Annotated in this window: 58 protein-coding genes, 1 pseudogene, 1 riboswitch and 1 other annotated feature (2 of these 61 cut by a window edge); of the genes and pseudogenes, 12 read left to right on the top strand and 47 right to left on the bottom strand. The window is 43.9% G+C overall.

From position 1 onward, the window contains the following. The 4 genes from E4T82_RS00580 to udk form a co-directional block, all read right to left on the bottom strand. Positions 1–217 carry the 5' portion of a DUF1294 domain-containing protein gene (locus E4T82_RS00580; protein WP_135180974.1) on the bottom strand. 53 nt of this gene lie to the left of the window's left edge, so 217 of the gene's 270 nt are visible here — the first part of the coding sequence; its start codon is at positions 215–217; its stop codon lies off the left edge, out of view. Further along, a complete protein-coding gene (gene leuB / locus E4T82_RS00575; RefSeq protein ID WP_135180973.1) occupies positions 214–1248 on the bottom strand; it encodes a 3-isopropylmalate dehydrogenase in 1035 nt (344 codons plus the stop codon). Before leuB ends, E4T82_RS00580 begins: the two co-directional genes overlap by 4 nt. A gap of 14 nt (positions 1249–1262) precedes the next feature. Next, positions 1263–2819 carry a 2-isopropylmalate synthase gene (locus E4T82_RS00570; RefSeq protein ID WP_135180972.1) on the bottom strand — a complete coding sequence of 519 codons (1557 nt, stop codon included), beginning with the start codon at positions 2817–2819 and terminating at the stop codon, positions 1263–1265. Positions 2820–3099: 280 nt separating this feature from the next. After that, positions 3100–3729, bottom strand: coding sequence for a uridine kinase (udk, locus tag E4T82_RS00565; protein ID WP_075104498.1), 630 nt, complete (start codon positions 3727–3729; stop codon positions 3100–3102). Positions 3730–3859: 130 nt separating this feature from the next. Here udk and E4T82_RS00560 point away from each other — a divergent pair, with 130 nt between their 5' ends. Together E4T82_RS00560 and E4T82_RS00555 are read left to right on the top strand one after the other, a co-directional pair. Next, the gene (locus tag E4T82_RS00560) at positions 3860–4861 is read left to right on the top strand and encodes a Gfo/Idh/MocA family protein (protein ID WP_135180971.1); all 1002 of its coding nucleotides are present in this window, start codon (positions 3860–3862) and stop codon (positions 4859–4861) included. Continuing rightward, positions 4839–5921 (top strand): DEAD/DEAH box helicase, encoded by a 1083-nt coding sequence (locus E4T82_RS00555; protein WP_135180970.1) that lies wholly within the window; start codon positions 4839–4841, stop codon positions 5919–5921. Before E4T82_RS00560 ends, E4T82_RS00555 begins: the two co-directional genes overlap by 23 nt. Before the next feature lie 32 nt (positions 5922–5953). Here the strand turns inward: E4T82_RS00555 and E4T82_RS00550 are convergent, their stop codons facing one another. The 3 genes from E4T82_RS00550 to E4T82_RS00540 form a co-directional block, all read right to left on the bottom strand. Next, positions 5954–7351 (bottom strand): polysaccharide deacetylase family protein, encoded by a 1398-nt coding sequence (locus tag E4T82_RS00550; RefSeq protein ID WP_135180969.1) that lies wholly within the window; start codon positions 7349–7351, stop codon positions 5954–5956. Between the two features lie 91 nt (positions 7352–7442). After that, entirely contained in the window at positions 7443–7826 is a 384-nt protein-coding gene (gene gloA, locus E4T82_RS00545; RefSeq protein WP_135180968.1) for a lactoylglutathione lyase, read from the bottom strand. 205 nt (positions 7827–8031) lie between these two features. After that, positions 8032–8724, bottom strand: coding sequence for a phosphoglycerate mutase (locus tag E4T82_RS00540; RefSeq protein ID WP_135180967.1), 693 nt, complete (start codon positions 8722–8724; stop codon positions 8032–8034). A 298-nt stretch (positions 8725–9022) separates the two neighbouring features. On the opposite strand from E4T82_RS00540, the gene E4T82_RS00535 reads away from it, so the two are divergent. From E4T82_RS00535 to E4T82_RS00525, 3 genes are read left to right on the top strand one after another with little or no spacing between them, the layout of a single operon-like run. Continuing rightward, positions 9023–10207 (top strand): acetyl-CoA C-acetyltransferase, encoded by a 1185-nt coding sequence (locus E4T82_RS00535; protein ID WP_135180966.1) that lies wholly within the window; start codon positions 9023–9025, stop codon positions 10205–10207. A gap of 3 nt (positions 10208–10210) precedes the next feature. Then, positions 10211–11371: a hydroxymethylglutaryl-CoA synthase gene (locus tag E4T82_RS00530; protein ID WP_135180965.1), complete on the top strand. Its 1161-nt coding sequence runs from the start codon at positions 10211–10213 to the stop codon at positions 11369–11371. A 55-nt stretch (positions 11372–11426) separates the two neighbouring features. Further along, entirely contained in the window at positions 11427–12698 is a 1272-nt protein-coding gene (locus E4T82_RS00525) for a hydroxymethylglutaryl-CoA reductase, degradative (RefSeq protein ID WP_135180964.1), read from the top strand. A 260-nt stretch (positions 12699–12958) separates the two neighbouring features. On the opposite strand, the gene E4T82_RS00520 is transcribed toward E4T82_RS00525, so the two are convergent. Further along, the gene (locus E4T82_RS00520; RefSeq protein WP_135180963.1) at positions 12959–13423 is read right to left on the bottom strand and encodes a GNAT family N-acetyltransferase; all 465 of its coding nucleotides are present in this window, start codon (positions 13421–13423) and stop codon (positions 12959–12961) included. Positions 13424–13568: 145 nt separating this feature from the next. Between E4T82_RS00520 and E4T82_RS00515 the strand changes: the two genes are divergently transcribed. Next, positions 13569–13841, top strand: a complete 273-nt coding sequence (locus tag E4T82_RS00515) for a YiaA/YiaB family inner membrane protein (RefSeq protein ID WP_075104507.1) — start codon at positions 13569–13571, stop codon at positions 13839–13841. A 128-nt stretch (positions 13842–13969) separates the two neighbouring features. Here E4T82_RS00515 and E4T82_RS00510 read toward each other — a convergent pair whose 3' ends face one another. The 17 genes from E4T82_RS00510 to E4T82_RS00425 form a co-directional block, all read right to left on the bottom strand. Then, positions 13970–14245, bottom strand: a complete 276-nt coding sequence (locus E4T82_RS00510) for an HU family DNA-binding protein (RefSeq protein ID WP_067086181.1) — start codon at positions 14243–14245, stop codon at positions 13970–13972. A 90-nt stretch (positions 14246–14335) separates the two neighbouring features. Next, positions 14336–14938 carry a YpmS family protein gene (locus E4T82_RS00505; RefSeq protein ID WP_135180962.1) on the bottom strand — a complete coding sequence of 201 codons (603 nt, stop codon included), beginning with the start codon at positions 14936–14938 and terminating at the stop codon, positions 14336–14338. Then, positions 14907–15749, bottom strand: a complete 843-nt coding sequence (locus E4T82_RS00500) for an SGNH/GDSL hydrolase family protein (protein WP_135180961.1) — start codon at positions 15747–15749, stop codon at positions 14907–14909. Before E4T82_RS00500 ends, E4T82_RS00505 begins: the two co-directional genes overlap by 32 nt. Further along, the gene (locus tag E4T82_RS00495; RefSeq protein WP_135180960.1) at positions 15742–16575 is read right to left on the bottom strand and encodes a DegV family protein; all 834 of its coding nucleotides are present in this window, start codon (positions 16573–16575) and stop codon (positions 15742–15744) included. The genes E4T82_RS00500 and E4T82_RS00495 overlap by 8 nt, the downstream gene beginning before the upstream one ends. Positions 16576–17026: 451 nt before the next feature. Then, entirely contained in the window at positions 17027–17758 is a 732-nt protein-coding gene (locus E4T82_RS00490; protein ID WP_135180959.1) for a metallophosphoesterase, read from the bottom strand. Between the two features lie 7 nt (positions 17759–17765). Then, positions 17766–19427 carry a DNA repair protein RecN gene (gene recN, locus E4T82_RS00485; protein WP_135180958.1) on the bottom strand — a complete coding sequence of 554 codons (1662 nt, stop codon included), beginning with the start codon at positions 19425–19427 and terminating at the stop codon, positions 17766–17768. A gap of 6 nt (positions 19428–19433) precedes the next feature. Continuing rightward, the gene (locus tag E4T82_RS00480) at positions 19434–19865 is read right to left on the bottom strand and encodes an arginine repressor (protein WP_135180957.1); all 432 of its coding nucleotides are present in this window, start codon (positions 19863–19865) and stop codon (positions 19434–19436) included. Beyond that, entirely contained in the window at positions 19858–20673 is an 816-nt protein-coding gene (locus E4T82_RS00475) for a TlyA family RNA methyltransferase (protein WP_135180956.1), read from the bottom strand. The genes E4T82_RS00480 and E4T82_RS00475 overlap by 8 nt, the downstream gene beginning before the upstream one ends. After that, entirely contained in the window at positions 20666–21541 is an 876-nt protein-coding gene (locus tag E4T82_RS00470; protein ID WP_135180955.1) for a polyprenyl synthetase family protein, read from the bottom strand. The genes E4T82_RS00475 and E4T82_RS00470 overlap by 8 nt, the downstream gene beginning before the upstream one ends. Next, the gene (locus E4T82_RS00465) at positions 21538–21750 is read right to left on the bottom strand and encodes an exodeoxyribonuclease VII small subunit (RefSeq protein WP_135180954.1); all 213 of its coding nucleotides are present in this window, start codon (positions 21748–21750) and stop codon (positions 21538–21540) included. Before E4T82_RS00465 ends, E4T82_RS00470 begins: the two co-directional genes overlap by 4 nt. Then, positions 21728–23068, bottom strand: coding sequence for an exodeoxyribonuclease VII large subunit (xseA, locus tag E4T82_RS00460; protein WP_135180953.1), 1341 nt, complete (start codon positions 23066–23068; stop codon positions 21728–21730). The genes E4T82_RS00465 and xseA overlap by 23 nt, the downstream gene beginning before the upstream one ends. Positions 23069–23817: 749 nt before the next feature. Continuing rightward, positions 23818–24417, bottom strand: a complete 600-nt coding sequence (locus E4T82_RS00455; protein ID WP_135180952.1) for a response regulator transcription factor — start codon at positions 24415–24417, stop codon at positions 23818–23820. Next, on the bottom strand, positions 24398–25504 hold the full coding sequence (locus tag E4T82_RS00450; protein WP_135180951.1) for a sensor histidine kinase: 1107 nt from the start codon (positions 25502–25504) through the stop codon (positions 24398–24400). The genes E4T82_RS00455 and E4T82_RS00450 overlap by 20 nt, the downstream gene beginning before the upstream one ends. 1 nt (position 25505) lies before the next feature. After that, entirely contained in the window at positions 25506–26234 is a 729-nt protein-coding gene (locus E4T82_RS00445) for an ABC transporter permease (protein ID WP_135180950.1), read from the bottom strand. Continuing rightward, positions 26231–27115: an ABC transporter ATP-binding protein gene (locus E4T82_RS00440; protein WP_135180949.1), complete on the bottom strand. Its 885-nt coding sequence runs from the start codon at positions 27113–27115 to the stop codon at positions 26231–26233. The genes E4T82_RS00445 and E4T82_RS00440 overlap by 4 nt, the downstream gene beginning before the upstream one ends. Before the next feature lie 436 nt (positions 27116–27551). Next, positions 27552–28022, bottom strand: a complete 471-nt coding sequence (gene tnpA / locus E4T82_RS00430; RefSeq protein WP_135180948.1) for an IS200/IS605 family transposase — start codon at positions 28020–28022, stop codon at positions 27552–27554. A 202-nt stretch (positions 28023–28224) separates the two neighbouring features. Then, positions 28225–28737 (bottom strand): Dps family protein, encoded by a 513-nt coding sequence (locus E4T82_RS00425; RefSeq protein WP_194185858.1) that lies wholly within the window; start codon positions 28735–28737, stop codon positions 28225–28227. Positions 28738–28907: 170 nt separating this feature from the next. On the opposite strand from E4T82_RS00425, the gene E4T82_RS00420 reads away from it, so the two are divergent. The 3 genes from E4T82_RS00420 (at position 28908) to E4T82_RS00410 (ending at position 31647) form a co-directional block, all read left to right on the top strand. Further along, positions 28908–29327, top strand: a complete 420-nt coding sequence (locus E4T82_RS00420) for a low molecular weight protein-tyrosine-phosphatase (protein WP_135180946.1) — start codon at positions 28908–28910, stop codon at positions 29325–29327. 87 nt (positions 29328–29414) lie between these two features. Next, positions 29415–29843: a hypothetical protein gene (locus E4T82_RS00415; protein ID WP_135180945.1), complete on the top strand. Its 429-nt coding sequence runs from the start codon at positions 29415–29417 to the stop codon at positions 29841–29843. Beyond that, a complete protein-coding gene (locus tag E4T82_RS00410) occupies positions 29833–31647 on the top strand; it encodes an acyltransferase family protein (protein WP_135180944.1) in 1815 nt (604 codons plus the stop codon). The genes E4T82_RS00415 and E4T82_RS00410 overlap by 11 nt, the downstream gene beginning before the upstream one ends. Positions 31648–31758: 111 nt before the next feature. Here the strand turns inward: E4T82_RS00410 and E4T82_RS00405 are convergent, their stop codons facing one another. The 7 genes and pseudogenes from E4T82_RS00405 to E4T82_RS00375 all read right to left on the bottom strand — a co-directional run bounded on the left by E4T82_RS00405 (position 31759) and on the right by E4T82_RS00375 (position 37394). Further along, complete coding sequence (locus E4T82_RS00405) at positions 31759–32409, bottom strand: phosphatase PAP2 family protein (RefSeq protein ID WP_135180943.1); 651 nt, start codon at positions 32407–32409, stop codon at positions 31759–31761. 23 nt (positions 32410–32432) lie between these two features. Then, positions 32433–32999, bottom strand: a pseudogene (locus tag E4T82_RS00400) (ECF transporter S component); the annotation flags it as partial. Positions 33000–33104: 105 nt separating this feature from the next. After that, positions 33105–33217, bottom strand: a riboswitch (FMN riboswitch). A 397-nt stretch (positions 33218–33614) separates the two neighbouring features. After that, positions 33615–34157 (bottom strand): tRNA (cytidine(34)-2'-O)-methyltransferase, encoded by a 543-nt coding sequence (locus E4T82_RS00395; protein WP_135180941.1) that lies wholly within the window; start codon positions 34155–34157, stop codon positions 33615–33617. Positions 34158–34628: 471 nt separating this feature from the next. Further along, positions 34629–35495, bottom strand: coding sequence for a bifunctional methylenetetrahydrofolate dehydrogenase/methenyltetrahydrofolate cyclohydrolase (locus E4T82_RS00390; protein ID WP_135180940.1), 867 nt, complete (start codon positions 35493–35495; stop codon positions 34629–34631). 125 nt (positions 35496–35620) lie between these two features. Continuing rightward, positions 35621–36355 carry an amino acid ABC transporter ATP-binding protein gene (locus E4T82_RS00385; RefSeq protein ID WP_135180939.1) on the bottom strand — a complete coding sequence of 245 codons (735 nt, stop codon included), beginning with the start codon at positions 36353–36355 and terminating at the stop codon, positions 35621–35623. Continuing rightward, positions 36348–37037 (bottom strand): amino acid ABC transporter permease, encoded by a 690-nt coding sequence (locus E4T82_RS00380; protein ID WP_135180938.1) that lies wholly within the window; start codon positions 37035–37037, stop codon positions 36348–36350. The genes E4T82_RS00385 and E4T82_RS00380 overlap by 8 nt, the downstream gene beginning before the upstream one ends. A gap of 126 nt (positions 37038–37163) precedes the next feature. Continuing rightward, the gene (locus E4T82_RS00375) at positions 37164–37394 is read right to left on the bottom strand and encodes a DUF1797 family protein (protein ID WP_075099328.1); all 231 of its coding nucleotides are present in this window, start codon (positions 37392–37394) and stop codon (positions 37164–37166) included. Positions 37395–37680: 286 nt separating this feature from the next. On the opposite strand from E4T82_RS00375, the gene E4T82_RS00370 reads away from it, so the two are divergent. From E4T82_RS00370 to E4T82_RS00360, 3 genes are all read left to right on the top strand, one after another. Further along, on the top strand, positions 37681–39894 hold the full coding sequence (locus tag E4T82_RS00370) for an ATP-dependent Clp protease ATP-binding subunit (RefSeq protein ID WP_135180937.1): 2214 nt from the start codon (positions 37681–37683) through the stop codon (positions 39892–39894). Positions 39895–39951: 57 nt separating this feature from the next. Continuing rightward, a complete protein-coding gene (locus tag E4T82_RS00365; protein ID WP_135180936.1) occupies positions 39952–40404 on the top strand; it encodes an NUDIX hydrolase in 453 nt (150 codons plus the stop codon). Between the two features lie 422 nt (positions 40405–40826). Further along, entirely contained in the window at positions 40827–41129 is a 303-nt protein-coding gene (locus tag E4T82_RS00360; protein ID WP_135180935.1) for a DUF1827 family protein, read from the top strand. 582 nt (positions 41130–41711) lie between these two features. Here E4T82_RS00360 and E4T82_RS00355 read toward each other — a convergent pair. The 15 genes from E4T82_RS00355 to typA all read right to left on the bottom strand — a co-directional run. Continuing rightward, entirely contained in the window at positions 41712–42464 is a 753-nt protein-coding gene (locus tag E4T82_RS00355; RefSeq protein WP_135180934.1) for a DUF6261 family protein, read from the bottom strand. A 289-nt stretch (positions 42465–42753) separates the two neighbouring features. Beyond that, positions 42754–45552 (bottom strand): isoleucine--tRNA ligase, encoded by a 2799-nt coding sequence (ileS, locus tag E4T82_RS00350; RefSeq protein WP_135180933.1) that lies wholly within the window; start codon positions 45550–45552, stop codon positions 42754–42756. A gap of 12 nt (positions 45553–45564) precedes the next feature. Then, positions 45565–46005 carry a GNAT family N-acetyltransferase gene (locus E4T82_RS00345; protein ID WP_135180932.1) on the bottom strand — a complete coding sequence of 147 codons (441 nt, stop codon included), beginning with the start codon at positions 46003–46005 and terminating at the stop codon, positions 45565–45567. A 37-nt stretch (positions 46006–46042) separates the two neighbouring features. Further along, positions 46043–46259: a binding site (T-box leader), on the bottom strand. Further along, on the bottom strand, positions 46256–46960 hold the full coding sequence (locus E4T82_RS00340; RefSeq protein WP_135180931.1) for a DivIVA domain-containing protein: 705 nt from the start codon (positions 46958–46960) through the stop codon (positions 46256–46258). Its footprint overlaps the feature before it by 4 nt. Positions 46961–46966: 6 nt before the next feature. Continuing rightward, positions 46967–47761, bottom strand: a complete 795-nt coding sequence (locus E4T82_RS00335) for an RNA-binding protein (protein WP_135180930.1) — start codon at positions 47759–47761, stop codon at positions 46967–46969. 3 nt (positions 47762–47764) lie between these two features. Further along, positions 47765–48022 carry a YggT family protein gene (locus E4T82_RS00330; protein WP_135180929.1) on the bottom strand — a complete coding sequence of 86 codons (258 nt, stop codon included), beginning with the start codon at positions 48020–48022 and terminating at the stop codon, positions 47765–47767. Between the two features lie 5 nt (positions 48023–48027). After that, positions 48028–48567, bottom strand: coding sequence for a cell division protein SepF (locus tag E4T82_RS00325; protein WP_135180928.1), 540 nt, complete (start codon positions 48565–48567; stop codon positions 48028–48030). An 11-nt stretch (positions 48568–48578) separates the two neighbouring features. Next, positions 48579–49250 carry a YggS family pyridoxal phosphate-dependent enzyme gene (locus E4T82_RS00320; protein ID WP_135180927.1) on the bottom strand — a complete coding sequence of 224 codons (672 nt, stop codon included), beginning with the start codon at positions 49248–49250 and terminating at the stop codon, positions 48579–48581. A 1-nt stretch (position 49251) separates the two neighbouring features. Continuing rightward, positions 49252–50454: a cell division protein FtsZ gene (gene ftsZ, locus E4T82_RS00315; RefSeq protein WP_135180926.1), complete on the bottom strand. Its 1203-nt coding sequence runs from the start codon at positions 50452–50454 to the stop codon at positions 49252–49254. 23 nt (positions 50455–50477) lie between these two features. Then, a complete protein-coding gene (gene ftsA / locus E4T82_RS00310) occupies positions 50478–51854 on the bottom strand; it encodes a cell division protein FtsA (RefSeq protein WP_135180925.1) in 1377 nt (458 codons plus the stop codon). Positions 51855–51989: 135 nt separating this feature from the next. Then, positions 51990–53012, bottom strand: a complete 1023-nt coding sequence (locus E4T82_RS00305) for a cell division protein FtsQ/DivIB (RefSeq protein ID WP_135180924.1) — start codon at positions 53010–53012, stop codon at positions 51990–51992. Position 53013: 1 nt separating this feature from the next. Beyond that, entirely contained in the window at positions 53014–54081 is a 1068-nt protein-coding gene (locus tag E4T82_RS00300) for a UDP-N-acetylglucosamine--N-acetylmuramyl-(pentapeptide) pyrophosphoryl-undecaprenol N-acetylglucosamine transferase (protein ID WP_135180923.1), read from the bottom strand. Beyond that, positions 54078–55439: a UDP-N-acetylmuramoyl-L-alanine--D-glutamate ligase gene (gene murD, locus E4T82_RS00295; protein WP_135180922.1), complete on the bottom strand. Its 1362-nt coding sequence runs from the start codon at positions 55437–55439 to the stop codon at positions 54078–54080. The genes E4T82_RS00300 and murD overlap by 4 nt, the downstream gene beginning before the upstream one ends. A gap of 122 nt (positions 55440–55561) precedes the next feature. Beyond that, positions 55562–55843 carry a DUF3165 family protein gene (locus tag E4T82_RS00290; RefSeq protein ID WP_135180921.1) on the bottom strand — a complete coding sequence of 94 codons (282 nt, stop codon included), beginning with the start codon at positions 55841–55843 and terminating at the stop codon, positions 55562–55564. A 4-nt stretch (positions 55844–55847) separates the two neighbouring features. Continuing rightward, on the bottom strand, positions 55848–57671 hold the 3' portion of the coding sequence (gene typA / locus E4T82_RS00285; RefSeq protein ID WP_135180920.1) for a translational GTPase TypA. 27 nt of this gene lie beyond the right edge of the window; 1824 of the gene's 1851 nt are visible here — the last part of the coding sequence; the start codon falls outside the window, past its right edge — the gene reads right to left on this strand; the stop codon is at positions 55848–55850.

Below are 57671 nucleotides of genomic sequence, written 5' to 3'. Positions count from 1 at the left end.
AAGCCAATTGAAAATACCATTTCCGCGTCTTATGATGAAAACAGACTCCACCAGCCCAAGCCCCCGGACCTCCACCCATAATACTCATTGCAAGCAAGGTTTTCTCAGGGATGCGATAGGCTTGTTGCCGTGCTTTTCCCTTGTCCAAGCCATAGGTGGTAAAGACGATTAAATTCCAGACCACGAGGGCCATACTCACCATTTGTTTGATTGTCATAAGTGTTTTATAATTGCATCTACCGCTTCAAGGGTAGAGGCATTTCCTCCTAAATCTCTTGTCAAGATGCCCTCCGCAAAACTGGCTGCAACCGCATCTTCTATCTTTTGAGCGACTACACCTTCTCCAAAACTATCACGCAGCATCATAGCAACGGACAAAATCATGCTGACGGGATTGGCAATCCCCTGCCCTGCAATATCAGGAGCAGAGCCATGAATTGGCTCGTAGAGACTAGCCCCGGTTCCGTGACTGGCAGACGGCATGACCCCTAGCGTCCCAGACAAAACACTCGCCTCATCTGACAAAATATCACCGAAGAGATTTTCCGTCACCAGTACATCAAATCGATCAGGATGGGTAATCATCACCATAGCTGCGCTATCAACTAATTGGTGCTCCAAGACCACATCAGGATAGTCTTGAGCAATGCGTTCCGCCACTCTTCGCCACAATTTTGAAGTGGCAAGGACATTTTGCTTGTCAATGCTGGTCACTTTTTTCTTCCGTATTCTGGCTAATTCAAAGGCCTGACGCAGAATCCGCTCAATCTCAAAGGCCTGATACTTATTAACATCACGTGCTACATCTTCTTGTAACTCATGGTCACCAAAGTAAATCCCGCCTGTCAACTCGCGCACAAGGACAAAATCCACATCGGCAATTCGCTCCTCTTTCAAAGGCGAGAGATGTTTCAAAGCAGGGAAGATGGTCACCGGACGAATATTGGCATACAGCCCTAGTTCCTTACGAAGTGCTAGCAACCCTTGCTCTGGTCGAACCAAGGCATGGTCATATTTAGGGCTGCCAATAGCAGCAAGAAGGATCGCATCTGCCCTTCTACAAGCCTCCAAGGTATCTTGGGGAAGCGGGTGTCCTTTGGCCACAATCCCTGCACCACCAAAAGCCTTTTCCACCACTTCATATTCAAAACCAAGGCTTGACCTGACTGCTTCTAGCACCTGCAAGCCCGCCGCCATTATTTCAGGTCCAATGCCGTCACCTGCAAGGGCAACGATTGTTTTTTTCATAGCTTCCTCCTCAACTACTCTAGTATATCACGATAGGATACGGTTTGCCCAATGCTTCCCTCATTTTCTTTTTGGACAAAGATATTGGCATGGATATAGGCAATAGCACTCGCTTTCAAGACATCAAAATCTAGCCCTGAGGCATTGAAAATCGTCTCTGTTGCCTGATTTTCAACCGTCACCAAGACACGCGCCTGCGAGTCGATTCCATCCGTCACCGCCTCAATATTGTAAGACAAGAGTTTGACTTCTTGATGGAAAAAGTCATCAATGGCATTGAAAATCGCTTCAACACTACCTTTGCCAGTTGCCTGACATTCGACTTTCTCGCTATCAGCATTGACCAAGCGAACCATCGCCATCATCTGCTCGCCGTCGACTGCAAGGGTCAAGTCATCAAAGTGGAAGCCTTCTGGATTTTCCACGGTCACCCCTGCAATCAAGGCACGAATATCGGCATCGGTAATCTCTTGTTTTTTATCCGCCAAGGCCTTAAACTTGCTGAAGAGTTCATTGATTTCTACTTCGTCAAATTCCAGCGCTAATTCTTTTAATTTCTCCACAAAAGCATGGCGACCAGAGAGTTTGCCAAGCGGTAGGCTATTGCTCTTGACACCGACCAATTCTGGCGTAATAATTTCATAGGTCAGTGGGTTTTTAAGGACACCGTCTTGGTGAATGCCTGACTCGTGCGAAAAGGCGTTCCCACCGACCACAGCCTTGTTCTTCGGAATGGCAATTCCAGAAAAACGTGATACCATTTCAGAAGTGTTAATCGTTTCCTTGAGGACAATGTCCGTCTCTACCTGATAGTAGTCCGCACGGATATTAAGGGCCACAGCTACTTCTTCTAAAGCCGCATTTCCTGCCCGCTCACCGATTCCATTAATCGTGCCTTCCACACGACCTGCCCCATTTTTAATGGCTGAAAGACTGTTTGCCACCGCCATACCTAGGTCATCGTGACAATGAGGGCTAAAGATAATCTCATGGTCTGACGTGACATGCTCGATGAGATACTTAAAGAGCTGCCCATATTCCTCAGGCGTGGTAAAGCCGACTGTATCAGGAATGTTAATGTAGGTCGCTCCCGCGTCCACCGCAGTCTGAACAACCTCTAAAAGAAAATCCAGCTCCGTCCGCGTGCCGTCTTCAGGTGAAAATTCAACAACGGCAAATTTAGACCGAGCATAGCTGACATATTCTTTGATATTCTCAAGAATCTCTTCCTTGGTCTTTTTCAGCTTAAACTCACGGTGAATGGGACTGGTGGCGATAAAGACATGAATCTGCGGGTATTTGGCATCTTTTAGCGCCTCATAACAGGCATCAATGTCTGACTTGACTAGCCGAGCCAGACCTGTCACAGCCGTTGTTTTCATCGCTTTTGCAATCTCATTGACCGCTGTAAAGGAATCTGGACTGGCTGCTGGAAAACCTGCCTCAATGGCTGAAATACCCCATTTTTCTAGTTGCTTGGCAATGGCAATCTTTTCCTTAATCGAAAAATTCACTCCTGGGGTCTGCTCCCCGTCACGAAGACTGGTATCAAGAAATTCAACTGTACGCATAATCTACTCCTCTTTCTCCATAAATAAAAACATCTCACTTGACCAAGCGAGATGTTTGCCCGCTTGGTAAGCCAAACAGGACTAATGCTACTGTGCACTAGCCCCCTCGTCGCAACAATAAGTTCATAGACGAAATGCGTTTCATTTGACTTTCTCCTTGTAGATGAATGAACTTATCATACCATTTTTTAGTTCTTATTGCAATAATTTTCTGTATTATTTTAATTATCTGATAATTTGTTTTAAAAAAGAAACGGAGTACATCCGCTTCTTGTTTCTACTAACCACGGCTACGCAAGATACTCTCAACCTTGGTATTGATTAGGTCAATTGCTACGACATTGGATACCCCTTCTGGAATGACGATATCAGCGTAGCGCTTAGTTGGCTCAATAAATTGATGATACATGGGTTTCACCACACCCAGATACTGCTCAATCACACTATCGAGGCTACGGCCCCGCTCTTCCATATCTCGCTTAATCCGACGGATAATCCGCACATCATCATCTGTGTCCACAAAAATCTTAATGTCCATCAAATCGCGCAGACGCTTGTCTTCTAAGACGAGAATGCCCTCTACAATGAAGACATCTTGTGGCTCTTGATGATAGGTCTTATCAGAACGGGTATGCTGGGTGTAATCATAAATCGGAATATCCACTCCACGTCCTGCCAACAATTCACTGAGATGATAAATCATCAAATCCGTATCAAACGCTAGGGGATGGTCATAGTTGGTCAAAATCCGCTCTTCAAAGGTCAAATGCGATTGATTTTTGTAGTAGGAATCGTGTTCGATCATCGAAATGCGGGCATTGGGGAAATTATTTAAAATGGCGCGTGAAACACTGGTTTTTCCACCTCCTGAGCCACCAGTTACGCCAATAATAATCGGTTTTTGTGCCATGAGTCACTCCTCATTTGTATTCAACCTATTGTACCATAAAATGAGCTTCCCGTGTCAAACAATTTCTACTTCCGACATTCTCTCTTCATTCATGGTATAATAATCTTATCAAATCAATAAAGGAAGCATCATGTTAAAACTAGGCATTATTGGAACAGGAGCAATTGCGCATCATTTTATCGCAGCTGCTCATGAAACAAAAAAATACCAACTGGTAGCCGTCTACTCACGGACCATGGAAAGCGCAAGAACATTCGCAGAACGCTATGACACAGACATTCAGCTCTACGCAGATATGGAGGAATTTCTAACAAGCACAATCGACATTCTCTACATCGCAAGTCCTAACTCCCTCCACTACGCTCAAGCAAAAGCTGCCCTCCTTGCAAAGAAACATGTTATCATCGAAAAACCAGCAGTCACACGACCAGAGGAATGGTCTGACTTGGTGAAGACAGCAAAAGAACAATCCGTCTTCGTCTTTGAAGCCGCCCGTAATTACCACGAACAGGCTTTTACTATTATTGCTGATTTTTTAGCGGACAAGGAGGTTTGGGGCGCACATTTTAGCTATGCTAAATATTCGTCCAAAATGCCTGACCTTCTTACTGGAAAAACACCAAATGTCTTTTCTAGTCAGTTTGCCGGGGGTGCTCTCATGGATTTGGGAATTTATCCTATCTATGCCTGCATTCGCCTTTTCGGTGAACCAATGGATGCCCACTATTCTGCTCATCAACTGCCAAATAGTGTGGATTTGAATGGCTCTGGTCAGTTGACTTATCCTAACTTCCAAGTAACCATTCAAACAGGAAAAGATATCAACAGCTCGCTTCCTGCTGAAATCTATACTAATCAGGGAACACTTGCCTTGGACACCATCGAGCATATCAGCTCTGCTATGTTCCATCCGCTAAAAGGAGATGCTGAGCTACTTGCCATCACGCAGGCACCGCACACCATGCTAGAAGAAGTGGAACGATTTGCGGACATGATTGCAAGCCCGCAACCGGACCACTATGAAAACTGGCTAGCAGCTGCTCAGGCAGTCCACAACACGCTTTACCACATGCGGCAGACTGCCCATATCCATTTTGAAGGAGATGTGAATGAAAACGACACTTCCCGCTAGTTGGCAAGATCAGCTAGACCAGGCTGGCTTTACCAATTTTACCCCTATTCAAGAACAGATGTTTGAGCCAATTCATGCAGGAGAAACAGTCCTTGGAATCAGCCCGACAGGGACTGGTAAGACATTGGCTTATCTGTTCCCGACCCTCTTAACCATTCAGCCCAAAAAGGCTCAGCAGTTGCTGATTCTAGCACCAAATACTGAGCTGGCTGGGCAAATCTTTGATGTCTGTAAAACCTGGGCCGAATCGATTGGACTTCAGGCGCAGTTGTTCCTATCTGGCTCTAGACAAAAGCGCCAAATCGAACGCTTGAAAAAAGGGCCTGAAATCTTGATTGGTACTCCGGGGCGGATTTTTGAGCTGATTAAACTTAAAAAAATTAAGATGATGAGTATCAATACCATTGTCCTAGATGAATTTGACCAATTGCTCAGCGATTCTCAATATCCTTTTGTGGATAAAATTTGTCGCTACGCGCCACGTGATCACCAGTTGATTTACATGAGTGCAACCAGTCAAGTTGATCCAGACAAACTAGCTCCCAATACTCGCACGATTGCCATTGACAATATGGAGTTGACCAACATCCAACACTTTTATCTCGAAGTGGACAAACGGGAAAAGGTTGAGCTGCTTCGCAAACTCGCTCATGTCGAAGATTTCCGTGGCCTCGTATTTTTTAACTCTCTGTCCGACCTCGGAAGTGCCGAGGAAAAATTGCAGTACCGTGGTATTGAAGCCGTTTCTCTTGCCAGCGACGTTCATGTCAAATTCCGCAAGGTTATCTTGGAAAACTTTAAAAACCATGCCCTCACCTTGCTTCTTGTAACAGACTTGGTTGCGCGGGGGATCGATATTGAACGTCTTGAATGCGTGGTTAACTATGAAGTTCCACGAGACAAGGAAACCTATACTCACCGAGCAGGACGGACTGGTCGCATGGGACAGGACGGATTTGTCATCACCCTCATCAGCCATCCAGAAGAGCTCAAATCGCTCAAGAAATATGCCACCGTCCGCCAACTGTTCCTCAAAAATCAGACGTTATATGTCGATTAGACGAGAAAACCTCCCTTGAAGGGAGGTCCTTTTTATTGCGCAGGTCTAGCTGACTGCTGATCATAGTAAATCAATTGTGGATTGAGATTCTTTCCAAGCAACTCGCTTACTGTCACTGGTTGATAACCTTGTCCCACGAGATAGTTAAGGACCGAGGTCAAAGAGTCAACCGTCGGTTGGTGAATATCGTGCATCAAGATGATACTACCTGGATAGGTGTAGGCCTTCACCTCACCTAGGATAGCCACAGGATTGCGACTCTGCCAGTCTTTGGAATCGACAGACCAGTAGATTACTGGCAACTGCATGATAGACATGACAGACTGATTGACTGAACCATACGGTGGTCGCATCATGGTCGGAGCTTGTCCTGTCACTTTTTGAATCGCCTCTTGAGTCTGATCCATCTCTTGCTTGACTTGATCGCCTGATAAGGTGACAAGGTTGGCATGATCCCAGGTATGGCTCGCCACTTCATGACCTTCAGCAACAATCCGTTTGAGAATCTCTTCATTGCCTGCAATATTTTGACCGAGGACAAAGAAGGTCGCCTTGACATTGTACTTCTTTAGAATATCCAATACCTGCGGTGTCGTCACAGCACTTGGCCCATCATCAAAGGTCAACGCAATCCGCTTTTGATGCTTCTTAGCCTCTTCTTCTGCCTGATAGGCCGCATAAGCTTCTTGATCGCCACTCGCTAAATATTCCGCCTTTACAATCCCAAAAATCGAAGCGATTGGAATTGCAATATGCTTAAGCTGAAATTCTTTTTCTGGAACATCCAGGCTCAACTGGCTCTCCTTGTAGGAAAAAGGATAGTTTGTTAGATTGCTCGCTTCAAATTGACTGACAATTTTTTCAATATCTGCTTCTGCCACTTGCTTAGCCGCCAAATCAGCCTTCAACTGTGTACTAAAAGCTGCTTTCAAAGCACCACTATCTGCCACAAACGTTTCAAGTGTAAAAGGTTGCCCATCTTGCGTGACTAACAAGGTAGCTCCTGTTTCTTTTTCGCCAGAAGACACCGAAAAAGTCTTTACTTGATAGCGTTCTGACTGAATTTGCTTGGCATGAACACCCGAAAAGTTGGTTACACCATCCTTAAGTGACACAAAAAAGAGTTCCTTGGTTTTGCCACTCGGTTTTTCAGTGCCAACCCTCTCCCCAATGTAAGCTTCTATTTTCTCTTTAAAAACAGCATTTTCTTGCCCATTTTCATCCTTAGGAATCCCTGCTTCAACATGAGTCGAACCAATATTTCCTGTTTGGATGACCTGAGCTTGCTGATCAAATAATCGGCTCTGCGTTTCAGCAATAAAGTCCGTGACCTTTTGATTTTGAAAATAGGCAAATGCCTTGACTCCTAAAATAATAGCAAGTCCTATTAGGACTACATTAACGACAACGAGAACAATCCCCTTCTTCATTTTCACCTCATACTTTTCTTTTCTCAATCATGCATTTTTCGACAAAAAAAGGCAAGTCTCATCCATTCTATTCGATTCTTGCCTATACTTTCTAATCCGCGCGAATAACTTCCACTCGGTAACCGTCTGGATCTGTCACAAAGTAATAACGTCCTGGACTTCCTGGTAAACCTGATAAATCAGTCGTTGGATAACCTAGTGCCTTATGCTTAGCATTATCTCCTTCTAAATCATCCGAAGAAAGCGCCAAATGTGAAAAACCATCTCCAACTACATAGGGTCCGTGATCATAGTTATAGGTCAATTCAATCTCAAAGTCATCTCCAGGAAGCGCTAGATACACCAAGGTAAACTTGTGCTCTGGATAATCCTTACGACGTCTTTCCTTAAAACCAAAAGCCCTTTCATAAAATTCCTGAGATGCTTCTAAGTTCTCAACACGCAAACAAGCGTGCAACATTTTCTTACTAGCCATTGCTCTCTCCTTTTCTAACTGTGTATTACTTGTATTATACCACAATTATCCCTTTTTTCTCCTATGAAAAATGTAAAATCACTCAAGGTACTTGATGCAGGGCATTCACGATCGACAATTGTATGCTACTAAACATTAAAGTTCATATATCAGAAAAGCGCCTAGAGAGAATCTCTAAACGCTTATCCCGAAGGTTTTCACCTTCTTATTTTCCAAGGTAGTATTCTGCCACTACGTTTAAGGTTTCGTCAAATTCAAAGACAAGTGGTGGGAAGTTTGGAATTTCCACGTCCATGATTTCATCGTCTGACAAGCCTTTGATATGTTTTACAAGAGCACGGATTGAGTTTCCGTGTGCTCCAACAAACACGTTTTGACCTGATTTAAGCGCTGGCGCAATCTTATCTTCCCAGAATGGAAGGGCACGCTCAAGCGTTACTTTCAAGTTTTCAGCATCTGGAACAACTGAATCATCAAGCAAGGCATAGCGACGGTCAGTGTGTGCTGAATACTCATCGTCTTTTGCCATTGCTGGAGGCAATACATCGTAAGAACGACGCCAGATGTGTACTTGCTCATCACCGAATTGCTCAGCTGCTTCTGCTTTATTTTTACCAGTCAAACCACCGTAATGTCGCTCGTTCAAACGCCAAGATTTTTCAACTGGAACCCACAATTGGTCTGCTGCTTCAAGCGCAAGGTTGGTTGTTTTAATCGCACGTTTCAAGACTGAAGTGTAGGCTTGGTCAAATTCAATACCAGCTTCTTTGATTAGCTTACCAGCATCAATTGCTTGTTGTGTCCCTTTTTCAGACAAGTCAACATCTGCCCAACCTGTAAAAAGGTTGGCTTTATTCCATTCAGACTCACCGTGGCGAGCAAACACTAATTTTACCATTGTTTGTTTCTCCTTTTATTTTCGAGGTTTCCCTCTTTACCCTTCTATTCTACACAAAAAGCAAGAAAAAAGCTAGCCCTATCCAAATCTGTTTGCGCTTACAATTTTGCCCACTTGAAAATCGGCCCTAAGACCGAGATTTATCTCTATTATTTAGCTTAAAAAATGGTATAATGGTAGAGCTGAATGTGACAGATTCACGGCTAGAGATTCGTTCCTTTCCACTTAGACGACTGAATTGGCTCTGCCTCACCGTCTGGATAGGAGATGAAAAAGCTATCTACTTATAGGAGTTCGCATGAAAAAAGTCGCAATCGTAGCTGCCTACCGTTCTGCTATCGGTCGTTTTGGAGGCAGTTTAAAGGATATCTCTATTGCAGATTTAGGAGCACAGGTGCTACAATCTACCCTAAGGAATGCACATATCCCCTTTGAACACATTGATGAAGTCATTATTGGCAATGTCTTGAGTAGTGGTCACGGGCAAAATATTGCCCGACAAATCGCTCTGAAAGCCGGTCTTTCAGAGACGGTTTCCGCTTACACGGTCAATAAGGTCTGCGGGTCTGGGCTCAAATCAGTCCTGCTAGCAGCACAATCAATCTTGCTTGGGGACCATGACACCGTTGTGGCAGGTGGCATTGAAATCATGAGCCAAGCACCCTACCTTTCTAAGCACAGTCGCTTTGGAAGGAAGCTCGGACACCTGCAATTAGAAGATGCTCTCTTAACAGATGGACTAACTGACGCCTTTAGCCACGAACACATGGGAATAACAGCTGAAAATGTTGCTGAAAGATATGGAATCAGCCGTGAAGCACAGGATCTCTTTGCTCTAGGCAGTCAAGAAAAGGCAGCTGCTGCTATTGAAGCAGGACGCTTTACAGACGAAATTGTACCGGTTCAGCTTCAAACGCGAAAAGGGGACATCCTCTTTCAGGCTGATGAATACCCGCGTCTTAGCCCTCTTGAAAAATTGGCTACCTTACGCCCCTCTTTCAAAAAAGACGGAACGGTAACGGCTGCAAATGCTTCTGGTATCAACGACGGCTGTGCCATGCTGGTCTTGATGTCTGATACGAAAGCCCATGAGCTTGGTCTGGAGCCTCTCGCCTATATTGAAAGTTATGCGACCAGCGGATTAGATCCTGATTACATGGGCCTTGGTCCCATTTCAGCCAGCCAAAAGGCACTCGCTAAAATAAATAAAACCATCGCTGACATTGACTTATTTGAACTCAACGAAGCCTTTGCTGCGCAATCCATTCCTGTCATTCAAGAACTAGGAATTGATCCTGAGAAAGTAAATGTCAACGGAGGAGCTATTGCCCTTGGTCATCCAATCGGAGCCAGTGGTAGTCGCATTCTCGTTAGCTTAATCCACGAATTACAAAAACGTGGAGATTACTTGGGACTTTGTTCTCTCTGTATCGGAGGGGGACAAGGGATTGCCCTGGTAATCTCAACTGCACAAAAAGGATAAACTATGAATATTGGTATTGATAAAATCGGTTTTGCAGCACCTAGCTATGTCCTAGACCTAGCTGACTTAGCACTTGCGCGACAAATCGATCCTAATAAATTTAAAATCGGATTGCTGCAGAGTGAAATGGCAGTAGCTCCAGTTACTCAAGATATTGTAACCTTAGGAGCTCAAGCTGCCGCAGCGATCTTATCCGAAGAGGACAAGGCGACCATTGACATGGTGATTGTCGGAACCGAATCCAGCATTGATCAGAGCAAGGCTGCTGCTGTCTTTATTCATCAGCTCTTGGGAATCCAACCCTTTGCTCGTTCCATCGAAATCAAAGAGGCCTGCTATGGGGCAACTGCTGGGCTAAGCCTAGCTAAAAGTCACATCGCCCAGTTCCCACACTCAAAAGTTCTCGTCATCGCAAGCGATATTGCCAAGTACGGCATTGCTTCAGGAGGAGAACCGACTCAGGGAGCAGGCGCTGTTGCCATGCTCGTCACAGCAGACCCTAGTATCATGATTCTCAACAATGACAATGTCTGCCAAACCCGTGACATCATGGATTTCTGGCGTCCAAATTACGACAAATATCCGCGAGTGGACGGCAAATTCTCAACAGAACAATATACGGATTGCTTGACCACTACCTTTGATTATTATGTCAAACAAACAGGTAAGAATTTAGCAGATTTTTCTGCCATGTGCTTGCACATTCCTTTTTCAAAACAAGGTCTTAAAGGCCTGCAAGCTATCTGCCAAAACGATGAGACAACCTTGAGTCGCCTGACTGAACGCTTCCATGAGGCAATTGTCTACAATCAAGTAGTCGGAAACATTTATACAGGATCGATTTTTTTGTCCCTGCTTTCACTCTTGGAAAATAGCAAAACCCTGAAAGCTGGGGATTCTATCCTCTTTTATAGCTATGGTAGCGGGGCTGTGTGTGAAATCTTCAGCGGAACACTGGTTGAAGGCTACTACCAACAACTGGTAGAAAATCGACTAGACCAGCTAAAAGAACGCAAACATCTCAGCGTTGCCGAATACGAAGCCATCTTCTTTGAAGAAATCAAGCTGGATGGAGCAGGTAACGCTCGTGACTTGCCCGCAGATGACTGCCCATTTGCCCTTCAAGCTATTGAACAACACCAACGCAGGTATCGTAAGAATTAGAGGAAACGGCCACCTCTTGGCAGGACCAAGAGGTGCTTTTTTATAAGGAGTTAACATGTCTCTTTTTTCAGGATTTTATAAAAAAACAAGAGAAGAACGGATCGCCATTACTGCTGAAAGTCGCCAGCTTTCCACACAAAGCAAGGACATTCTCTTGACTGACCAAAACATCCCAGAGGCAATTGCTGGGAACATGGCTGAAAATCACCTTGGAACCTTTGCTCTGCCCTTCTCCCTCGTCCCTCAGCTGGTCATTGATACTGTTGAATACAGCATTCCCATGGTAACGGAGGAACCTTCTGTTGTCGCAGCCTGTTCCCTCGGTGCCAAAATCATTGCCAAGGCAGGTGGCTTTACCAGCCATATTTCAGAGCGCCTCATGATTGGGCAAGTAGCCCTCTACGATGTTCCAGATATGGGTGAAGCCCAAGCCACCATACTTGCGCAACACGACAAACTCCTTGCTCAGGCGAATAAGGCCCACCCCTCGATTGTCAAACGAGGAGGAGGGGCGCGTCAACTGACGGTTGAGCAAAAAGAGGATTTCCTCATTGCCTATCTCCATGTTGATGTCCAAGAAGCCATGGGGGCTAATATTCTCAACAATATGCTAGAAGCCATTAAAGACGAACTCGCTGAACTAACTCAAGGCAAGGCTCTCATGGCTATCCTATCAAACTATGCAACAGAATCTCTTGTGACGGCTAACTGCCGCATTCCCATTCAGCAACTGCACGTAGAACCTCAAGTCGCCCTAAAGACCGCACAAAACATTGCAAAAGCCAGTCAACTCGCACAAGTAGACCCCTACCGAGCAGCGACCCATAACAAGGGGATTTTTAACGGAATTGATGCGCTGGTTTTAGCTACTGGAAACGACTGGCGAGCCATTGAAGCAGGAGCCCATGCCTATGCAAGTAGGGACGGAAGCTACCGCGGTCTATCCACTTGGGAAATAGACCAGCAGGACCTCGTCGGACAACTAACCCTTCCCCTTCCGATTGCAACAGTTGGCGGTTCAATCGGCCTCAATCCCAAAGTCCAAGCAGCTTTCGATATACTGGGACAACCAAAAGCAAGAACACTGGCGACCATTACCGCAGCTGTTGGTCTTTGCCAAAACTTTGCTGCCCTCCGTGCCCTTGTCACTGCGGGCATCCAACAAGGACACATGAAACTCCATGCCAAATCCCTCGCCATGTTAGCAGGAGCCCTTGAACACGAAATTGACCAAGTCGCCCTCCTCCTCCACCAAGCCCCCCACACCAATTTAGAAACCGCCCAATCCATTCTCGCATCCATTCGACAGGAGACAGAAAAGCCGTAGCCTATAGCACGGCTTTTCTTTATAGGGATAGACGGTCGATTGACAACACAAAAATTTGTAACTTTCGGTGCTGATCTTAAACATGAAAAGGTAGGGCTAGAAGTTGAAAGACAACTTTCATCAGAAGCACCTTTGTCAGTTTTTATAGGATTTGTAGCTTAAGGAAATGAATACATCCTAAACTCTGTGTAAAACTTGTGGTCGTCGAATATGGCAGCAAGCTCCTATTTTTTTACAGACTCTGTATCTTATTGAGCTGCCTACTCTAAAATCCTCTCCATTCGTACTTTCTGTTCCCTCATACCTAAACGGTGATAAAATGCAACTGCACCTTCATTACTACTCCAAACATCTAATGTGACATTATAGCAGCCTTGTTCTCTCGCAAAGCTAAGAGCGTACTCATATAGTTGCTGCCCTATCGCCTGCTCTCTGACGGCTTGTTTGACGCATAGGTCATCGATGAACAAAGTCTTTACCCTCTGTAAGACAGCATGTTCCTCTTCTACTAATTGGCAGAACAAGTGACCGACTACCTGCCCCTCTAATTCATAGACAAAAATTGGCTTGCTGGGATTATGGAGCAATTCTTCCAATTCCAGATCGGAAAACTTTTGTCCCCTCGCCTTAAACAAGTCAGGTCGCACCTCATGATGAACGCTCAAAATTTCTTGTAATAAATCATTCAAAGCTGGAATATCTGCTACAGTTGCTGGTCTAATCATACCAAACTCCTTTCCATTTTTTCTATTATAGCACACCTTTGCCAAGGTTCCGACTTTATCCGCTGTCACAATGAGGTATAGAATAGTCATTGCTTTTCAGATAAAATCATGATATACTAGTAAAAAATTAAAGGAGAACCCTAAAATGAACAAAGTGAAAAAGAAAATCTATCGTAATACACCTGCCTTTACCCTCATGGCTTGGGCTTCATTTGCCTTCTTCGTAGCCTTGATTCTAATCGGCTTGTATACCCTAAAAGAACCTCTTATGGTCAAAGGCTACTACCTTATGGGATCTGTTGGCTTGATTTCCTCATCCTTCACCGTTTCAAAAGTTGTCCGTGACAACCAAGAAGATGAGGACAACTATAACCTACTGTTGCAAAAAGCAGCTGCAGAAGATGATACTAACAAGTAAAAAAAGAGCACTCGTTCATGATGAACGAGTGCTTTTTAGCTGTATGTTTCTTGCTTTTGCCCTCAGACACAAAAAAGCCTATTGCATAAGCTAGAAAGCTTGATACTATAGGGCTTTTTCAGTCGCTATTATTTTACAGCGTCTTTAAGAGCTTTACCAGCTTTGAATGCTGGAACTTTAGAAGCTGCGATTGTGATTTCTTTACCAGTTTGTGGGTTGCGACCTTTACGTGCTGCACGCTCACGAACTTCAAAGTTACCAAAACCGATCAATTGAACTTTTTCACCAGCTGCAAGGTAGTCAGCTACTGCTGCAAATACAGCGTCAACTGCTGCTGCTGAGTCTTTCTTAGTCAACGAAGTCGCTTCTGCAACTTTTGCAATTAAATCTTGTTTATTAGCCATTTTGCTAAATCCTCCAATTAATTTTCTGAGTTATTACTCACCTTAATATAGTACCGAATTTTATCCATTTGGTCAAGCTTTTAGCACGATTTATAAGCTTTTTCTGTAAATATCAAAAATGAGCTGATGATTATATAAATCAATCGTATTGGCCTTGACATAGATTTTTTGAGTATTTTCGATTTCAGTCAGTTGAACCGTCACGCTAGCCTTGGAAGGATCAATCTTCACGAAAGCTGGTAACTGCGACTGTTTCTTAATATACGATAGAATCTCTTCCTTAGGAAGCGATAAGGTCCCCGCAGAGATTTCAGATACTGTCAACAAGATACTGCCGTCATTAAGTTTGTTGGGCTGAAAGTAGACATACAAGGGAATATCCAATCCCCAGATGTTATAAGTCCCCTCAAATAAGAGAAATTGATTCGTTGCCCTTATCTTATAAGAAAACGTCTCCGTTTGGTAGTCTTTTAAATAGGTCTCAAGCATGGTATTTAACTGTTCTGTACTGGTCGTAAAAGTTCCTAGTTTTTCATCATTCGATGAATTGGCTGAAGCGGTCAGAACAGTTGTGTTCTCTCGAATAGAGGAGATACGTGCCACTACTACTAACGTAAGCGCTAGTAGGGCAGCTACCAAACCTAAAAAGGCCCATTTCCATTTATTGATGTTTCCAGTGCTCTTTTGTTTCACGAATGGCCTCCATAACTGCTTTGTTCATAATCTCATAGCCTGTGTTATTGGGATGAAAGCTATCTTCTTCTGCCAATAAATTGTTGGCAACACGACTAGGCATGCTATAAGCCTGACTGATGCCTTTTTCCCCATCCAACCCCTTATAGAGCAACTCATTGATAGGAACAAAGTACACTCCGTCTAACTGATCAACTGTAGAGACTGTGACTTGATTCCAATCATCCACAATCGTCTGCATCTCTGTTAACTCAGGAAAGTTTAGATAAAAGGGATTGTAAATCCCAATCACATAAATCGGTAGATTTGGATTATCAGTCCGAGCCTTATCAATAATCTTAAGTAAGCGTTCGCTATATTCCTGCGCTGGCTTGTCAAAAACTGAAATTTCAAGGTTGGTAATATTGTCTAAAATGGCATGGCGAAGATCATTGCCCCCAACCGTCAAGGTCATCATGTCAGCTTTTTTTAGACTATTCACAATCTCTGCTTCATCCATCCGTTTTAACACCTGCTGGCTAGTATTGCCTGACACCCCATAGTTATCATAGGTCACCTGATAACCATAGTCATTGACGAGATTCTGAGCAAGTAGCGGAACAAAGCCTCCTTGGCCGGTCTTATCTCCTACCCCTTGCGTCAAGGAATCCCCCAAAGCCACATAGTAAAATGCCCTTGTCTCCCCACTTGCAGTTCTCCCCTGCTCAAGACGGGGTGCGGCCGCTGGAATCAACCATTGAAATAAAAAGAGAAATCCCAGCAAGCTGAGAAAAAACACTACTAAATGATGTAAAACGATTCGACTATTCATAGCGTACTAGAACGGCCCAGGCATCTTCTCCTGTATGCGTTTGAATAATGGAGCCTGTTTCCAAGACAGAGATGTCTTCTGCCACAAAGGGCTGTAAGACGGCCTTCATTTCCTGAGCAAAATCAGGTGCCCCTGCATAGGAAATACCAATTTCTGCCACCTTTTTATCTACCAAACCTGTAGCAAATTCATCCAACCATTTTTTAAAGGTCTTAGTTCCGCGCCCTTTCGTTATCGGATGCAGTTGGTGGTCTGTCATTTCCATAATCACACGAATATTGAGAAGAGAACTCAACAAGCCTGTCACACGACCAATCCGACCACCCTTGACCAAATTTTCCAGGGTTGAAATCCCAATGTAGAGCTCTGTTTTTTGATGCACTTCTTCAACCGTGGCCAAAATCTCTTCCTTACTTGCGCCAGCTTGAGCAAGGCGAGCCGCAGTAACCACTTGGAATTTCGCTGCTTGATCGGTAAAACCAGAGTCAATAACGGTCACATCCACTCCTGATAGAGTCGCCCCTTGACGAGCTGCTTCAACTGTCCCTGACAAGGCGTGCGATAACAGAATGGTGATAATCTGACTACCATCTGCGGCTAGATTGGTAAAGGTTTCGGCAAATAATCCTACCGGAGGTTGGCTTGTTTTGGGTAGGTTTTTACTATCCCGCATCAATTGCAAGAACTGTCCTTCTGCAAGGTCACTATCAGAATAGACGACGCCATCCACCATAACGGATAGGGGAACTACTGTAATGCCTAGCTCTTCAACGAGTGAGGGTTCAATCGTTGTACTTGAATCGGTCACAATTTTTATCGTACTCATATCTCTTCCTATTCTTTCGTATCTATTCCTCTTATTATATCAAATTTTTCTCTTTTGGGCTAATGACAGCAGGTACGAATCAATTCCGTTGTTCCCATTTTTTGTATAAAATACCTCACTCAAATACAATGTTAGTAGAAATATTATGGATTATTTTAGATAAAACTAAGTAAAAATCATCCAAAATCATACTAAAAAGCTAAAAATTAGGGACTTTGATGCGATTTTAAGCTCTTTTGAATGTTAGTATTCTCTCCCTTCTTTGATTAAAATTCTTAAAAGTAGGTGGCGAAAATGCCTCAGATTATTCATTTGTAGGTATAGAGAGATCTGAAAGGCTTATTATTTCGTGGCGATTTTTCTTTTTGACTACTTGAAATCAACTGATACAGTTAGGCGGACAAACAAGGGAATTGATTCGGTACAAACCATACTCCCTAGTGGAACATTTTTAATCATCACTGGCAACAAAGCCGTCATTGCAAATAGCGTAATGGGCTACAATCTCCCCATTTTCAAAGAGAATGCCGTGCAGAACACCACCATAAACAGCCCCGCCATCCATTCCGATTTTACCGTCAGCTGTCTGCCATAGTTTCGAGCTTTCCATAGACTCGCCTGTCAGATAAGTCGTTGGCGTGTGCCCAAAGACAATGCCTTTGCCAGTCTTATTTTCTGCCTCGTGAAAAGGTGCCCGCAACCAGACCTTTTGATAATCGGTCGTATCCTGCCACTTGTCCAAAGTCAAATCAAGACCCGCATGGACAAAAATCAGGTGCTCGGTCTCCACATGAAAGGGCATTTGACGGATAAAGGCAACCAAGTCGCCTGCTTCTTCTATCACACGCTTGGCATCACAAATCCCGTCTACAGGAGCATCCAAGGGACGCCCCAAAATCGAGTTAATCGTTGTATCGCCACCATTTCGTCTGTAATGGTCATATCGATTTTCTGGATTGTCTAGCCAGACAAGAAACATGTATTCGTGATTACCAGATAAGCAAATAGCTTTTTTTTGCTCGACCAAGTCCTTGACCCGCTCCAAAACAGCTCGTCCATTTTCTCCACGGTCAATCAAATCTCCTAAAAAGATGAGCTGCTCCTCTTCCTTCCAATGCTTGAGGAGGCTGTCTAGCATTCCAGCTTTTCCATGGACATCTCCGATGACAAAATAACGCGACATCTATTTCTTATCCTTTCTTGAGCAATTCCCTTGCTTGAGTCAGAGCAGCTTGCGTTACATTCTCACCAGCCAACATCTTCGCGACTTCCTCAATCCGCTCCTCAGTTGTCAACAGACGAACACGAGAAACAGTAGAGTAATCATCGCTCACTTTCTCAATGAAGAACTGGTAATCTGCAGCTGCAATCACCTGTGGTAGATGAGAAATCGCTAAGACCTGACCGTTAGAGCCAATCTTGTAAATCTTTTGAGCTATGGCTTGCGCCACACGACCAGAGACTCCAGTATCCACCTCGTCAAAGACGATACTGGTCTTGCCTTCCTTACGAGAAAAGGCAGACTTAATCGCAAGCATCAGGCGGGATAATTCTCCCCCACTTGCTACCTTGACAAGAGGCTTGAAATCTTCTCCAGGATTGGTTGAAATATAAAATTCTACCTGTTCATTGCCTTCACGACCAAACTTGGCCCTGCTAAAGCGGACCTGAAAATCCGCCTTTTCCATGTACAGGTCTTTTAATTCTTGCTTAATTTCTTGCTCCAAACCGTCTGCCAACTGATGCCGAGCATTTGATAATTCACCTGCCAAGCGCACCAAGTCTTTTTCGCGATTTTTGAGTTCTACTTCAAGATTGTCAGACGAAATATCTGTTCCTGTCAAGAGGTGATATTCCTTGGTGATTTGGTCAAGATAATCCAAGACATCATCGACCGCGCCACCATATTTGCGGGTGATACTATAAATCAAGTCCAGTCGACTTTCTACCACTAACAGACGATTGCCGTCAAAATCAAGCCCGTCAATAATTCCCTCAAGACGCTTGGTCACATCTTCTAAAACATAGTAGGTATCAGAAAGGCTAGAAGCCAATTCCTTGTAGCTGGGATCAAATTCTTCAATCGATTCCAAATCATGCATGGCAGAGCGGACATTTCCTAGACTAGAAAAGTCTTCATTGTCCAGCATAGCATAGGCATTGGCCAAGGTATCAGCAATCTGCTTGTGATTGAGCAGGCGCTCCCGCTCTTGATGCAGCTCCTTGTCCTCACCGGCTTTCAAATCTGCCGCTTCAATCTCAGCCATTTGGTACTCAAGCATCTCGATACGCGCCTTATTTTCCTCCTGATTTTTCTGAATGGTCAAGACTTGCTTGCGCAGGGTTTTATAGGCATCAAAGGCTGCCTTGTAGTCTGCTTTTAGCTGGAAAAAGGTATCATCACCAAATTCGTCCAACATGGCGATATGGTGTTGCGGTCTCATCAGCTCTTCCTGATCATGTTGTCCATGAATATCGACTAAATGCTGACCGACAGCTTTTAACACTGACAAATTCACCAGCTGACCATTGATACGACTAATACTGCGACCATTTTGCAAAATCTCACGGCGAATAATCAACTCGTCCGACACTTCTAGACCTTGCGATTCCAAGAGTTCACGCAGGTGCAGATTTTGCTCAATCGAAAACAAGCCCTCAATCTCAGCCTTTTGCATCCCATGTCGAATGACGTCTGTGGTCGCCCTGCTACCCAACATCATATTCATGGCATCAATAATAATGGATTTCCCAGCCCCAGTCTCTCCTGTAAGAACGGTCATTCCCTGCTCAAAATGAAGGGAAATTTCCTCAATAATGGCAAAATTTTTAATGGAAATTTCAAGTAACATGACAACCTACCAATTTTTTATCGTTTCTAAGACCTCTGGTGCCTTAGCCTTATCCCGTACAATCATCAAAATCGTATCATCATCTGAAACAATGCTAAAAATAACCTCTGAAAAAGCCTCAACAATCTGATTTTTTACAAAAGCTGTGCTTCCTGGCACCAACTTTAAATTTAGCATATTGTCCAAAATGTCAGATGACAAGACATTTTTTTCAACCAACTTTAGACTTGCACTCTTGGTTTTTGGCAGCTCATAAATATAGCTATTGTCTTTCAACGGCGTTTTCACAATCCCCAATTCCTTGATGTCACGGGAAACCGTTGCCTGAGTTGCCGTCAATCCAGATTTCCGAAGGTGCTCGACAATTTCTTCCTGCCTACCAATCTCAAAATCCGTTACAAATTTTCTAATTTTCGCTAAGCGTTCTTTTTTACTCATCCTTAAATTCCTTATGCGCTTGTTCTACAATGGTTTTAATAGCAGCTGCAACTTGATTTTCAGCTGAACTTTCCTTTTTCAAATAACTTAAAAATTCCACATTACCATGCCCACCTTGAATGGGGGAAAAATCAAGCGCCTTGACCGTAAATCCTGCTTCCACCGCAAAAGCAGTCACCTTTTCCAAGACCATCCGATGAACAGCCTTGTCCTTGACGATTCCGTTCTTACCAATCTGCTCACGTCCTGCCTCAAATTGCGGCTTGATAAGGGCAACGACTTCTCCCTCATCTGCCAAAATAGCTGAAAGGGCTGGCAAAATCAAACTCAGCGAGATAAAGCTGACATCAATGCTGGCAAACTGTGGCGTTCGTGCAAAATCACTTGGGGTCGCATAACGGAAATTGAATTGCTCCATGCTGACCACACGCCCATCTTGACGAATTTTCCAAGCTAATTGATTGGTGCCAACGTCAACAGCGTAGACCAAATCTGCCCCATTTTGCAACATGACATCGGTAAATCCACCTGTTGAAGCCCCTATATCGAGGGTTGTTTTCCCTTTAACAGATAGGCCAAATACCTGAAGAGCCTTCTCCAGTTTTAAACCACCACGGCTGACATATTTCAACTTTTCGCCTTTTAATTTTAACTCGGTGTCCTCCTCAATCTTCTCCCCCGGCTTATCATAGCGCTCGCCATTCACAACAGAGACCACTAGGCCTGCCATAACGCCGCGCTTAGCCTGCTCTCGTGTATCAAAGAGGCCTTGCTTGTAGGCCAGCACATCTACTCTTTCTTTAGCCATATAATCGTAAACTTTCTACTATTTCTCGAATCTTGTCTGCCTGAAAGGAGGATTGTTCTTCCAAGGCCACAAGTCCCTCCTCTACCTTGTCTAGGCTCATTGCTAGATAGGATTTGGACTCTTCTAAGCCAAGCAGAGCAGGATAGGTGGACTTGTCTGCTACAAGGTCTTTGTTCGGTGTTTTTCCGAGTTCCTCAAAACTAGCTGTCACATCTAAAATATCATCTCGCACTTGAAAAGCAAGACCGAGCCATTCACCCGTTTCTTGCAAGATTGCCTGAACAGTATTGTCGGCTTCAACCATCAGTCCTGTTGCCACAAAGGGATAGGCGAGGAGCTTTCCTGTTTTATGGGCATGAATCGTTTTCAATTCCGAAAGGCTTAAACTGCCTTGTTCCCCTTCCATATCCAGCACCTGTCCGCCAACCATGCCAAAGGTTCCAGCAGCTTTAGACAAGGCGGCTATCAATTCCACCCGAATCTGGCTAGGAAGCTCTGCCATTGCCACCAAGGCATAGGAATCCAGAAAGAGGCTATCCCCCGCCAAAATGGCCATGTCCTCGCCAAATTTCTTGTGACTGGTCAAGCGACCACGACGATAATCGTCGTTATCCATGGCAGGCAGATCATCGTGAATCAGACTTCCTGTATGAATCATCTCAACGGCTGCCGCCACTTGAACGTGGGCTTCTGTCAGAGTTATACCAAATCCCTCCAACAGCTCCAACAAAAGGAGCGGACGCAGGCGCTTGCCACCCGCTTGAACGGAGTAGAGAATGGTCTTGACCAAACGAGGTGCGACAGGCTTTTCACCGTAAAACTCTAAAATGACTTTCTCAATCCAATTCAATCGTTCCACTTGCTTCATTCCATATCCGTTTCTGTTCCGTCTGCTTGCATGACCTTGACCAAGGTCTTTTCTGCTTGATTTAGGGTATCTTGGAGTTCTTTTGAAAGTTTCATGCCTTTTTGAAACTCGGCAATCGCATCTTCAAGAGCCACATCACCACTCTCCAGGCGTTGCACAATCTGTTCCAAATCTGCTAAATTTTCCTCAAATTTCTTTTGTTTTGACATCTTTTACCTCTACTTCTACCTGACCATCTCGTAGCTGAATGGTCGCATTTTCCTCTCTTTGAACCTTATGAACACTATCCACCACATGTCCATTTTGCGCTACAATCGCATATCCCCTTGCCACAATTCGGCTGGTATCTAGCATGAGGAGACTATCCGCCAAGCGCTTGACTTCCGCCTCCTTCTGCTTATAAATCATAGACATCTGTTGCTGCAACAAACGTTGCTGTTGCCCTAGCTTTTCCTGATACAGGGCAATTTTTTGAAGTGGCGAACAAGCAAGCAAGCGCTGCTCCAATACCTGAGCACGCCTTTTACTTTCATTTCTATATTCGGAAATGGATTGCTTCATGCGCAATTGCAGGTGGTCTAATTTTTGTAAATAGGCATCGTACAGACGCTCGGGTTGCCTAAAAATCACAGAATGAACCAATTTCTCTAGGCGTTCACGATGATAGACCAGACGGTTCCCTACAGCCTTGCTCATTCGATTTTCTTGCTGTTTTAGATGAGACAGGACATCCAATTTGGTCACAGGTGTGGCAAGTTCTGCCGCAGCTGTTGGTGTTGCGGCCCGTCGATCGGCCACAAAGTCCGCTAGTGTTGTATCTGTTTCATGCCCAACACTGGAAATAATCGGAATCCGTGATTCAAAAATCGCCCGCACCACTTCTTCTTCGTTGAAAGCCCACAAATCCTCAATGGAGCCTCCCCCACGCCCGATAATCAGCACGTCAAGATCTTCCCGCTCATTAGCTCTTCGGATATTTTGCGCAATTTCCATTGCTGCTCCGTCCCCCTGCACCTTGGTCGGATAGAGCACCACCTCTCGATCCGGAAAACGCCTGCTAACCGTTGTGATAATATCACGAATGACCGCCCCACTCTGACTCGTCACCACACCAATCTTTTGGGGAAATTGAGGCAGGGGCTGTTTGAATTTCTCCTGAAAGAGACCCTCATCCCCCAATTTCTTTTTCAACTGTTCAAACTGAATCGCAAGCGCTCCAATGCCGTCTGGCTCAGCCTTTTCAATGATAATGGAGTAACTCCCGCTTGGTTCATAAAGTTGGATACGTCCAATAACATTGACCTTCATCCCCTCTTCTAACTCAAAGCCGAGAGACCGATAGACTCCTGCCCAAACCGTCGCCTGAATCACCGCCTTTTCGTCCTTTAGAGAAAAATACTGATGACTCGGGCGCTTGCGAAAATTGGACACCTGCCCCGTCAAATAAACCCTCTCCAAGTACGGATCCCGGTCAAACTTCAACTTCAAGTACTTCGTCAATGACGACACTGACAAATAATCTGGCATACCACTCCCTCATCCATTCAAACATGGTCTTTTCTGACACAATCCTCAGCACAATGCAATACAAGTATCTTGTCTTTTACGTCCCTTATTATACCAAAAAGAACGCAAAAAGACTAGGAAAGCAATATCTCGCTCCTTTGTCACTCGCCAACCAAGAAGCATTTCAAGCAAGAAGAAAGAGAATCATAGCTAAGACCTTTTCACTTTTTTTGCTCAACAAAAAACACCTAGTTCACTAAGTGTTTCGAATCATGGAAAAACTTCAATCGGAGCATTGGCTAAAAAAACATCAAACTACATCTGGAAGGCAGGGACAGGACCTGCGGTTCTTTTATCTCCAACTTGTAACGCTCCCTCTGGACTGCAATGATAGAAGCTACGCTTCCTTTATTTCCAACCTCCAATAAGCTACCAAACTGCGAGGAGAGAATCTTCGATTCCTCCATTTCCAACTTGCAATAGTTCACTGAACTACAAGGACAGAACCTGCGGTGCCCTCATTTCTAACCTCTAACAATCCACTGGAGTGCAATGAAAGAAACTATGTTTCTCTCATCTCCAACCTCCAATAAGCTACCAAACTGCGAGGAGGAAATCTTCGATTCCTCCATTTCCAACTTGCAATAGTTCACTGAACTACAAGGACAGAACCTGCGGTGCCTTCATTTCTAACCTCTAACAATCCACTGGAGTGAGAGGAGAGAATCTTCGATTCTTCTATCTCCAACTTGTAACACTCCACTGGAGTGTTACAACCATCCATTTTCTTTGGCGATGTTGGTGGCTTCGGTGCGGTTTTCGGCGCCTAGTTTGCTGAGGATGGTGGACATGTAATTGCGGACGGTTCCATTTGAGAGATACATCTGGTCAGCTATTTCCTGGTTTGAAAGTCCTAGAGCAACCTTTTGAAGAAGGAGTTGCTCTTGCTTGGTTAGGGGATTTTTCATGGTGAAAAAGCTCTCCATTAGCTCTGGGGAATACTCTTTTTGCCCCTGAAGCACGCGCTCAATCGTCCTCATCAGCTCAGAAATACTACGTTCTTTCAGCACATAGGCATCTACATCTGCACGAATGGCACGTTCAAAATAGCCTGGTCGTTTGAAGGTAGTCACCATAATCACTTTTTGGCTCGGAAACGCCTCTTTTACCCATTCAAGGACATCTAGTCCTGTCATCTTGGGCATTTCAATGTCTAAGATAGCAACATCCACTTGTTCCTTTTGTAAGATAGCTTGCGCTTCTAAGCCATTCTTGGCTGGAAAAACCCGCTCGATAGCCTCCTGCAATTCCAAGAGCTGGCAGAGGGCATCGCGCAACATGCTTTGATCTTCAGCTACTAGTATGTTCATCCTTCTCTCCTTTGGGAATATCCAACTGAATCTGTGTCGGTTGTTTCCTCGACACAATCTCCACCCTGCCTTGGTAGCGAATCAAGCGATCACGAATCGAGTACAACTCCTCACCCGTCAGCTCTCCAAAGCCAATCCCATTATCTTCTACTAAAACCCGAACCCTGCCGTCTTTCTCACTCAACTGGATACGGCAACTACTTGCTTGACTATGCTTGATGAGATTATTACACAATTCCCGCAGGGCCATGGTCAGAGCAGCCTCTTGCTCCTCGCCCATTTCTACTTCTCTTCCTTCAACTGCCAAGTCAATCCCTGCTAACTCTAGCATATTCCCTAAAATCTGCAATTCTTCTTCCAAACTATGGAATTTCAGAGCTTGGACAATCTGCCGCACTTCTTGCATGGCATTTTTTGTAATATCCCGCAAATCCTGAACTTCTTGCTTAGCCTGTTCATAAGAGGCATGCTCCATAAGCGTCAGTGCCAATTCACTCTTGATGCTCATCATGGCAAAGACATGCCCCAAGGTATCATGCAAATCCTGCCCGATTCGATTGCGTTCATTTTCTGCTAAAAGGAGGTTAATGGAGGCATTCTTTTCAAACAATTCCTCCTTCAACTTGGCTTGCTGAATCCCTCTTTGCATTCCATAGGTCATGAGAAGGCATGCCAGCACCATAACACTGAGGAAAATCTTAACTCCTATATCAGCGATTGACAAAATAATGAGGAGTAAGGAGAGAAGCACCAAATAAAAGGTCAAGTAGCGAAAACTTGTCTTTTTATCCTCCTGGAAATTCCAGGTCAAGATATTCGATAAATAGAAGGTAAACATAGCCAAGGACGGCGTCCCAACTATCGTTGTATAGACTACATAAATACAAAGATAAAGCCAGAACAGATGAAGAATACTAGCTTTTTCTACCACCAACAATCCTAGATAAGCAATTGCAAAAAGAATCGTCAGAGGAAGGATATGCCAGGGCATACCTTCCGATAATACCCCATATATGGGAAAAATGAGGTAAACCAAGGATACATAGTACATGGTATGGGCTTGTTTCAGTTTTTGGAGTAATGTCACGCTATCTCACTTCCTGTTTCTTTTTCAGCACTAACGTTAGGCCTGCTATTAGTATAGTATAAAGGAAGACCATTAGTAAAGGTTGAACTTGCAAGTGCCCCTCATTGATATAACGAAGCACTAACTGATTGGCATAGTAAGACGGGGTAAAGTGAGCCACTAATTTCATCCAATCGGGAAAGGTTTCATAGGGCATCCAGCTACCACCAAAAATAGCCAACACTAAGTATAAGATATTCGCGACCACGGACAAGGTTTGCAGATTTTTGAACAAGGTCAGAGCAAGGCCAATTGCCAAATAAACCATACTAGCAATTAGTAGCAAGAGAGCAGATACCAACCACTGGTCTGCTGCCATCCGTACACCTCGAAAGAATGCCCCAACTGCAAAATTGACTACGATTGAAATGATAAATGACAGAAAGACACGAAACACTTTGGCAGCATAGTATTGGTAAAGAGGGATTGGAGAATGCTGAATCTGCAAGAGCCAACGACTTCTAACATCCTCCTCAAGCATACTAGGAAAGCTAAATAAAGCAAAACTACTCATACTAAAGGCCGTCATGGTGAGTAGATAATTTCTCGTCAAGCCTGCCACATCCCCATAGGAACTATCAAACATGGACGAAAAGAAGAGGAAAAAGATGACAGGCATGCCAATTCCTAATAGGAAATTCCCCACATTGCGCTTGGTTAAAAGATATTCAATTTTTAGTAAAGCTGTCATTTTTCTTCCTCCTTAGTCGTATCAAATAGGGTATTAAGTAAGGTTTTATTGGTCATTTCAATCTCGGCAATCGGACAGTTCACTTTCTGCAGGGCCTGCCAAACCGCATCCACATCTTTAGTCATAAAAGAAAGCCTATCATGCTTGACTTCCATATCATAGATATTGTCCCAGCTTGTGATAATCGCCTCATAATCACTTGGAATGATGAATTGTTTTTCCTGCTCTTCCGAGCGCATTTTAAAGGGTGTCGTATCCCGCAAGAGCCGTCCCTGATGCAAGACCAAGATACGATCCGCCGTATGCTCGACTTCTTCGATATAATGCGAAGAATAGACAAGGGTCACACCGCTTTCTTTTAAGCGATGAACAATCTCCCAGAAACGCTGACGAGTGGAGGTATCCATAGCCGTTGTCGGCTCATCCAAAAAGAGAATGGAGGGACGACCAATCAGGGTCAAGACAAAGGATAGCAAGCGCTTTTGGCCGCCTGACAATTTTTCTGCCAACTGATTCTTCTGCTCAGGAGAAAAATCTAGTAACTCGTCTACCTCCTTATCTGACAACGGATTGAGATAGATGGCTTGGAAAAAGGCAATCAATTCCTGAACCGTGAGACTAGCCGGCACCCCATTTTCCTGCGGCAAAATCCCAACCACTTTCTTTAAGACCGCATCTGTCACCTTGCGCCCTTCAATACGAATATCGCCACTGGTGACAAACCAATCCCCCAGCAAGCAAGACAGCAAGGTGGTCTTTCCTGCCCCGTTTGGCCCAATCAAGGCGACACACTCGCCCTCACCAATCTCAAAGGAAATATCCTCTAAAATCTTCTTTTCCTTAATCGTTTTTGAAATGCTTCTCACTTCAATCATGCTCATTTTCTGACCTCCTGTCTGTCTACAATAATGAACCAATCATCACTATTATTTATTTCCATTGGATATAGGAATAGATGACTAAACATGATAGTCATTATCTACTACCCCCAACAGTATACTCCTTTCCACCTTCCCTCACTAGATAGATTTGTCATTGAAGAAAATGACAAATGTCATACACTAAGATACGAGGGCGTGAAAAAAGCGACTGTACTCTCGTTGAAACAACAATCCACTGGATCGTTTCTTCCATATCCCTAAGCTCGCAACAGCTACGGCAAAATAGGCGGCCGAACAGAAGGTATAGTCTGAATTTACAATCATGACCACCCGTCTAACGGGTGGTTTGAACCGGGGCTATAAGCCCACATCACCAGCCAGCGCCTAAAGACGCTGGCTTTCACTTTGTTCAAGCCTCACTGCTCTTGACTCGTCACTAGCCTCTTAAAGAGGCAGTTGTACTACTTGCCACTATCCCTTTCACACTCAACTTATCAAGTGCTATATCATGTTGTTCCTGCTCTTGAATATATTTCTTTATGGTGCCTTCATTGAGACCAACTGTACTCACATAATAGCCCTCTGCCCAAAAATGTCGATTCCCAAACTTGTATTTTAAGTTGGCGTGTTTAGCAAACATCATTAAAGCACTTTTACCTTTTAAATACACCATGAAACTTGATACACTTATTCGTGGTGCAATGCTCACTAACATGTGAACATGGTCTGGCATCAGATGTCCTTCTATAATTTCCACTCCTTTGTAACTGCATAATCGGTGAAATATTTCGCCTAAACTGCTTCTATATTGATTATAGATAACTTTTCGTCTATACTTAGGTGTAAACACAATCTGATATTTACACATCCACTTTGTGTGTGATAAACTATGTGCCTTTTGTGCCATATTATTGTCTCCTTTCGCTTTACAGTTGGCTTGAACACCCTTATTGTATCGCGTTTGGAGAGTTTTTTGTATAACATTCGATGCGCACCCGCATAGCGGGTGGTTTATTTATCTCGCACCTATCGGAGCGAGACGGGCTTAAAGCCACATAATAAAAAACCAGCACCCTTTGGTGCTGGTGATATACATATGGTACTGTTTCTTACAAGCCTGGTGCTTGACCTAGCTCCGCCTGAATCATCCAGATATGTTTTTCAAGACTTGCTTTTGCCCCGTTGAAGATGTCATTTGTCACATCATCTCCTTCTGCATCGGTCACATCAAGCCCTTGTTGGAACAAACCGACAAGGTAGCGGAAGACTTCTACGACACGACCCAATTGTGCGTCCATTGACAAGCTATAATCGCCTGGCACTTCTTTCAACTGGCTGTTGTCGCTAAATTCTTTCAAGGTAGAAAATGGAGCGCCACCCAAGGTAATCAAGCGTTCACTCATTTCATCAAGATAGCTATCCAATTCTTCCATGTACTCGTCCATTTTTGGATGCCATACAAGGAAGCCACGCCCACGCATATACCAATGCACTTGGTGCAAGATAGAGTGGGCTACTGACAAGTCCGCCACTGCTTGGTTCAAGAGAGCCTTTGTTTCTGGTTCAGCTTGGGGTTTTGCAAAGTTCGCAATTTCTGCAGAAGATTGATAGAATTTAGTCATCATAAAGGATTACCTTCTTTCTCTTATTTGTAACCATTATAAATAAAGATGACAAAAATTGCAACTATTTCGCCCTTTATGAGAAAAGTTTTAACATTCACAGAAAATGTTAAGGTCATTCTAGAGCAAAATACGGTATAATAGAAATGAATATCGATAAGGAGCCAACAATGAAAAAAATCGTCTTCGTCTGTCTTGGAAATATCTGCCGCAGTCCCATGGCTGAATTTGTCATGAAAGATCTCACAGACCAAGTAATTGTAGAAAGTCGGGCAACGTCAGCTTGGGAACATGGCAATCCGATTCACAGAGGGACCCAGCAGATTTTCAAGCAGTATCAGATTCCCTATAATCGTGATAAAACATCTCAGCAGATAACGCTAGAACTGGCCGAAGAATGTGACTACATCATCGGTATGGATAGCCAGAATGTAGCTGATTTAAAGAAAATGCTACCTAGCAGACTCCATACTAAAATCTATCCTTTTGCCGAAGAAAGTGTCCCAGATCCTTGGTATACAGGGGACTTTGAGGAAACCTATCGCATGGTCACTGAGGGCTGTCTCACTTGGCAAAATCGCCTATTATAGTCTTTCCATTTTTAGGGAAACTATCTTTGTCAATCTCCCTAAAAAATGATAGAATGAGAGAAAGAATGACTAGAAAAGAGACACACTATGAAGAAGTTGATAGACCGTCTACAAACGATTGATTTGAAACAGCCAAAAACCTATCTCACGCGCTCAAACATTGAAAAAGCCTGTATTGCCCTTATCATTGTCTGCGCCTTATCCGTCTTTCTCGGACGCATCCCAACCCAGCAAACACTAAAACTAGACGAGGGAAAAATGACCTATCATGGTACTGTTATTGCCAATAAAATGACTGGGCAAGGTAGCCTAACCTTTGCAAATGGCGACAAATACGAAGGGCAGTTTAAAGATGGGATTTTTAATGGTAAAGGGACCTTTCACTCTGCTAGTGGCTGGACCTACGAGGGAGAGTTTAAAAATGGGATTGCTGACGGTGAGGGCAAATTAACCACCGAAGCAAAGGTTGTTTACGAAGGAACATTCAAACAAGGAATTTATCAACATGCGAATTAAATGGTTTTCAACAATCCGAGTGCTAGGCATGCTCTTTGTCCTATTCTATCACTTCTATATCTTATTTTTCCCCGGTGGCTTTATCGGAGTGGACCTCTTTTTCACCCTGTCTGGCTATCTGACAACCGCCTTATTTTTAGATGAATACGCCAAGCATCAAGCTATTGATTTCAAAGGATTTTTCAAGCGGCGTTTTTATCGGATTTTCCCGCCAGTTGTCCTAACCCTTCTTCTGACAACACCGCTTGCTCTGCTGGTCCGCAATGACTTCATTGCTGGAATCGGACGTCAGCTAATGGCGACTTTAGGCTTCATGACCAACTTCTTTGAAATCCTGTCAGGCAATTCTTACGAAAATCAATTTACACCGCACCTTTTCCTCCACACTTGGAGCCTTGCCCTTGAAGTCCATTTTTATCTCCTCTGGGCATTGATCATCTGGGGAATCACGCGGCTGGCAAAGACACTAGGACAGCTCCGTGGAATGGTCTTTCTCGCTTCTAGCGGACTTTTTCTCATCAGCTTCCTTGCCATGTTCATTTCAAGTTTCTTTGTCAGTAATTTCTCAACGATTTATTTTGCAACATGGACCCACATTTTCCCCTTCTTCTTGGGAAGCACACTCGCTAGCTTGACAGGACTGAAAAAACTAACTCGACCATTTGAAAGAGTCATTGAAAAATGGGATGTAAAACAAACACTCGCTGTTTTTGCAGCTGGTTTGACCGTTGAACTACTACTCCTATTTTTCTTGCCATTTGATAGCATCTGGACCTACCTTGTTGGGTTCCTCCTTTCAAGTTCAGCCACTGCCGTCATGATTTATGCTGCTCGTATCTTACATGAAAAGACTGAAAATATAACAGAACCTGCTATCTTACTCTTTTTCTCCAATATTTCCTACGGTATTTACCTCTTCCATTGGCCTTTCTATACCATCTTTTCACAAGTGCTCAGCCATACGCTAGCTGTATTCCTTACTCTGATATTCTCCATCCTCTTTGCGAGTCTTTCCTTCTATCTCCTTGAACCTTATCTAGCTGGAAAAAACGGACGGCTTTGGAATGTCGAGTTTGACCTCAAGCCCTATACAAAATGGATAGGAGCAACTGCAACTGCATTCCTCCTTGTGACACTCGGAATAAGCCTCTTTGCCCCTCGACTAGGAAACTTTGAGCGTGAATCCTTGATTAGTAACTTATATCAAGCTGAACGTCAATTAACCACTACTCGCTCTGCTGCTGAAAATGCTCAAGCAACTGACTACAATGTAGAAAAGGGAACAACCATTATTGGTGACTCTGTTAGCCTTCGAGCAAATACAGGCATACAAAACATCTTGCCAGAAGCTCATCTTGATGGCGCTATCAGTAGAAATTTAAGTGAAGCTAGTCATCTTATCCAATTATACACAACAAGTCACTCTCTCAAAGAAAATGTCGTTATCGCTCTTGGTACCAATACTAGTGACAACTATCAAGAATTACTAGATGAACTCGTCAGCCGTTTTCCAAAAGGACATCGACTGATTTTTGTCACTCCTTACGACGGAAACAATGCATCTGAGCAGGCTCTAACCTACCAAATCGGACAATATGAGCGTAACTTAGCAAGCAAGTACGACTACATTAGTATAGCTGATTGGTATCAAACAGCTATAGAGAATCCACAAATATGGATAAATACAGATCTTGTCCATTTTAACCTAGAAACTGAAGGTGCAACACTCTTTGCCCAAACCATTCAAGCTGCGCTAGAGCAAGTGGAGAAACAACCGGTCAAAAATGTCGGAAGTAGTGAATGATAGGAAACTCTATGCATTCTGTACCATAAGCATATAGAAAAAAGAAAGATTGGAAATCAACCTCCAATCTTTCTTCATTTATCATTTTTTATGAGGCTTTATCTCGCCCTACTATTTCTGTTTCCCTTGAAATCTCCATTGAAACCGCAACCGATCATAGAATGGAAACAAGATGTACAACAGACTAGTGGCTAACAACCAACCACCGATAATATCTGTTGGATAATGGACCCCAACGTAAATTCGTGAAATTCCAACCAGCATGGCAAGGATAATCAAGCCTGCCTGCGCAATCCGTTTTGTGATAGTGGTTTTGAGATGTTGTTGCACCAAAATGACCATGACACCTGCCACCATCAAGGTAGAGGCAGCATGCCAGCTTGGAAACGAGTAGCCAGGTGTATCCACCAGCCATTCAATGCTAGGTCTCGGGCGTTGGTAGACATATTTCAGAGCTGTTGATAGGACTCCCATCACCGCAAAACTAGATAGAATAAAGTAACTCTCACTCTTCCACCGCTTCTGGTAACAATAAAAGGCTACTGCCAAACAAATAGGTAAAAGGACTGTCACATTTCCAAGTAGGGTAATCGTCGTCCAAAAAAGCGTTGCAAACGCAGGAAAATCCCCACGCAGAGCTGTTTGAATGCTACTATCAAAGCCCACCAATTGCTGAGGATAAAATTTTACCACATATCCTAAAATAACAAAGAAGAGAGCTGCAAACGAAGCATTTCGAAAGTAAAGTTGTCTGTTTTTCATACAAGCAGTATAATCTAATTTTTTTATAATTTCCTTAAAATCGGTCGACCTGCACGATACACCAGATAAAAGACGAGTGAGAAAATCACGCCTTCTAAGAGATTAAACGGCAATACCATAGCGAACAAATAATGGTTCACCCCTAGAATCTGTCTAATATCAAAGTTGGCAAAAGCTGCATAGACTGGGATGGCATAAACATAGTTTAAGGCCAGCATCACCAAGGTCATACCAATTGTCCCCATAAAAGACGCAATGAAATAGGTTTTAAGCGTCTGCTTCTTGCTCCACATCACATACAAGGCAACCATGAAAACGGCGAGAGCTGCAATGTTCATCGGCAGACCAATCACTGTTGACGGACCATTGTTATGTAATACAAACTTGAGAACTGTCCGCAAAAAGAGAATGCTAAAAGCCGATCCTAAATCTAAGACCAGCATTCCAATTAAAATAGGAATAATCGAAAAATCAATTTCCAAGAAACTCGCTGCTGGAATCAAGGGAAATTTTAGATACATGAGCAGAAAAGAAACTGCTGAGAGAATGGGTATCAAAGCCATTTTACGTGTATTTGTCATCTTCTTCCTCCAATTTTTAACAAATTAGAGAAGTGGGAAATTGATGTCATCGCACGCCTCCACATGGGAAAATACTGGGTATACATCCCTACTTTCAGCGACAAATCGATCTTTCTCCGTCTTCTCCCATCCAGACTATACTGTCGGTTGTGGAATTGCACCACATCAGCTTACGCTCGCGGACTATTACCGCCGGTAGGGAATTGCACCCTGCCCCGAAGACTTTATACTGAAACAACTATCAACATCTATTTACTCTTTTTGATAGTTTATTAGGTAGTGTAGCCGTAAGCAACCACCTCCTTACGTTTCATTACTCCTGTTAAACCCATGAAACGTAAGGAGGCAAGTGACTTTTGTCCCGGCCTCAAGAATTTCACTACAGCTAAACGATCCGTTTTGAGCTCACTTCGTTTGTTATTCCTCTAAACTTAAGGCATACAGACAAGTAAGCAACTGCTATACCCAAAGAAAGGAACGCTAAGAAGTTTTCAAAATGAAAGCAATATTTCTCTTGATTTTTGTTCAGTCATTTAGTGAATATTTCCACTAACTACCTATCATGATACCAAAAAAGACTTGCTGATGCAAGTCTCCTGCTATAAGCATCCGCTTACGCTCTTCTTATTTCAACTTATCCGCCTCATATTGGTGGACTAACTCCAAGCCTGCAAATGCTTGCTGGCGCAAGGCCTCATAGACAATCATACAGACAGTATTCGAGACATTGAGACTGCGGACATGCTCGTCATTCATCGGAATTCGTAGCGCTTTTTCAGGATGACGTCGCATAAACTCTTCTGGCAGCCCCTTGTCTTCACGCCCAAAGATAAAGTAATGGTGACAACCATCATCATACGCCTCATCCGAATAGATCTTGGAGGCAAACTTGGAAATCAGATGCACCTTACCTTCTTCGACCTGAGCCATGAAGTCGTCCAAGCTATCATAAAAACGGACATCAAGCTTATCCCAATAGTCCAAACCTGCCCGTTTCATCTTGCGATCATCAATGGGAAAGCCCATGGGCTTGATAATATGAAGTGGACTATTGGTTGCTGCACAGGTGCGCGCGATATTGCCTGTATTTTGTGGAATTTGCGGTTCAAACAAGACCACGTGATTGCGAGATTTTACTTCTTGGTACGATAATTCTTCAATGTTCATCAGCTTTCCTCATACTCTTTTAGGTCATCCATTCAATGCAAAAAAATAGCCACACTGCCCGGAGTCAAGCTCAGCAAACAGCATGGTGAATGATGATTTCATTCACTTAAATCACAACAGGTTTGATTTAAATCAATGAAAATCTTATTACTATTATAACGCAAGCAAGTAGTAGCGTCAAGTAATATGGTTGAAAATTCCTGATTTTTTTCAAATTTTTCTCATGATGATTGGAAGTAGGTAAAACTGTATCGCTCTAAAACGAAAGCAACATCATCAAAATAAGGATAATTGTTTTGGAAGCAGTTTATACAACGGACGCATTCAATTCATATTTTAGAGTTGTGCTGTCTCACTCATCATAGAAAAAACCAACCAGCCCTTGAAAAAGCTGATTGGTTTTTTGGAGATTATGAAAAATATTTAGGATTAATCATAGTGTATCCTATTCCTAGTTTTCCAACATCGGTCTTAGGACTGATTTGCTTGCGTATCGAGAAATCTTTTGCAGGCGTGATAGGTTTGTTCCATAAGCATGGTAATGGTCATTGGGCCTACACCTCCGGGAACAGGTGTGATATGACTGGCGATTTCATTTACCTCATCAAAGGCCACATCGCCAATCAACTTCCCATTCTCATCTCGGTTCATGCCAACATCTATGACTACGGCACCTTCTTTGACAAAATCCTTAGTCACAAAGTGCCCACGCCCGATAGCCACCACTAAAATATCCGCTTCTCGAGCAAGATCTGGTAGGTTCTCTGTCCGCGAATGAGCAATGGTCACCGTCGCATTGGCATCCAGCAACAATTGAGCCATGGGCTTTCCAACAATATTACTACGACCAATCACAACAGCTTTTTTACCTTCTGGATTGATATCATATTCACGTAGAAGCTCCATAATTCCTGCTGGGGTCGAAGGAATCATGACAGGATGTCCACTCCAGAATTTCCCCATATTCATAGGATGAAAGCCATCTACATCTTTATTTGGATCGATTGCAAGTAGGATTGCTTCTTCATCGATATGCACGGGTAAGGGGAGCTGAACTAAAATGCCGTGCCAAGCCACATCCTGATTATAGCGCTCAATCACCGTGAGCAGCTCTTCTTGTGTTGTTGTTTCAGTCAAGCGAATCACTTCACTGCGAAAACCTGCCGCTAGAGCTGAACGTTCCTTGTTGCGGACATAGACCTGACTAGCAGAATTGTCCCCAACTAAAATCACCACAAGCCCTGGCTCCACACTGGTCTTTTCTTTTAGGATTGCTGTTTTTTCTGCCAACTGTCCCTGCATTTTTTCTGCCAAGGCTTTTCCATCCATTCGTGCCATGCTCATCTCCTTTATGTTTTTTCCATTATACCAAAATCTCAGCCCTGCTCCTAGAAATTTTTTCTTTTCGACGCCAATCGTTCGTTATTATAAACAAAACCGCTGAACAAATCCAGCAGTTATTTTTATAATACCTTCGACAAGAAATTTTTGGTTCTTTCCTCTTGAGTTTCTTCAAAGACCTGCTGCGGTGTGCCATCTTCTACGACAACACCACCGTCCATAAAGATGACGCGGTCAGCTACCTCCCGCGCAAAGCCCATTTCATGCGTCACAATGACCATGGTCATCCCCGACTTGGCCAAATCCTGCATGACCCCTAGCACCTCACCAACCATTTCTGGATCAAGAGCAGAGGTCGGCTCATCAAAGAGCAACACATCTGGATCCATGGCAAGACCACGCGCAATGGCAATCCGCTGCTGCTGACCACCTGATAAGCTCTGCGGATAAGCATGCGCCTTGTCTGGCAAGCCCACTTTCTCAAGCAGATCATAGGCGATTTTCTCTGCCTCACTCTTTTCCAATCCCTTGGTCTTAATCGGTGACAAGGTGATATTGTCTAAGACTGACATGTTGGGGAAAAGATTGAATTGCTGAAAGACCATACCCATTTTTTCTCGCATTTTGAAAATATCATTTGACTTATCGGTAATATCGACGCCCTCAAAAGTCACCGTCCCCTTGGTCGGTACTTCAAGCAAGTTCATGGTGCGCAAGAAGGTTGACTTGCCACTACCAGACGGTCCGATAATCACAACCACCTGTCCCTTTTCAATCTCGAGATCAATTCCCTTTAAGACCTCATTTTTGCCGAATGATTTATGAAGATTTTTAATCGAAATAATGGTCTCACGCATGTGCCTGTCCTCCTTTGCTCAACCGTTTCTCAAATGCCTGAATCGCTAAGGTCAAGACGCTGGTCATGACCAAATAATAAGCCGCTGCAAACAAGAGAGGGCTCAAGGTCAAGTAAGTCGTTGACGCAACGGTCGTTGCACTGTTCCAAAGCTCGATGACACCAATGGTAGATAAGAGTGAACTATCTTTCAAAATGGTCACAAACTCATTTCCCAAGGCTGGCAAGATATTTTTCACAGCCTGTGGCATGATGACGGATTTCATGGCTTCAAAAGGACGAATCCCGAGGGAGTATGCTGCTTCTAGCTGTCCTTTTGGTACAGCATTAATTCCTGCTCGTACAGTCTCAGACACGTAGGCACCGCTGTTCATCGAAATCACGATAATCCCTGGCAACAAGCGAGACAGATCTACAGATAAAATCCCCAACTCAAAGGTCGGTGCTGTAATATTCATGACTGCAAAGGCAATCATGATTTGCACCACCATGGGCGTTCCGCGGAAAATCCAAACATAGATGTTGGCCAACCAAGCTAAGGGGCGGAATTTGCTGCGTTGGGCAAAAGCCAAAATGAGCCCTAAAATACTACCAAAGAAGACCACCAAAGCTGCAATCATCAGGGTTACAATCTCTCCATAGTTAAAATAATCCCAATATTTAGGAAGGAATGAAAAATCCATTTGTTTACCTCTTTCCAAACTGTCTGCTCAGTATTATATCATTTATCGAATAAAAATACAACAACTTCGACTAAATATTCAATCCATAAAAAAAGCACCGAAGTGCTTTTTCATTCTTAGTCAGAATTAGTACAATAATTCATAAATTTCCATTGCAATCAAGTCAATACTGTCAAATGTGTATGTCTCACGCGCTTGAACATCGCGAAGCGTAAAGACAGAACCGTTTTCCTCATCGAAGCTATAAGCAACCTCCGCAACGACAACACCGTCACGCTCAAAATTACGTTTTAAGGTTCCACCGTCAGTCGCCATCGCTTCCAAACGGTTAATAATTCGCACTAAATGTGATTCCATATCACTTCTCCTAATTTCTTATTATAGAAGTATTCTACCATATTTCCTGTAAAAAGTCTTGATTTATCCATTTTTCTTCTGCTTTCTACTGATTCCCTCATCATCTTTCCTCCTTCTTCTGTTCGATTTAGGTAGCAGATTCTTGCAATTTAGCTAAATCTTGTTATAATAAACTTATATCTGACCTTTATTGACTATTTGGCCATCCTTTAGCAGAACAATAAGTGATGTAGAGAATGTCCAAAACCAATAAAGACCTATAGTTCGATAGAAAAGAGGATTGCCCATGCTTTGTCATAACTGTAATATCAATGATGCAACCATTCATCTTTATACAAATCTTAATGGAAAACAACAACAGGTAGACCTCTGCCACAACTGCTACCAAATCATGAAAACAGACCCTAACAATGCTATCTTAAAAGGATTGGGAGACCTTGCCAATCCAAATAATATGGACCCGTTCAGCGAATTTTTCAACAACATTGGAGGCATTCCCGGACACACTCCTGCTGGGAAACCGCGTCATCAAACCCCGCCTACTCAGGCAGGGGGTGGCAATCGTGGCAACAATGGCGGTGCTACTCCTCCCCCACAACAGCCAACAGGATTGCTGGAGGAATTTGGCATTAACGTGACGGACATTGCCCGCCGTGGAGATATTGACCCTGTCATCGGTCGTGATGAGGAAATCAAGCGCGTCATTGAAATTCTCAACCGCAGAACCAAGAACAATCCTGTCCTCATCGGTGAGCCTGGGGTCGGAAAAACAGCCGTTGTGGAAGGTCTGGCTCAAAAAATCGTAGACGGTAACGTTCCACAAAAACTCCAGAACCGTGAAGTCATCCGCCTTGATGTTGTCAGCCTTGTTCAAGGAACAGGGATTCGCGGGCAATTTGAAGAGCGCATGCAGAAGCTAATGGAAGAAATCCGCAATCGCAAGGAAATCATTCTCTTCATTGATGAAATTCATGAGATTGTCGGGGCTGGATCTGCTGGTGACGGCAATATGGATGCAGGTAATATCTTGAAACCTGCCCTTGCTCGTGGCGAGATGCAGCTGGTCGGAGCTACCACGCTCAACGAGTACCGCATCATCGAAAAAGATGCTGCCTTGGAACGTCGCATGCAGCCTGTCGAGGTCGATGAGCCGAGTGTTGATGAAACGATTACCATTTTAAAAGGGATTCAAAGCAAGTACCAAGACTATCATCATGTCAAGTACACCAATGAAGCCATTGAAGCAGCTGCGATTTTGTCAAACCGCTACATCCAAGACCGCTTCTTACCAGATAAGGCCATCGATTTACTAGATGAAGCCGGCTCTAAGATGAATTTGACCTTGAATTTCGTTGATCCGAAGGAAATTGACCAACGCTTGATTGATGCGGAGAATCGTAAGGCTCAAGCCACTCGTGATGAGGACTTTGAAAAAGCAGCCTACTACCGCGACCAAATCGCTAAATACAAGGAAATACAAAAGGCAACGATTAGCGAAGAGGACATTCCCGTCATTACGGAAAAAGAAATTGAAGCCATTATTGAGCAAAAAACCAATATTCCTGTCGGTGAGCTGAAAGAAAAAGAACAGTCACAGTTGATCAACCTAGCCAGTGACCTCAAAGCCCATGTCATCGGACAAGATGACGCTGTTGATAAAATTGCCAAAGCCATTCGCCGCAATCGAGTCGGACTCGGAGCACCGAACCGTCCAATTGGAAGTTTCCTCTTCGTTGGACCAACAGGGGTCGGAAAAACCGAGCTTTCAAAACAACTTGCCATTGAACTCTTTGGCTCTGCCGATAGCATGATTCGCTTTGATATGTCCGAGTATATGGAAAAACATGCAGTTGCCAAATTAGTCGGAGCGCCTCCGGGCTACGTTGGCTACGAGGAGGCTGGGCAATTGACTGAAAAGGTCCGCCGCAATCCTTACTCCCTTATCCTACTGGACGAGATTGAAAAGGCACATCCTGATGTCATGCACATGTTCCTCCAAGTCCTTGATGACGGTCGCTTGACAGACGGACAGGGGCGTACCGTCAGCTTCAAAGATACGATTATTATCATGACCTCAAACGCTGGTACAGGTAAGGTAGAAGCTAGTGTAGGCTTCGGCGCTGCCTTGGAAGGGCGCACGCAATCTGTCCTCGGTCAACTCAGCAACTTCTTCAGTCCGGAATTTATGAACCGCTTTGACGGGATTATCGAATTCCACGCCCTCAGCAAGGAAAATCTCCTCCATATCGTGGATCTTATGCTCCTTGATGTCAACAAGCGTTTGGAAACAACAGGGCTAGCCCTCCATGTGACCGACAAGGTCAAGGAAAAGCTGGTTGACCTTGGATACGATCCAAAAATGGGCGCGCGTCCACTCCGCAGAACCATTCAAGAATACATTGAAGATCCGCTGACCGACTTCTATTTGGAACACCCAGAAGAAAAGAACCTGCGCGCTGTCCTCACCAGCAAGGGGGGAATCGCAATCAAAGCAAAATAGGCTTTCTTTTTCCTCTACTTATGCTATAATGAAAAAAATCATTCTTGAGGAAACACCATGACACAGGCAACATTCGGTACAAAAGAAACAGGCATTAGCTACCAACATCGCTACGGCGTCTACGCCGTCATTCCTAATGCAAAAAAAGAGCAAATCATTCTCGTCCAGGCCCCCAACGGCGCTTGGTTTCTCCCCGGTGGAGAAATCGAGGCTGGGGAAAACCACTTGACCGCGCTTGAGCGAGAATTACGGGAAGAACTGGGCTTTACAGCAGAAATTGGAGACTATTACGGTCAGGCAGATGAATACTTCTACTCCCGTCATCGTGATACCCACTACTACAACCCTGCCTATATCTACGAAGTAGTCAGCTACCAAGAAGTTGGAAAGCCGCTTGAGGACTTTAACCACCTCGCTTGGTTTGACATTGATACTGCTATTGACAAGCTCAAGCGGGGTAGCCACAAGTGGGGGATTGAACAGTGGAAATTAGCCCACAAAGAGGAGTAATACTCTTCAAAAATCAAACAAATACCTCGTCAACTCAGCTTGATAAATTGAATTCGATCTAAGCACTGTGTGAAAAAGACAAATTTCATTGGTTGCTAGACAATCTGCTTCAATTTCCTATTTTCACCTTGTGCTTTTAACGCTCTCATATCTTAATGAGTGAAAATCTCCAGTGGAGGTTTTCAGCCTGTTCCCTTGAAGGCAGAAAGGAACAGTGTTCTACCTTCACTTTCAAAGGGGCTAGCTTTGCTAGCTCTATTTCTCACCTCAAAAGGGATACCATACCTTTTGAACTAGTCTACTTTTGATTTTTATTGAGGACAAGGCTCTGGGCAAAGATTGCACTTATTTTTTGAGGATAAGGCTAGTCAAATACCCCTCAGAGTGCTATAATAAAGGCAAAGAATGATTGGAGGTCAATCATGAAGATTATCAACACGACAAACAGCCAAGCACAACTCGTGCAAAACCAATTAGCCAATACAGATGCCTTTCTGGTGGAGACCTATTCTGCTGGAAATACAGACGTTATTTTTACGCAGGCTCCGCTTCACTATGAACTCTTAATTAGCAACAAATACCGTGCTGTTCAACTATCAGAACTTGAGCAGATTCGTGATTTTTTCCTCAAGCGTAAAATTGATACAACCATCATCAATCAAGCAGCCATCCAAACCATTCATACCGACCGCTTAATTGAAATGTCCATTCCGATTGTGAAATAAGATGAACGGAAGTAGGACCAAAATCGTGATTTCAAAGAAATCAATTATCCTCACTCCGTTGTTTCTAAGTTCGGGCTAAAATAATCCACTGGATTATTTTAGCCCCACCACCGCAAGCTGGCTTGCGTTCACAAGTGAGAATTGTGAACGATTGAAAATAGAGCTAACGAAGAAACCTTCGCTAGCTTCTTTGGATAGACTGTTGATTTATCAACGTTCTACAAACAAGAAAAAGCCGAGACAGCTCGGCTTTTTCTTGTTATAGACAATCTTTTCGTTTACCTTTAGTACTCGCTCCAATAGTCTGGAAGACTATTGGAGGTTGGAAATAAAATGAGTGTAACTCGTGTCAACGAGCTTTTGCATCATGCGGAATTGTGTTCGAGCTAAGCACTGTGTGAAAAAGATAGGCAGCTGTTTCGGCTTTAGCCGATTACAGCTGAGAATCCCTTTAGTGGATAGGCAGATGTTTCGGCTTTAGCCGATTACAGCTGAGAATCCCTTTAGGGATAGGCAGATGTTTCGGCTTTAGTCAATTACAGCTGAGAATTCCTTTAGGTATAAACGAAATGACGATATCGACTAGGCATCTAGTACGGGAGCTTTTTCCTCCTTATCCACCTTTAGAGACTTGCGTTTTTTGTAGCGTTGGCGGATGACATTGAGTTGCTTGAGGAGGTCGCTGAGCTCTCGCCTATCGGGATAGGCAGAAGTCATGACCGCTGTAAAGTCGATAAAGAAGTTGTAGAGCTCAAATAGTTGCGCCCGCAATATCTTAGCCTGACTAGGTACTTGCCCTTTTTGCTCTTCCAAACGCAGTTTATAGATATGCTCAAATGTCGCTTGTGCCGCAACCAACTGGTCCAGATAAGTGGTTAAATAGAGACTTGCTAAGGCTCGTTGACAATCAGCATGGGCTAAAGCCCCAAGCAGTTGGTTAATCTTGACACTTTCTTTTTCATAGCTATCTGTAACGCTCACCTTGTGCTCTTTGAAGACAGTAGATAAAGTGTCATACGCAGCCTTGGTTGCGGGTTCTGTGACGCGAGAAAAGGCCTGAACTAAATTCGACAGGGTTAAGACTGCAGCATCTCGTGCCCTATCTGCCACCTCCAAAGACTGGACCGCTTTACTGCTACTTTTGGTGAGGAACACTTTTTGAAAAGCGTCAAGTGCAGTCGAAAATTCCTCTAGCTTTTTCAAATAAACAGCTTCTACCTTATGCTCTTTGATAAAGCTTGAAATCGCCTCCCTACTCTCTATCATCAATTGAAGAAAGCTAGCACTATCTAACCCTCTCACCGCCAATTGTTTAATACCGTACGTATAGATCATAAAGCTCTCCTTTATATTTTTTATGGTTCGCTTTATCTATTCGTAACGTCCTTCCAAAAATGGCAAACTTAAAAATTAAGAAGTAACTTTTCAATGAAAAATGGCAGAATTAGAAGCTAGGGAGATTAGTCTCAATGAAAAACGAGTAGACTTAGAATCGAGGAAACTCAACTTCAAAGAAAAACAGCAAACTTGAAACGAGAAAGCAAAAAACCGAGAAAACTCGGTTTTTGTTGTATCGTTTTTCATTAGTCGGACACGACCTAGAAAAGGGAAGCACATTGATTCTCTATTTTTCTTCAAATCCTTCAGCAACTGCTTCTGGGAAGTTGGCTTCAAGAACTGAGGCACAGTGGTCACAGACGGTTGCAAGATGCGGATTGCTATTAGTTCCGACACTTGTATCAAGGCGACGGCAACGTTCACAGACCTCGCCTGCTGCACGTTCAACACTAAAGGCTACATCTTCAAAGATAACGCTACCCTCTGGTGCTTCTCCGTCTGCGATTGTCAAGTGTGACACGATAAGGAGTTGAGCGACATCACTCTTCACAGCATGTAGCAACGCTTTTGTCTCCTCACCCGGGTAAACGGTCAAGTGAGCTTCAAGGGATTTACCGATGACTTTTTCAGTACGTGCTTCTTCCAAGGCTTTCTGCGCTTTGGTACGGAAGTCCATGAAGGCTGCCCAAGTACCCAAGGTTTCTTCTTGATTAGCAAAGGTTTGTGCCTCTGGCAATTCCGCTAGTTGAACAAAGTCTTCTGCTTCATGCTCCAAGTAAGACCAGATTTCTTCCGCTGTATGTGGCAAGATTGGGGTCAATAGCTTGGTCAATTTGACCAACATGTCATAGAATACAGTCTGCATTTGACGGCGTTCCAGCGATTTCGCCCCTTCGATATAGACAACGTCTTTGGCAAAGTCTAGGTAGAAGGCTGACAAGTCAACCGTAACAAAGTTCACGATTGTCTTATAAATATCCAAGAACTTGAAGTCCGCATAAGCTTTACGGATGCTTGCAACCACTTGATTGAAACGGATGGTCATGTATTGGTCAACAGAGCGCAAGTCAGCATAGGAAACCCTATCTGCTGACGGTACAAAGTCGGAGGTGTTGGCAATTAAGAACCGAAGGGTGTTGCGGATTTTCCGGTAGGTTTCAGACACTTGGTTCACAATGTCCATTGAAATCCGCACATCGTTGCTAGTATCCACACTGGTCACCCAAAGGCGGAGAATTTCTGCACCGAATTGTTTCTCCACATCGCTTGGCAAGATAGTATTTCCAAGAGACTTGGACATCTTCTCCCCTTTTCCGTCCAAGGTAAATCCTTGCGAAAGAATCTGCTTGTAAGGAGCAACACCGTTCGACGCAACAGAGGTGATGAGGGAGGAGTTGAACCAACCGCGGTACTGGTCAGACCCTTCCAAATAGAGGTCTGCCGGATAGCTTAATTCTTGGCGGGTATTCAGAACCCCATTCCATGATGACCCTGAGTCAAACCAAACGTCCATGATGTCAGTTTCTTTGGTGAACATACCATTCGGAGAGCCTGCATGGGTAAAGCCTGCTGGTAAGAGGTCCTTAGCTTCTCGTTCCCACCAGATGATAGAGCCATGCGCTGCAAACAGTTCTGCGACATGCTCAATGGTTTCCTCGGTCATAATCGGCGTTCCGTCCTCTGCATAGAAGATTGGAAGGGGTACGCCCCACGCACGCTGACGGGAAATCACCCAGTCACCACGGTCACGAATCATGTTGTAAAGACGAACTTTCCCCCATTCGGTATGGAATTTAACTTTTTCGATTTCATCGAGGATATCCTGACGGAATTTTGATACAGAAGCAAACCATTGTGGCACAGCACGCCAGATGATTGGCTTCTTAGTTCGCCAGTCAAATGGGTAGGAGTGAGAGATTTCTTCTTGGGCAAGGAGAAGATCACCTAATTTTTCGATAACAGTTGGGACTACTTTTTCATAGAATTGCCCTTCAAAATCAGGTCCTGCATTTTCTGTCATGATGCCGCGTTCGTTGACAGTTACTGCTACTTCCAAGCCATACTTCACACCGACATTGTAGTCGTCCTCACCAAATCCAGGTGCAGTATGGACGATTCCTGTACCAGAGTCAAGGGTCACGTGGTCACCATTCATGACCAATTCGTCCTGATCCTTGTCCCATGGATGTTCTGTCACGATACGGTCCAATTCTCGACCTTTATAGCTTGCGACCACTTGCGGATTTTCCCAGCCAAACCGTTCTGCTAGGCTGTTTAACAAGTCCCCAGCGACCACAAATTTACGCTCATCATTTTCAGGCTTGACGACCACATAGTCAAAGTCAGGTCCCACAGTCAATCCACGAGAAGCTGTAATGGTAAAGGGTGTTGTCGTCCAGACAACGATATAGGTATTGGTATCTAAGATTCCTTTACCGTCTTTGACACGGTTGGCATAGTAAAGAGAGGTTGAGACTAAGTCGTGGTATTCGATTTCTGCTTCTGCAAGAGCTGACTCAGAGGACCATGACCAATAGACAGGCTTGGCACCACGATAGATATAGCCTTTTTTCGCCATTTCACCAAAGACACGGATTTGCGCTGCTTCGTAGTCGGGAGTCAAGGTAACATAGGGCTGATCCCAATCACCAGACACACCGAGACGTTTGAAGTCCTCCCGCTGTTTATCCACTTGGCTAAGGGCATAGTCACGGCACATCTTGAGGTATTCCACCAAGTCCATTTCTTTGCGTTCGACACCTTGTTTCGCTAGAACTTGCTCGATTGGTAGCCCGTGTGTATCCCAACCTGGAACGTAGGGTGCATAAAAGCCAGACATGGATTTTGAACGGACAATGATGTCTTTTGAAATCTTGTTCATGGCATGTCCAACGTGGATATTCCCGTTGGCATACGGAGGGCCGTCATGCAAGACAAAGTGCGGTTTGCCCTCGTTTAATTCCTGACGTTTTTGGTAGAGTTTTGCCTCTTCCCATTCCTTTTGCCAAACAGGTTCTTTGGTTGGCAAGCCAGCGCGCATTGGAAAGGCAGTTTTTCCAAGATTAAGAGTTTCTTTTAGTTTCATAAATTCTCCTTTTTAAAGTTCTAATGTCATTACGATTTCATTAGTGACTAGGCCTGTCGACTGGAAGCCTAGACCTTCTAAAATTCCACGCATCTTGTGATTTCCAACCACATAGCTGGTAACTAGACGCTTGCAAGTAGGGTCATTCATCGCCCGTTGAATGACCCACTTGAGCGCTTCTTTTCCATAACCACGGTTCTGATAGACTTGGTCAATCATCAAGCGCCAAATCAGATAACTTTCCTCCTCTTGCTGTTTCATCAAGAGCAGAAAGCCCACTACCTGGTCTCCTGTCAGAATCGCCAAGGGCTCGAGGTCGTCCTTTTCACGATAGAGCCAGGCTTGTGCGAGCGAATAGAGATTGGAAGCTAGACGGCGCTCGTCTTTTTCGGCGACAGACAGCCCAATGACCGCTTCAAAGGTTGTTTCATCTACTGGTTTTAATTGAATCATATCTCTTCTTTATGACGATATATAAAAAACTTCCGCCAAAAAGGACGAAAGTTCGTGGTACCACCTTAGTTCAGATAGGCAGACTTCGCCCATCCCTCTGTTGCTCGTTAACGGAAAGCAAACCGTCTTCCCCTACTGATTTCAGAGAAAATCAAATAGAATGATGATTAGATAGCTAGGGAATGTAGGCCTTCCACCGTCACCTACTCGCTGAAAATATCGTTATCTTTTCGTATTTCTATTATCTGTTTTATTCTTCTGTTGTTCCTGCTTCATAAGCTTCAACTTGTGCTGCTTCTTGCTCGAGAGCTTCTGCCTGTCTTGCTAATTCAGCCATTTCTTCTGCTGACATTTGACGTGTTACATCCAAATCATCTTCAGGTGTATCAACTGATTCAGCCAAGGCTTCTTCTAGAACTTCACGGAACGCTTCATCACTCGTTTGCAAGTAAGAAGCTGTTGGACGTAAAATCTCTTCCCATTCAGGCGAATCAACCAAGGCCAACTGGCTCTCAATGGTTGATTTGAGACGCTGATGGAAGACACGTGTCTTATTCTTCAACTCTTCTGTCTCAACTGCCACCTTTTTCGCATTATCCGTCGCAGTACGGAGAATCTCATTGGCCTTGTCTTTAGAAGTATTGAGCAAGGATTGGCTGTCGTATTCTGCCTGCTTGATAATATTCGATGCCTGTTCTTTCGCAGCTAGCTTCACTTTTTCAGCAGTATCTTGTGCCAAGATAACAGATTGACTGAGCGATTCTTTCAACTCGTCAAAGTAAGTCAGGCGTTCTTTCAATGATTTGATTTCAAGTTCCTGCTCATGATTTTTCCGAACCAGTTCCTCATAGTCATCGGTTACAATATCCAAAAAATCTTCTACTTCATCTGGATCATATCCTCTAAATTTAGTGCCAAATGTCTTATCTTTTAGCTCTAATGATGTCAGTACCATAATTCCCTACTTTCTAATAACTTCTATTTCTAATTTTATTTTACTGTGTTTGGTGTATCCGAGGATCTCCTTGACACGCACTCTACCAAAACCTCTGACACTAACTAATTGTCCTGCTTTGAGGCTTTTTCCGACTTGTGTGACAGGAGAATAATCGACCTTGATTTGTTTTGCTTCAATCAATTGACTAGCCTTAGATCGCCCCATCCGAAAGACTGCCGAGACGACTTTATCGACCCGTAAGCTCGATACTAAAATCTGTTCACTTGTATAGCCCGAGGATGTATGAGCTGTGATTGCTTGTATATCACACTCTTTCCACGCGACAGGCGTGCGACCAATCTTTTGAACCTCGTTCATCAGAAGAGGAACAAAGCGCTTATCTAAGAGGACATAAGTATGCTCTTCTTCTATCAGAATGTCGCCGATATACTGCCGTTGCACTCCCAGACGATTGACTAAAGTTCCCAAAATCTGTGAATGGCTCAAGTGATGATATTTTCGTGGATAAATCACTTCAATCACTGCTATATCAAAGTCAGCTTCCTCCAGCTGATAATAATCTGGTGCAATGATTCCACGAGAAAATTCTGTTGCAACGAGACTATGGCTGCTCCAATAGCTCAACTGGAACTGGGCTGCAATTGACTTTGCCATTTCATCTTGCTTTGGATTCAAAAAAGAAGTGAGACGATACGAGTAGGTCATCTCCACCTGCTGACAGAGGTCAATGACTTTCTCAATAAAGGCTTTCTCCTCTTTCGGAAAATGTTGCATTAATTGTTGATATGCTTGATCCATCGCTTAGATATACAGGAGATAAACAAGTAATCTCGATAAGAGACGAACCAAAAACAAGACGAGGACGATGGTCCAATCCAAGCCTAGAAACTGTAATTTAAATCGTTGGAAAGGAGCTAAAATAGGTCTCACCAAGCTAGTAATCAATCTTCCTATGAAACTATCATAAGCATTTGGAACCCATGAAAGAAAGGCATAGGCAACCAAGATATAGGAATAAATCTCTAATACTTTCAATAGGATTAAAATAACAAGTGTCATAAGTCCTACCGTTTCATATCGAAGTCAAAAGCAAAAGCCGCCTCTGATGTATAATGAGGAGCACTTGAGCGAAGCTCTTCCATATTGACTGTGACTTTTGCTGGCGTCAAGAGCCACATAGTATTTGACACCTTTTTCAAATTCCCTGAAAGGACAGAACGGGCTCCATCGAGATAGTCGAGACAGCGACGAGCTTGCGTTTCAGACATGTGCTGAAAGTCGATTAAGATGCTAGCATCATCGATTAACAATTGGACAATTTCTGGTGCGTCTTCGTACTTTTTAGGGTACTTGATATCAATCGTTGAATTGCCAGTAGCCGTCTTCAAAATAGATTGTTCTTCCGACTGTCTGGTAACTGGTCTTGCACTTGCTTGAGAACGCGTAAACTTAGCTGGTTCCGCAGGTGTCGCTACCTCATGTGTTGGCGTAGGAGCTACTCTCATCTTAGGTCCCTCGTTTTGTAATGCGTATGCTTCTTGCTCTCTGTCATCGTCTATTTCAAAGTAATTAATTATATTTTTAAATGTATCTTTAAAAGCCACGTTTTTCTTCCTTATTTAAAAAATGCTGTCCCGATACGGATAAAGGTTGCTCCGCAAGAAATGGCCTCCGCAAAATCACCGCTCATTCCCATACTAAGTTCGGTAAAGGGCATATGGGGGAGATTGCGATCTGCCAAACGCTCTTGCAGTTCTTTAGCCTGCGAAAAAATGCTCATCAGTTCTGCATGACTCGCTTCAAAAGGTGCCATAGTCATCAGGCCGACAACTTCAACCTTATCAAGGAGCGACAACTGTTCTAATGCCTCGTCTAACTCATCAACCAGAAAGCCATGTTTGCTTTCTTCCTTAGAAATGTTAACTTGTAGGAAGCATCTAACGGTTTTGTCAGCACGTTTTTGGATTTCCTGTGCCAATTTGACCGAATCCAAAGCGTGAAAATAATCGACATAGTTGATGACATCTTTTACTTTTCGTCTTTGCAAACTGCCAATTAAATGCCAAGTGAGCCCTTGGTCCGACAAGGCTTGATATTTCTCTAAAAATTTGTCTACTCGGTTTTCACCGATATGCTGAATTCCAGTAGCAACCAAGTCTTTAGTAATAGAGCTGTCAACATACTTGGTGACAGCTATTACATTGACTAAATCTTGAGAACGATGCGCATTTTTCTTCGCCTGCTCAAGAGAAGCAAATACAGCATCTTTATTCTGTTGTAAATTCATCTTAACGATTTCTAAAGAATGGTGGAGTATCTAATTCATCCTCTTCTTCATCCATCGCAAATTTCTCAACTGAGACAGTTGAATGATTTGTGTTTTCAGTTGGACGAAGAATGTTTTCGCGGCGCAAGTCCCATTCACCAAAGGCTGACGCCTTTGAAGCTGGAGCTTCTGCTGGCGCTACAGGTTGTGAAACAGGGCGACCGATTGATGCATAGTCTACACGTTGACGTACTGGTTTCTCACCTGTTTCTTGACGAACACCCGTTGCGACAACAGTCACACGGATTTCGTCTTTCATCGTTTCATCAATGGAGGTTCCAAGCCAAATGTTGACACCTTGACCAGCTGCTTGATGAACGATTTCAGATGCCTCTTCTGCCTCTGTCAAGGTCATGTCGTAACCACCTGTTACGTTGACAATGACATCATTTGCACCATCGATTGTTGTTTCAAGAAGGGGGGAGTAGATCGCCTTGCGAGCCGCTTCTACAACACGCTCCTCACCAGACCCAATACCGATTCCCATGAGGGCATTACCTTTGTTTTCCATAACAGTCTTCACATCTGCAAAGTCCAAGTTAATCAAACCAGGGTTGGTGATGAGGTCTGTGATTCCTTGCACACCTTGGCGAAGGACGTTGTCTGCTTCGCTAAGTGCTTCTAGGAGCGGAGTTTTCTTATCGACGATTTCAAGAAGGTTGTTGTTTGAGATAATCAACAAGGTATCAACTTGCTCACGAAGACCTTCGATTCCTTCAATCGCAAAGTTACCACGTTTGTTTCCTTCAAATCCAAATGGACGGGTAACAACGGCAACGGTCAAGGCACCTAAGCCTTTTGCGATACGTGCGATGACTGGTGCAGCACCTGTACCAGAACCACCACCCATACCAGCTGTAATGAAGACCATATCTGCGCCTGTCAATACATTGGTAAGAGCTTCTTCGCTTTCTTCAGCTGCCTTACGACCAACTTCCGGTTGACCTCCAGCACCAAGTCCACGTGTCAATTTTGGACCTAATTGAATAACGGTTTCCGCTTTCGAGCTACTAAGCGCTTGAACATCCGTATTGGCTGCGATAAATTCAACACCAGAAACGCCTTCTTCAATCATACGGTTAATAGCGTTTCCGCCGCCACCACCAACACCAATAACTTTAATGACAGCACCATGAGCTGCTGCTGCTTCAAATGAAAATGTCATAGTTTTATCACCTTTTTCTTTTCTTATTCAAACATGCTTCCAAACAAACCACGAATGCGATCTGTGATTTTCACTTTTGACTCGTCCTCTTCTGGCTCTGAGTAAGGAACATAAGGCCGTTCTTCAACAGGTTCAGTAACAACTTCTGTTGGTGTTTCCGGTTGAACTGGCTGAATAGCTGGACGAACTCTTGGTGTACTCAACGGAATGTCGACTGGTTTTTGTCGAAGTGTTGCTTCGCCGTTCACAGCTACTTGCGCAATCCTTTCAACTTCATCTAGGCTACCAACGTATTCCACTAAGCTGATGACATGGGCAAAGGCTGGGTTGCGGATACCAATCTGATTTGGTACATATAGTTTGGTATTAACCCCAAAAATTTCTTGAGCAAGCTCTGTAATACCAGGCAATACTGCTACACCGCCGACCAAGACGATGCCACCTGGCAAGTCCAAGGCACGTGTCCGCTCTAAGTCTTGCTTCACACGGGTGAAGATTTGACGAAGACGGGCAGAAATCACTTCTGACAAGTAGCGCTCTGTTACTTCGACTGGAGCTGATTCTCCAATCACTTCAACCATGAATTTTTCTTTTTCACTCGCTTCTTGTGGGTAAGCAATTCCGTAATTGAATTTCAAGTTTTCAGCAATGCTTTGAGAAGTTGTCAATACCTTGGAAATATCTTTGGTAATATAATCGCCACCTTCTTGATAGATATTGGTGTATTGCAACTCTTGACCACGCATTACCGCAACAGTTGTCTGTCCACCACCAAGGTCGATGACGATAGCACCGAACTCTTTTTCCCCTTCGTTGAGGACTGAACGAGCCAATGAAAGCGGAGAAATCACAACGTTTTCTACTTGAACGCCTGCGCGTTCAACGGTCTTACGCAAGTTATGCAAGATTGTACGCGGACCAGTATAGAGCATGCCACGCATCTCTAAACGAATCCCCATCATACCACGAGGGTCTTTGATGCCTTGGAACCCATCTACCACAAACTCTTCTGGTATAAAGGAAATCACTTCACGTTCTGGAGTCATGCTCTTTGTTAGAGCTGATTTTACAACATTTTGCACATCTACGTCTGTAATTTCTTGTGAATCTGTTGTTACTGGAATCATCCCTTGAGTAGGCTCGATTTGAAGGAGGTTTGCTGGCAAGCCAACATTTACCTTATCAATCCGAATGCCTGCCTTTTCCTCAGCTTGTGCAATTGCTGTTTTAATCGCTTTTGCTGCAACGTCAATATTGACAATAATTCCATCTTTCACGCCTGAGCTTTTGACATTGCTCACGCCAATCACATTCATTTCGCCTTCTACATACTCTGCAACCAAGACTTTAACGGAGCTTGTACCGATATCTAATCCCGTAAAAAAGCCATTTCTAGCCATCCTATCAGTCCTCTCTTACTTCTCAAACTTTTTAAGAATTTTTAGTTCAATGTTTTAAATATAATTATTCACCCTTCATTATACCATACAATATTCAAAAATGGGGATAGAAAAGCTTTTTTCTGTTATTTTTTTCTATTTTGCATAGCTAAATGCACCGACCTCCATGTCAACGATACTAGGGACCGAAAGTTGCTTAGCTATATTAGGGTAGTAGGGGAGTTTTATGTCAATTTCACTGAGAGGGAGGAGCAAGGTGTTCCCGTCGCGCATGGTCATCGTCAGTAAGTCCGTGGTTACCTTGCTTGGAGTCAAATCGATACTCTCTATGTTACCCATGATTCCAGCATCAATCGTTGCTAATTGTAGCGCAAGTTCCTTAACCAAATCGTTATTTGCTAAGTTAATCAGGGTGTGTTGCTCTGGTAATTCCTCTATCGGCATGGCTGTTTCAGAAATATTTCCACTCGATAGTACCAAGCGGTACCTATCCTTATCTTTTAGATAACCAACTTCCGTGAATTCTTCCACATGAATCGTGAAACGGTTAGGAAATTGGAAGGTCATCTTATCTGATTTGACAACGTTGCTGCTGTTTTTGATGTTGTCTTCAATATGTTTGGTCTCAAGTAAAGTTGTCAAGGCATAGTCTTTGCTCGAAATTCTGCTGTAACGAAGGACAGTTTCCGTATCGATACGCTGATTTCCAACAACCTCAATTTTCTTTTCTTTACTCAAAGGGCTGATGAAATAGACAGCAAGCAAGATTCCCATGATGGCTACTGCAATAATTGGACCGGCTTGTAAGAGTTCCTTGCGTGGAATCGGAGTACGCGTCACTACTGGCTTTACTTCTAGCTCCTGAGAAGGCTGGGTACTATTTGCCGCCTTTACCTTCTTGGTTTTCACTTTCTGACTCAGCTTAGGAGAACGAGCAGGGGCTTTTTCTTCTGGCTTTGCTTCCTCTTGTTCTATTTCTGTCTCTTGTTGGCTCGCCAAATAAGCCTGATGCCGTTCCTTCCATTGAGCAAGAAAATCACTTTCTGCTTCTGGTTCCTTCTCGGCCTCAGGTGCTTGTTCTTCTACTTGGTTTTCCGCTTCTTCTTGTAGTTTTTGCAGGTCCTGTGTGACTTCTTCCAAGGAGTCCTTTTCCGTCATTCTATGCCTTTCTTTCTATATCTTCTTTCAGCAATTGATAGAAATGATCCAGTGTTTGAATCTCAGTCGAATGCGCCATGTTCTCGATATAGCCTTCTTTTTCTGCCAATAAGTGCTCTACTGTTGCCACTAAAGTATCAAAGGTGAGATCGTCTTCATCTAACTGCTTGGCATAGCCCTTTTCTTCAAAATAGCGGGCATTTTCCAGCTGATCGCCACGACTGGCCTTTCGACCTAGAGGAACAATCAGGTGCAGTTTTTGCATCGCAACCAGCTCAAAAATCGTATTGGAACCACCGCGAGTGATGACTACATCAGCCTCATTCATCAAGGGTTGATACAAGTCTGTCACGTAATCTACTCGGTATAGTCTCGGCGATAAGTGATTGAGACTACTATCGCCTGTTAGATTGATGATATTAAACCGCTCCGTCAGGGCAACTTGATGCTGACTAATCAAATCGTTAAAGACCTTGGCACCACCTGATCCACCCACAAAGAGTAGGGTCGGTAGGTTTTCATCGAGCTGGCTGAGAATTTCAGGAAGCTGGATTGGGGTGACATTGTTTGCCGAGGCTACTTTTGTCACGGCACCCACATGCTTGACTTTTGCTAACTCACTACTTTGCCCAAAGGTACTGTACATGGTGGTCGCAAATTTGTAAGCGATTTTATTGGCCAAGCCCATGGACAAGTCTGACTCATGAATAAAAACAGGAATGCCCAATACACGTGAAGCAATAACAGGCGGCACTGACACAAAGCCCCCCTTTGAAAAGAGGGCTTGTGGGCGGATAGACAATAAAATAGCAAGCGATTGGCCAATGCCCCAAACTACCTTAAAAACATCTAGGAGATTTTGCCAGGAAAAATAACGGCGCAATTTCCCTGTTGCAATCCCGTGAAACTGAACATCTAGCCCTGACTGAACGAGTTGCCGGTATTCAATTCCCTTGCGGTCCCCGATATAGTGCACTTCCCAGCCGTCCTTGAGAAACCGTGGAATCAACAGGAGATTCAGCGTCACATGACCGACTGTTCCACCCCCTGTAAAGACTATTTTTTTCATATATTACGTCCCTTCAATTCCTCGATGGTCTTGAGAAAGCTATCGCCACGTACCTCAAAGTTGACATACATATCCCAGCTAGCATTGGCAGGGCTGAGAAGAACCGTATCCCCTGTCTCTGCTAATTGATACGCTTTTTTCGTTGCATCAGCTACATCTTGGGCGTCTGTATACGACACTCCAGCCTTATCGGCTGCACGTTTCACACGAGGAGCAGACTCGCCTAGAATAACCATGTGTTTTAAGCCTACTAAATCTGGCACTAACTCATCAAATTCATTGCCACGGTCAAGTCCACCTGCAATCAAGATGACCTTGCTATTGTCAAAACCAGACAGGGCTTTTTGGGTCGCCAAGATATTGGTTGACTTGCTGTCATTGTAGAAGGTCACGCCCTCTAGCTGACCTGCGTGTTGCAGACGGTGCTTAACTCCGCCAAAGGTTGACAGGGCTTCATGAATAGCTTGATTATCAACACCCATTACCTTTGCAACAGCAATCGTCGCAAGCGCATTTTCAATATTGTGGCTACCTGGTACACCGATGTCGCTTGCCGCCATGATGCGCTCTCCCCTAAAGTAGAGCTGACCGTCTAAAAGATAGGCTCCGTCAACTATTTCTTGTGTCGAAACAGGTATCACTTGGGCCTTGGTCTTGCTAGCCAATGAGGCTACAATTTCCTGATTCGTATTCAGAATAACCATGTCGTCTGCTGTCATCTGCTCTTGAATCCGCCACTTGGCTGCTACGTATTCTTCAAAAGAGTCATGGTAGTCGATGTGGGTCGGCATCAGATTGGTGATGACTGCGATATGAGGGTGAAAGGCCTTTGTTCCCATCAGTTGGAAAGAGGACAACTCCATGACGAGGACGTCCTTGTCCGTCGCTTCTTGGGCAACAGATGAGGCAGGAAAGCCAATATTTCCACAGAGTTTGGCTGATTTTTGACCTTGATTGAGGACTTCTGCAATCATGGTTGTGGTGGTTGTTTTCCCATTTGATCCCGTAATCCCGATAATCGGCGCCTCAGAAACAAGATAAGCCAACTCCACCTCTGTCCAGACAGGAATGCCTCTTTGAAGTGCTTTTTCGACCATAGGATTGTCATAGCGAATTCCTGGATTTTTCACTAGAAGGGCAAAGTCTTCATCTAATAATTCCAAGGGATGATGACCGCATATCACACGAATTCCTGCTTCTAAAAGAGATTGGGCTGTTGGATTTTCTTCAAACGGTTTCCCGTCATTGACTGTGACAATTGCACCTAATTTGTCCAATAGACGCGCTGCAGCCTCACCAGATTTGGCAAGCCCTAGAATCAATATTTTTTTATTTTCAAATTGTTTTACCTGATTCATCTTGGTACCATACTTTCTATTCCTAGCCTATCTATTTTACCTTGAATGCGCTTCTTTTTCAAGCGAAAGCGAAAAAGAATAAAATAGAGTAGAACCAAAATGGATTCTACTCTATTATGTATTCACCGATAACGATAGGGTCTTCTCTTGGAGCGCAGTAGTTTTCTCGGTTTGTCCAAGAAATAGATGTCGCGCATGGCCCATAGTCCAACCACGACCATTCCGATAACGAGCCACATCTCTGGCGGAGATTGCAACACTTTCAAAAAGCCCAGCAGCAAGGCAATCAAGAGCCCAACCACAATAAAGACGGCCGCAACCACATTCATGGTGCCCTTGATATTGCTCGGTGCGGCGAAAATGTAGAATAGGACCAACATAATAGCAACAATCAAATAAAACATCGGCTTAGCCCTCTTCGGCTGCTAATTTTTTCTTCTTCGCGGCCTTATCACGCTCTGCTTTATTTAAAATTTGCTTGCGTAGGCGAATAGATTCTGGTGTGACTTCCATGTACTCATCGTCGTTCAAGAATTCAAGTGATTCTTCCAAGGTTAAGATGCGCGGTGTTTTGATAACAGCCGTCTGATCCTTGGTAGCTGAACGAACATTGGTCATAGCTTTGGCTGTCGTGATATTAACTGTCAAGTCGTTTTCACGAGAATTTTCTCCAATGATCATTCCCTCATATACTTCTGTACCTGGATTGACGAAAATCGTACCACGTTCTTCAATCCGCATAATGGAGTAAGTCGTTGCTTTTCCTGCATCAATTGAAACGAGGGCTCCACGGTGACGACCACCGATTTCACCTGGAACAACTGGAAGGTATTGGTCAAAGGTATGGTTCATGATTCCGTATCCGCGAGTCATAGAAAGGAATTCTGTCGAATAGCCAATCAAGCCGCGAGCTGGAACAAGAAAGACCAGACGCGTCTGCCCATTGCCTGTCGCCTGCATATCCAGCATTTCACCTTTGCGCTCAGATAGGCTTTGGATAACAGAACCTTGGTATTCTTCTGGGGTATCAATTTGCACGCGCTCAAATGGCTCCATTTTCACGCCGTCCACTTCCTTGATGATGACTTCTGGACGTGATACTTGAAGCTCATAGCCTTCACGACGCATGGTTTCAATCAAGATAGACAAGTGCAATTCACCACGGCCTGATACCGTCCATTTATCAGGTGAATCTGTCGCGTCAACCCGCAGCGAGACGTCGGTTTGCAACTCTGCTAAAAGACGCTCTTCGACCTTACGAGAGGTAATCCATTTCCCTTCACGACCGGCAAATGGTGAGTTATTCACAAGGAAGGTCATTTGAAGGGTTGGCTCGTCAATCCGAAGCACTGGTAGCGGCTCAATCGCATCTGTAGGCGTAACGGTTTCTCCAACGAAGATGTCTTCCATACCAGAAACGGCAATCAAATCCCCTGCCTTGGCTTCTTGGATTTCCTTGCGTTCCAGACCGAAGAAACCAAAGAGTTTTGTCACACGGAAGTTTTTTGTTGTACCGTCTAATTTTGAAAGGGTTACTTGGTCACCAACTTTCACCGTTCCACGGAACACGCGTCCGATACCGATACGACCGACAAAGTCATTATAGTCTAAGAGTGACACTTGGAATTGCAAGGGCTCATCTGAGTTGTCCACTGGAGCCGGGATATGCTCGATAATGGTGTCAAAGATTGGTGCCATGGTTTCTTCTTGGTCTGCTGGATTGTCAGAGAGAGAAGAAGTTCCGTTAATGGCTGATGCGTAGACTACTGGGAATTCCAACTGGTCATCATCTGCCCCCAACTCGATAAAGAGTTCCAAAACCTCGTCCACTACTTCTGCAGGACGCGCAGAGGGTTTGTCGATTTTATTGACCACAACGATTGGCGTCAAGTTTTGTTCCAAGGCTTTTTTCAATACAAAGCGCGTCTGTGGCATGGTCCCTTCATAGGCATCAACGACAAGGACAACCCCATCAACCATTTTCATAATCCGCTCGACTTCCCCACCGAAGTCCGCGTGTCCCGGCGTATCCATGATGTTAATCCGAGTACCGTTATAAGCAACTGCTGTATTTTTTGCAAGAATGGTGATACCACGCTCTTTTTCAATATCGTTGGAATCCATCGCGCGCTCATCCAACTGCGTACGCTCATCAAGCGTTTGAGATTGCTTTAACAACTCATCTACCAAGGTTGTTTTCCCGTGGTCAACGTGAGCGATGATTGCGATATT

The sequence above is a fragment of the Streptococcus cuniculi genome, assembly GCF_004570575.1.
GTDB lineage: Bacteria > Bacillota > Bacilli > Lactobacillales > Streptococcaceae > Streptococcus > Streptococcus cuniculi_A.
The sequence above is the reverse complement of the archived record's forward strand: the minus strand, read 5'-3'. Positions and strand labels throughout refer to the sequence as shown.

What these genes read in the sequence shown, in the direction of transcription:
- ftsA (WP_135180925.1), bottom strand. Translation starts at nt 51,854, where the DNA reads ATGGCTAGAAATGGCTTTTTTACGGGATTAGATATCGGTACAAGCTCC.
- E4T82_RS00445 (WP_135180950.1), bottom strand. Translation starts at nt 26,234, where the DNA reads ATGACAGCTTTACTAAAAATTGAATATCTTTTAACCAAGCGCAATGTG.
- xseA (WP_135180953.1), bottom strand. Translation starts at nt 23,068, where the DNA reads ATGCCAGATTATTTGTCAGTGTCGTCATTGACGAAGTACTTGAAGTTG.
- E4T82_RS00520 (WP_135180963.1), bottom strand. Translation starts at nt 13,423, where the DNA reads ATGATTAGACCAGCAACTGTAGCAGATATTCCAGCTTTGAATGATTTA.
- E4T82_RS00515 (WP_075104507.1), top strand. Translation starts at nt 13,569, where the DNA reads ATGAACAAAGTGAAAAAGAAAATCTATCGTAATACACCTGCCTTTACC.
- ftsZ (WP_135180926.1), bottom strand. Translation starts at nt 50,454, where the DNA reads ATGACATTTTCATTTGAAGCAGCAGCAGCTCATGGTGCTGTCATTAAA.
- tnpA (WP_135180948.1), bottom strand. Translation starts at nt 28,022, where the DNA reads ATGGCACAAAAGGCACATAGTTTATCACACACAAAGTGGATGTGTAAA.
- murD (WP_135180922.1), bottom strand. Translation starts at nt 55,439, where the DNA reads ATGAATCAGGTAAAACAATTTGAAAATAAAAAAATATTGATTCTAGGG.
- E4T82_RS00330 (WP_135180929.1), bottom strand. Translation starts at nt 48,022, where the DNA reads ATGACACTTGTTATTTTAATCCTATTGAAAGTATTAGAGATTTATTCC.
- E4T82_RS00535 (WP_135180966.1), top strand. Translation starts at nt 9,023, where the DNA reads ATGAAAAAAGTCGCAATCGTAGCTGCCTACCGTTCTGCTATCGGTCGT.
- ileS (WP_135180933.1), bottom strand. Translation starts at nt 45,552, where the DNA reads ATGAAACTAAAAGAAACTCTTAATCTTGGAAAAACTGCCTTTCCAATG.
- E4T82_RS00540 (WP_135180967.1), bottom strand. Translation starts at nt 8,724, where the DNA reads ATGGTAAAATTAGTGTTTGCTCGCCACGGTGAGTCTGAATGGAATAAA.
- E4T82_RS00420 (WP_135180946.1), top strand. Translation starts at nt 28,908, where the DNA reads ATGAAAAAAATCGTCTTCGTCTGTCTTGGAAATATCTGCCGCAGTCCC.
- E4T82_RS00355 (WP_135180934.1), bottom strand. Translation starts at nt 42,464, where the DNA reads ATGATCTATACGTACGGTATTAAACAATTGGCGGTGAGAGGGTTAGAT.
- E4T82_RS00490 (WP_135180959.1), bottom strand. Translation starts at nt 17,758, where the DNA reads ATGTCGCGTTATTTTGTCATCGGAGATGTCCATGGAAAAGCTGGAATG.
- E4T82_RS00345 (WP_135180932.1), bottom strand. Translation starts at nt 46,005, where the DNA reads ATGATTCAATTAAAACCAGTAGATGAAACAACCTTTGAAGCGGTCATT.
- E4T82_RS00425 (WP_194185858.1), bottom strand. Translation starts at nt 28,737, where the DNA reads ATGACTAAATTCTATCAATCTTCTGCAGAAATTGCGAACTTTGCAAAA.
- E4T82_RS00480 (WP_135180957.1), bottom strand. Translation starts at nt 19,865, where the DNA reads ATGAGTAAAAAAGAACGCTTAGCGAAAATTAGAAAATTTGTAACGGAT.
- E4T82_RS00530 (WP_135180965.1), top strand. Translation starts at nt 10,211, where the DNA reads ATGAATATTGGTATTGATAAAATCGGTTTTGCAGCACCTAGCTATGTC.
- gloA (WP_135180968.1), bottom strand. Translation starts at nt 7,826, where the DNA reads ATGGCTAGTAAGAAAATGTTGCACGCTTGTTTGCGTGTTGAGAACTTA.
- E4T82_RS00415 (WP_135180945.1), top strand. Translation starts at nt 29,415, where the DNA reads ATGAAGAAGTTGATAGACCGTCTACAAACGATTGATTTGAAACAGCCA.
- E4T82_RS00500 (WP_135180961.1), bottom strand. Translation starts at nt 15,749, where the DNA reads ATGAATAGTCGAATCGTTTTACATCATTTAGTAGTGTTTTTTCTCAGC.
- E4T82_RS00290 (WP_135180921.1), bottom strand. Translation starts at nt 55,843, where the DNA reads ATGTTTTATTTGATTGTTGCTATTATGTTGGTCCTATTCTACATTTTC.
- E4T82_RS00300 (WP_135180923.1), bottom strand. Translation starts at nt 54,081, where the DNA reads ATGAAAAAAATAGTCTTTACAGGGGGTGGAACAGTCGGTCATGTGACG.
- E4T82_RS00385 (WP_135180939.1), bottom strand. Translation starts at nt 36,355, where the DNA reads ATGCGTGAGACCATTATTTCGATTAAAAATCTTCATAAATCATTCGGC.
- E4T82_RS00390 (WP_135180940.1), bottom strand. Translation starts at nt 35,495, where the DNA reads ATGGCACGAATGGATGGAAAAGCCTTGGCAGAAAAAATGCAGGGACAG.
- E4T82_RS00380 (WP_135180938.1), bottom strand. Translation starts at nt 37,037, where the DNA reads ATGGATTTTTCATTCCTTCCTAAATATTGGGATTATTTTAACTATGGA.
- recN (WP_135180958.1), bottom strand. Translation starts at nt 19,427, where the DNA reads ATGTTACTTGAAATTTCCATTAAAAATTTTGCCATTATTGAGGAAATT.
- E4T82_RS00405 (WP_135180943.1), bottom strand. Translation starts at nt 32,409, where the DNA reads ATGAAAAACAGACAACTTTACTTTCGAAATGCTTCGTTTGCAGCTCTC.
- E4T82_RS00555 (WP_135180970.1), top strand. Translation starts at nt 4,839, where the DNA reads ATGAAAACGACACTTCCCGCTAGTTGGCAAGATCAGCTAGACCAGGCT.
- E4T82_RS00570 (WP_135180972.1), bottom strand. Translation starts at nt 2,819, where the DNA reads ATGCGTACAGTTGAATTTCTTGATACCAGTCTTCGTGACGGGGAGCAG.
- E4T82_RS00525 (WP_135180964.1), top strand. Translation starts at nt 11,427, where the DNA reads ATGTCTCTTTTTTCAGGATTTTATAAAAAAACAAGAGAAGAACGGATC.
- E4T82_RS00365 (WP_135180936.1), top strand. Translation starts at nt 39,952, where the DNA reads ATGACACAGGCAACATTCGGTACAAAAGAAACAGGCATTAGCTACCAA.
- E4T82_RS00370 (WP_135180937.1), top strand. Translation starts at nt 37,681, where the DNA reads ATGCTTTGTCATAACTGTAATATCAATGATGCAACCATTCATCTTTAT.
- E4T82_RS00475 (WP_135180956.1), bottom strand. Translation starts at nt 20,673, where the DNA reads ATGGCTAAAGAAAGAGTAGATGTGCTGGCCTACAAGCAAGGCCTCTTT.
- E4T82_RS00470 (WP_135180955.1), bottom strand. Translation starts at nt 21,541, where the DNA reads ATGAAGCAAGTGGAACGATTGAATTGGATTGAGAAAGTCATTTTAGAG.
- E4T82_RS00395 (WP_135180941.1), bottom strand. Translation starts at nt 34,157, where the DNA reads ATGAACATTGAAGAATTATCGTACCAAGAAGTAAAATCTCGCAATCAC.
- E4T82_RS00440 (WP_135180949.1), bottom strand. Translation starts at nt 27,115, where the DNA reads ATGAGCATGATTGAAGTGAGAAGCATTTCAAAAACGATTAAGGAAAAG.
- leuB (WP_135180973.1), bottom strand. Translation starts at nt 1,248, where the DNA reads ATGAAAAAAACAATCGTTGCCCTTGCAGGTGACGGCATTGGACCTGAA.
- E4T82_RS00360 (WP_135180935.1), top strand. Translation starts at nt 40,827, where the DNA reads ATGAAGATTATCAACACGACAAACAGCCAAGCACAACTCGTGCAAAAC.
- E4T82_RS00560 (WP_135180971.1), top strand. Translation starts at nt 3,860, where the DNA reads ATGTTAAAACTAGGCATTATTGGAACAGGAGCAATTGCGCATCATTTT.
- E4T82_RS00550 (WP_135180969.1), bottom strand. Translation starts at nt 7,351, where the DNA reads ATGAAGAAGGGGATTGTTCTCGTTGTCGTTAATGTAGTCCTAATAGGA.
- E4T82_RS00510 (WP_067086181.1), bottom strand. Translation starts at nt 14,245, where the DNA reads ATGGCTAATAAACAAGATTTAATTGCAAAAGTTGCAGAAGCGACTTCG.
- E4T82_RS00320 (WP_135180927.1), bottom strand. Translation starts at nt 49,250, where the DNA reads ATGAATTTACAACAGAATAAAGATGCTGTATTTGCTTCTCTTGAGCAG.
- E4T82_RS00495 (WP_135180960.1), bottom strand. Translation starts at nt 16,575, where the DNA reads ATGAGTACGATAAAAATTGTGACCGATTCAAGTACAACGATTGAACCC.
- E4T82_RS00305 (WP_135180924.1), bottom strand. Translation starts at nt 53,012, where the DNA reads ATGACGGAAAAGGACTCCTTGGAAGAAGTCACACAGGACCTGCAAAAA.
- E4T82_RS00465 (WP_135180954.1), bottom strand. Translation starts at nt 21,750, where the DNA reads ATGTCAAAACAAAAGAAATTTGAGGAAAATTTAGCAGATTTGGAACAG.
- E4T82_RS00455 (WP_135180952.1), bottom strand. Translation starts at nt 24,417, where the DNA reads ATGAACATACTAGTAGCTGAAGATCAAAGCATGTTGCGCGATGCCCTC.
- E4T82_RS00410 (WP_135180944.1), top strand. Translation starts at nt 29,833, where the DNA reads ATGCGAATTAAATGGTTTTCAACAATCCGAGTGCTAGGCATGCTCTTT.
- E4T82_RS00340 (WP_135180931.1), bottom strand. Translation starts at nt 46,960, where the DNA reads ATGGTACTGACATCATTAGAGCTAAAAGATAAGACATTTGGCACTAAA.
- E4T82_RS00375 (WP_075099328.1), bottom strand. Translation starts at nt 37,394, where the DNA reads ATGGAATCACATTTAGTGCGAATTATTAACCGTTTGGAAGCGATGGCG.
- udk (WP_075104498.1), bottom strand. Translation starts at nt 3,729, where the DNA reads ATGGCACAAAAACCGATTATTATTGGCGTAACTGGTGGCTCAGGAGGT.
- E4T82_RS00335 (WP_135180930.1), bottom strand. Translation starts at nt 47,761, where the DNA reads ATGGATCAAGCATATCAACAATTAATGCAACATTTTCCGAAAGAGGAG.